This window comes from Acinetobacter sp. YH12021, assembly GCF_013420145.1.
Lineage (GTDB): Bacteria > Pseudomonadota > Gammaproteobacteria > Pseudomonadales > Moraxellaceae > Acinetobacter > Acinetobacter towneri.
Genome location: NZ_VOYT01000001.1, coordinates 461,373 through 519,043, shown reverse-complemented (window position 1 = coordinate 519,043; position 57,671 = coordinate 461,373). Strand labels below are relative to the sequence as shown.

Annotated in this window: 54 protein-coding genes and 1 other RNA gene (1 of these 55 only partly in view); 34 read left to right on the top strand and 21 right to left on the bottom strand. The window is 41.6% G+C overall.

All coding sequences use genetic code 11. The features are described from left to right. Positions 1 to 150: 150 nt before the first annotated feature. Positions 151 to 510, bottom strand: a transfer-messenger RNA (tmRNA) gene (gene ssrA / locus FTT91_RS02380). A gap of 130 nt (positions 511 to 640) precedes the next feature. Between ssrA and glpK the strand changes: the two genes are divergently transcribed. Beyond that, positions 641 to 2,125: a glycerol kinase GlpK gene (glpK, locus tag FTT91_RS02375; protein ID WP_180168895.1), complete on the top strand. Its 1,485-nt coding sequence runs from the start codon at positions 641 to 643 to the stop codon at positions 2,123 to 2,125. A 119-nt stretch (positions 2,126 to 2,244) separates the two neighbouring features. Here the strand turns inward: glpK and FTT91_RS02370 are convergent, their stop codons facing one another. Beyond that, positions 2,245 to 3,603: an NAD(P)-binding domain-containing protein gene (locus tag FTT91_RS02370; protein WP_104852384.1), complete on the bottom strand. Its 1,359-nt coding sequence runs from the start codon at positions 3,601 to 3,603 to the stop codon at positions 2,245 to 2,247. Between the two features lie 664 nt (positions 3,604 to 4,267). Beyond that, a complete protein-coding gene (locus FTT91_RS02365) occupies positions 4,268 to 4,474 on the bottom strand; it encodes a hypothetical protein (RefSeq protein WP_180168894.1) in 207 nt (68 codons plus the stop codon). 395 nt (positions 4,475 to 4,869) lie between these two features. Between FTT91_RS02365 and sbmA the strand changes: the two genes are divergently transcribed. Further along, on the top strand, positions 4,870 to 6,066 hold the full coding sequence (sbmA, locus tag FTT91_RS02360; RefSeq protein WP_180168893.1) for a peptide antibiotic transporter SbmA: 1,197 nt from the start codon (positions 4,870 to 4,872) through the stop codon (positions 6,064 to 6,066). A gap of 279 nt (positions 6,067 to 6,345) precedes the next feature. Beyond that, entirely contained in the window at positions 6,346 to 7,311 is a 966-nt protein-coding gene (locus FTT91_RS02355) for a hypothetical protein (protein WP_136144245.1), read from the top strand. 34 nt (positions 7,312 to 7,345) lie between these two features. Here FTT91_RS02355 and FTT91_RS02350 read toward each other — a convergent pair whose 3' ends face one another. The 5 genes from FTT91_RS02350 to gatC all read right to left on the bottom strand — a co-directional run bounded on the left by FTT91_RS02350 (position 7,346) and on the right by gatC (position 12,451). After that, complete coding sequence (locus tag FTT91_RS02350) at positions 7,346 to 8,146, bottom strand: NYN domain-containing protein (RefSeq protein ID WP_019838361.1); 801 nt, start codon at positions 8,144 to 8,146, stop codon at positions 7,346 to 7,348. Between the two features lie 129 nt (positions 8,147 to 8,275). After that, positions 8,276 to 9,058, bottom strand: coding sequence for a hypothetical protein (locus FTT91_RS02345; RefSeq protein WP_019838362.1), 783 nt, complete (start codon positions 9,056 to 9,058; stop codon positions 8,276 to 8,278). Positions 9,059 to 9,130: 72 nt separating this feature from the next. After that, complete coding sequence (gene gatB / locus FTT91_RS02340; RefSeq protein ID WP_180160923.1) at positions 9,131 to 10,606, bottom strand: Asp-tRNA(Asn)/Glu-tRNA(Gln) amidotransferase subunit GatB; 1,476 nt, start codon at positions 10,604 to 10,606, stop codon at positions 9,131 to 9,133. After that, entirely contained in the window at positions 10,606 to 12,084 is a 1,479-nt protein-coding gene (gatA, locus tag FTT91_RS02335; protein ID WP_180060373.1) for an Asp-tRNA(Asn)/Glu-tRNA(Gln) amidotransferase subunit GatA, read from the bottom strand. Before gatA ends, gatB begins: the two co-directional genes overlap by 1 nt. Positions 12,085 to 12,136: 52 nt before the next feature. Then, a complete protein-coding gene (gene gatC / locus FTT91_RS02330; protein ID WP_004975405.1) occupies positions 12,137 to 12,451 on the bottom strand; it encodes an Asp-tRNA(Asn)/Glu-tRNA(Gln) amidotransferase subunit GatC in 315 nt (104 codons plus the stop codon). Positions 12,452 to 12,588: 137 nt separating this feature from the next. On the opposite strand from gatC, the gene FTT91_RS02325 reads away from it, so the two are divergent. From FTT91_RS02325 to FTT91_RS02300, 6 genes are all read left to right on the top strand, one after another. Next, positions 12,589 to 13,635, top strand: a complete 1,047-nt coding sequence (locus tag FTT91_RS02325; RefSeq protein WP_004975408.1) for a rod shape-determining protein — start codon at positions 12,589 to 12,591, stop codon at positions 13,633 to 13,635. A gap of 16 nt (positions 13,636 to 13,651) precedes the next feature. Continuing rightward, on the top strand, positions 13,652 to 14,509 hold the full coding sequence (gene mreC / locus FTT91_RS02320; protein WP_019838366.1) for a rod shape-determining protein MreC: 858 nt from the start codon (positions 13,652 to 13,654) through the stop codon (positions 14,507 to 14,509). Next, positions 14,496 to 15,002 (top strand): rod shape-determining protein MreD, encoded by a 507-nt coding sequence (mreD, locus tag FTT91_RS02315; protein ID WP_154320436.1) that lies wholly within the window; start codon positions 14,496 to 14,498, stop codon positions 15,000 to 15,002. The genes mreC and mreD overlap by 14 nt, the downstream gene beginning before the upstream one ends. After that, positions 14,990 to 15,556: a Maf-like protein gene (locus tag FTT91_RS02310; RefSeq protein ID WP_180168892.1), complete on the top strand. Its 567-nt coding sequence runs from the start codon at positions 14,990 to 14,992 to the stop codon at positions 15,554 to 15,556. Before mreD ends, FTT91_RS02310 begins: the two co-directional genes overlap by 13 nt. A 39-nt stretch (positions 15,557 to 15,595) precedes the next feature. Continuing rightward, a complete protein-coding gene (rng, locus tag FTT91_RS02305; protein ID WP_180168891.1) occupies positions 15,596 to 17,050 on the top strand; it encodes a ribonuclease G in 1,455 nt (484 codons plus the stop codon). A 129-nt stretch (positions 17,051 to 17,179) separates the two neighbouring features. Then, on the top strand, positions 17,180 to 17,350 hold the full coding sequence (locus tag FTT91_RS02300; protein ID WP_004975418.1) for a PA1571 family protein: 171 nt from the start codon (positions 17,180 to 17,182) through the stop codon (positions 17,348 to 17,350). A 184-nt stretch (positions 17,351 to 17,534) separates the two neighbouring features. On the opposite strand, the gene FTT91_RS02295 is transcribed toward FTT91_RS02300, so the two are convergent. Continuing rightward, positions 17,535 to 18,914 (bottom strand): wax ester/triacylglycerol synthase family O-acyltransferase, encoded by a 1,380-nt coding sequence (locus tag FTT91_RS02295; RefSeq protein ID WP_179996035.1) that lies wholly within the window; start codon positions 18,912 to 18,914, stop codon positions 17,535 to 17,537. 177 nt (positions 18,915 to 19,091) lie between these two features. After that, positions 19,092 to 19,823 (bottom strand): phosphoadenylyl-sulfate reductase, encoded by a 732-nt coding sequence (locus FTT91_RS02290; RefSeq protein WP_180168890.1) that lies wholly within the window; start codon positions 19,821 to 19,823, stop codon positions 19,092 to 19,094. Between the two features lie 190 nt (positions 19,824 to 20,013). On the opposite strand from FTT91_RS02290, the gene thrH reads away from it, so the two are divergent. Beyond that, positions 20,014 to 20,631, top strand: coding sequence for a bifunctional phosphoserine phosphatase/homoserine phosphotransferase ThrH (gene thrH / locus FTT91_RS02285; RefSeq protein WP_104852373.1), 618 nt, complete (start codon positions 20,014 to 20,016; stop codon positions 20,629 to 20,631). A gap of 72 nt (positions 20,632 to 20,703) precedes the next feature. Here thrH and FTT91_RS02280 read toward each other — a convergent pair whose 3' ends face one another. From FTT91_RS02280 to FTT91_RS02255, 6 genes are all read right to left on the bottom strand, one after another. Beyond that, positions 20,704 to 21,885, bottom strand: a complete 1,182-nt coding sequence (locus FTT91_RS02280) for an OmpP1/FadL family transporter (RefSeq protein ID WP_180168889.1) — start codon at positions 21,883 to 21,885, stop codon at positions 20,704 to 20,706. Between the two features lie 309 nt (positions 21,886 to 22,194). Continuing rightward, positions 22,195 to 23,379 carry an OmpP1/FadL family transporter gene (locus tag FTT91_RS02275; protein ID WP_180168888.1) on the bottom strand — a complete coding sequence of 395 codons (1,185 nt, stop codon included), beginning with the start codon at positions 23,377 to 23,379 and terminating at the stop codon, positions 22,195 to 22,197. A gap of 356 nt (positions 23,380 to 23,735) precedes the next feature. Next, on the bottom strand, positions 23,736 to 25,358 hold the full coding sequence (locus tag FTT91_RS02270) for an iron ABC transporter permease (protein WP_180168887.1): 1,623 nt from the start codon (positions 25,356 to 25,358) through the stop codon (positions 23,736 to 23,738). Between the two features lie 87 nt (positions 25,359 to 25,445). Then, positions 25,446 to 26,462: an extracellular solute-binding protein gene (locus FTT91_RS02265; protein WP_180168886.1), complete on the bottom strand. Its 1,017-nt coding sequence runs from the start codon at positions 26,460 to 26,462 to the stop codon at positions 25,446 to 25,448. Positions 26,463 to 26,483: 21 nt separating this feature from the next. Further along, entirely contained in the window at positions 26,484 to 27,617 is a 1,134-nt protein-coding gene (locus FTT91_RS02260) for an ABC transporter ATP-binding protein (protein ID WP_180168885.1), read from the bottom strand. Positions 27,618 to 27,930: 313 nt separating this feature from the next. Next, positions 27,931 to 29,286, bottom strand: coding sequence for an amino acid permease (locus tag FTT91_RS02255; protein WP_178318284.1), 1,356 nt, complete (start codon positions 29,284 to 29,286; stop codon positions 27,931 to 27,933). Positions 29,287 to 29,607: 321 nt separating this feature from the next. Here FTT91_RS02255 and prpF point away from each other — a divergent pair, with 321 nt between their 5' ends. Beyond that, a complete protein-coding gene (prpF, locus tag FTT91_RS02250; RefSeq protein ID WP_180168884.1) occupies positions 29,608 to 30,798 on the top strand; it encodes a 2-methylaconitate cis-trans isomerase PrpF in 1,191 nt (396 codons plus the stop codon). A gap of 195 nt (positions 30,799 to 30,993) precedes the next feature. Then, positions 30,994 to 31,929, top strand: a complete 936-nt coding sequence (locus FTT91_RS02245; protein WP_180168910.1) for a polyprenyl synthetase family protein — start codon at positions 30,994 to 30,996, stop codon at positions 31,927 to 31,929. Between the two features lie 124 nt (positions 31,930 to 32,053). Here FTT91_RS02245 and FTT91_RS02240 read toward each other — a convergent pair whose 3' ends face one another. Continuing rightward, on the bottom strand, positions 32,054 to 32,410 hold the full coding sequence (locus FTT91_RS02240) for a hypothetical protein (RefSeq protein WP_004975444.1): 357 nt from the start codon (positions 32,408 to 32,410) through the stop codon (positions 32,054 to 32,056). A 440-nt stretch (positions 32,411 to 32,850) separates the two neighbouring features. Here FTT91_RS02240 and ndhC point away from each other — a divergent pair, with 440 nt between their 5' ends. The 16 genes from ndhC (at position 32,851) to FTT91_RS02160 (ending at position 49,726) form a co-directional block, all read left to right on the top strand. Next, positions 32,851 to 33,396 (top strand): NADH-quinone oxidoreductase subunit A, encoded by a 546-nt coding sequence (gene ndhC, locus FTT91_RS02235; protein ID WP_004975445.1) that lies wholly within the window; start codon positions 32,851 to 32,853, stop codon positions 33,394 to 33,396. A 6-nt stretch (positions 33,397 to 33,402) separates the two neighbouring features. Next, positions 33,403 to 34,080, top strand: coding sequence for an NADH-quinone oxidoreductase subunit B family protein (locus tag FTT91_RS02230; protein ID WP_004975447.1), 678 nt, complete (start codon positions 33,403 to 33,405; stop codon positions 34,078 to 34,080). An 85-nt stretch (positions 34,081 to 34,165) separates the two neighbouring features. Beyond that, positions 34,166 to 35,953, top strand: coding sequence for an NADH-quinone oxidoreductase subunit C/D (gene nuoC / locus FTT91_RS02225; RefSeq protein ID WP_004975450.1), 1,788 nt, complete (start codon positions 34,166 to 34,168; stop codon positions 35,951 to 35,953). Positions 35,954 to 35,967: 14 nt separating this feature from the next. Then, the gene (gene nuoE / locus FTT91_RS02220) at positions 35,968 to 36,477 is read left to right on the top strand and encodes an NADH-quinone oxidoreductase subunit NuoE (RefSeq protein ID WP_004975451.1); all 510 of its coding nucleotides are present in this window, start codon (positions 35,968 to 35,970) and stop codon (positions 36,475 to 36,477) included. Beyond that, positions 36,474 to 37,811, top strand: a complete 1,338-nt coding sequence (gene nuoF, locus FTT91_RS02215) for an NADH-quinone oxidoreductase subunit NuoF (RefSeq protein ID WP_004975453.1) — start codon at positions 36,474 to 36,476, stop codon at positions 37,809 to 37,811. Before nuoE ends, nuoF begins: the two co-directional genes overlap by 4 nt. Before the next feature lie 11 nt (positions 37,812 to 37,822). Further along, complete coding sequence (gene nuoG / locus FTT91_RS02210) at positions 37,823 to 40,507, top strand: NADH-quinone oxidoreductase subunit NuoG (protein ID WP_180168883.1); 2,685 nt, start codon at positions 37,823 to 37,825, stop codon at positions 40,505 to 40,507. A gap of 3 nt (positions 40,508 to 40,510) precedes the next feature. Further along, positions 40,511 to 41,530: an NADH-quinone oxidoreductase subunit NuoH gene (gene nuoH / locus FTT91_RS02205; RefSeq protein ID WP_004975457.1), complete on the top strand. Its 1,020-nt coding sequence runs from the start codon at positions 40,511 to 40,513 to the stop codon at positions 41,528 to 41,530. Positions 41,531 to 41,548: 18 nt separating this feature from the next. Further along, positions 41,549 to 42,091, top strand: coding sequence for an NADH-quinone oxidoreductase subunit NuoI (gene nuoI, locus FTT91_RS02200; protein ID WP_004975460.1), 543 nt, complete (start codon positions 41,549 to 41,551; stop codon positions 42,089 to 42,091). Beyond that, the gene (gene nuoJ / locus FTT91_RS02195) at positions 42,091 to 42,609 is read left to right on the top strand and encodes an NADH-quinone oxidoreductase subunit J (RefSeq protein WP_180168909.1); all 519 of its coding nucleotides are present in this window, start codon (positions 42,091 to 42,093) and stop codon (positions 42,607 to 42,609) included. Before nuoI ends, nuoJ begins: the two co-directional genes overlap by 1 nt. Next, a complete protein-coding gene (gene nuoK / locus FTT91_RS02190) occupies positions 42,609 to 42,917 on the top strand; it encodes an NADH-quinone oxidoreductase subunit NuoK (protein WP_004975463.1) in 309 nt (102 codons plus the stop codon). The genes nuoJ and nuoK overlap by 1 nt, the downstream gene beginning before the upstream one ends. Continuing rightward, positions 42,914 to 44,809 carry an NADH-quinone oxidoreductase subunit L gene (gene nuoL, locus FTT91_RS02185; protein WP_104852361.1) on the top strand — a complete coding sequence of 632 codons (1,896 nt, stop codon included), beginning with the start codon at positions 42,914 to 42,916 and terminating at the stop codon, positions 44,807 to 44,809. Before nuoK ends, nuoL begins: the two co-directional genes overlap by 4 nt. A gap of 1 nt (position 44,810) precedes the next feature. Further along, positions 44,811 to 46,424: an NADH-quinone oxidoreductase subunit M gene (gene nuoM, locus FTT91_RS02180; RefSeq protein WP_004975471.1), complete on the top strand. Its 1,614-nt coding sequence runs from the start codon at positions 44,811 to 44,813 to the stop codon at positions 46,422 to 46,424. 3 nt (positions 46,425 to 46,427) lie between these two features. Then, positions 46,428 to 47,921, top strand: a complete 1,494-nt coding sequence (nuoN, locus tag FTT91_RS02175) for an NADH-quinone oxidoreductase subunit NuoN (protein ID WP_180168882.1) — start codon at positions 46,428 to 46,430, stop codon at positions 47,919 to 47,921. A 126-nt stretch (positions 47,922 to 48,047) separates the two neighbouring features. Beyond that, positions 48,048 to 48,683: a uracil phosphoribosyltransferase gene (gene upp / locus FTT91_RS02170; protein ID WP_004975475.1), complete on the top strand. Its 636-nt coding sequence runs from the start codon at positions 48,048 to 48,050 to the stop codon at positions 48,681 to 48,683. 81 nt (positions 48,684 to 48,764) lie between these two features. After that, positions 48,765 to 49,058, top strand: coding sequence for a cold-shock protein (locus FTT91_RS02165; protein ID WP_004975478.1), 294 nt, complete (start codon positions 48,765 to 48,767; stop codon positions 49,056 to 49,058). An 86-nt stretch (positions 49,059 to 49,144) separates the two neighbouring features. Further along, positions 49,145 to 49,726, top strand: a complete 582-nt coding sequence (locus FTT91_RS02160; protein ID WP_096901807.1) for a cold shock domain-containing protein — start codon at positions 49,145 to 49,147, stop codon at positions 49,724 to 49,726. A gap of 34 nt (positions 49,727 to 49,760) precedes the next feature. Here FTT91_RS02160 and gigC read toward each other — a convergent pair whose 3' ends face one another. Beyond that, positions 49,761 to 50,642 carry a LysR family transcriptional regulator GigC gene (gigC, locus tag FTT91_RS02155; protein ID WP_004975482.1) on the bottom strand — a complete coding sequence of 294 codons (882 nt, stop codon included), beginning with the start codon at positions 50,640 to 50,642 and terminating at the stop codon, positions 49,761 to 49,763. 85 nt (positions 50,643 to 50,727) lie between these two features. Between gigC and FTT91_RS02150 the strand changes: the two genes are divergently transcribed. Then, positions 50,728 to 51,489, top strand: a complete 762-nt coding sequence (locus FTT91_RS02150; RefSeq protein ID WP_179994130.1) for a ferredoxin--NADP reductase — start codon at positions 50,728 to 50,730, stop codon at positions 51,487 to 51,489. 58 nt (positions 51,490 to 51,547) lie between these two features. After that, on the top strand, positions 51,548 to 52,168 hold the full coding sequence (locus tag FTT91_RS02145) for a hypothetical protein (protein WP_180061258.1): 621 nt from the start codon (positions 51,548 to 51,550) through the stop codon (positions 52,166 to 52,168). Positions 52,169 to 52,306: 138 nt separating this feature from the next. On the opposite strand, the gene FTT91_RS02140 is transcribed toward FTT91_RS02145, so the two are convergent. Continuing rightward, entirely contained in the window at positions 52,307 to 52,729 is a 423-nt protein-coding gene (locus tag FTT91_RS02140) for a hypothetical protein (protein WP_004975486.1), read from the bottom strand. A 199-nt stretch (positions 52,730 to 52,928) separates the two neighbouring features. On the opposite strand from FTT91_RS02140, the gene FTT91_RS02135 reads away from it, so the two are divergent. From FTT91_RS02135 to FTT91_RS02120, 4 genes are all read left to right on the top strand, one after another. Further along, a complete protein-coding gene (locus tag FTT91_RS02135; protein ID WP_004975487.1) occupies positions 52,929 to 53,207 on the top strand; it encodes a hypothetical protein in 279 nt (92 codons plus the stop codon). 254 nt (positions 53,208 to 53,461) lie between these two features. Beyond that, positions 53,462 to 55,183, top strand: coding sequence for a mechanosensitive ion channel (locus FTT91_RS02130; RefSeq protein ID WP_004975489.1), 1,722 nt, complete (start codon positions 53,462 to 53,464; stop codon positions 55,181 to 55,183). A 95-nt stretch (positions 55,184 to 55,278) separates the two neighbouring features. Continuing rightward, positions 55,279 to 55,449: a hypothetical protein gene (locus FTT91_RS02125; RefSeq protein WP_180061256.1), complete on the top strand. Its 171-nt coding sequence runs from the start codon at positions 55,279 to 55,281 to the stop codon at positions 55,447 to 55,449. Between the two features lie 169 nt (positions 55,450 to 55,618). Further along, a complete protein-coding gene (locus FTT91_RS02120; RefSeq protein ID WP_004975492.1) occupies positions 55,619 to 55,786 on the top strand; it encodes a hypothetical protein in 168 nt (55 codons plus the stop codon). Between the two features lie 183 nt (positions 55,787 to 55,969). On the opposite strand, the gene FTT91_RS02115 is transcribed toward FTT91_RS02120, so the two are convergent. Next, positions 55,970 to 57,166 (bottom strand): NAD(P)/FAD-dependent oxidoreductase, encoded by a 1,197-nt coding sequence (locus tag FTT91_RS02115; RefSeq protein WP_180168881.1) that lies wholly within the window; start codon positions 57,164 to 57,166, stop codon positions 55,970 to 55,972. A gap of 53 nt (positions 57,167 to 57,219) precedes the next feature. Beyond that, positions 57,220 to 57,671, bottom strand: partial view of a 1-aminocyclopropane-1-carboxylate deaminase/D-cysteine desulfhydrase gene (locus FTT91_RS02110; RefSeq protein ID WP_180168880.1) — the 3' portion only. The gene runs 418 nt beyond the window's last position; 452 of the gene's 870 nt are visible here — the last part of the coding sequence; the start codon falls outside the window, past its right edge; its stop codon occupies positions 57,220 to 57,222.

Genomic DNA, 57,671 nt, shown 5'->3' with positions numbered 1-57,671 from the left:
TTTCAATGATACACAATGTGATACATGATACAAGTTCATATATTCAGTTAAGTTCAGTTGTGTTTAGGCATTAAAAAAGGCTTAAACCCTTAAGATTTAAGCCTTTCCGCTTTATATAACATCATATTCAGTCATATTAAGCTAGGTATTTGGTGGAGGTGGCGGGAGTTGAACCCGCGTCCGCCAACACTACACTCGAGAATACTACATGCTTAGATATCGTCTATTGTTTTAACACTCTAAGACCCGACGAACAGGGTTTAAAGTGCGATCCTCTAAGTTTGGTATAAAGTCCCGAGGCTCAACTCTATACGGACTTGTGTGCGTGCGCTTCAGTCGGGTTCACTGACCACAAGTATTCAGTGAAGCGGACAAGCGGCCCTTAGGCAGCTAGAGCGTAAGATTCGTCGTTTGCGACTATTTTAATGCAAATTTGATTTACGAGAGAAAATGCGCTCTCGGCATGCATCTATGAGCTTCATCATCAGCGTCGAAGCCAATAACACCCCCATATCACAGCGCAATCATAGCATAGCTGGCAAAAATTACGATGTATTTTCTGCACAATTACACATTTCGATGCGCTTAGTTACATAATTGCGCTAATATTTTATTTTTCAAGTCAAACACAATAAAAAATATGAGTTATTTACTGGCACTCGATCAAGGCACAACTTCTAGTCGCGCCATCATCTTCAATGAACACGGACAAGTTCAGGCAACGGCACAACGAGAAACCCACATTCAGACCCCATATTCAGGTTGGGTGGAGCAAGATGCTCAAGAAATCTGGTCAAATCAAATTGCTGTGGTGCAACAGGCTCTGGCGACTGCAGGTATTTTGGCTAAAGACATTCACGCGATTGGCGTGACCAATCAACGTGAAACGACTGTAGTGTGGGATAAACGCACAGGCAAACCACTGGCACCTGCCATAATTTGGCAAGATCGTCGTGCGGCTGATTGGTGTCATCAGTTGATTCAAAATAACCAGATGCAATTGATTCAGAAAAAAACAGGTCTGCGTATCGATCCGTATTTTAGTGCAGGCAAACTGGTGTGGTTGCTTGAGCATGTCGATGGGTTAAAAGCATTGGCACAACAGGGGCACGTGGCTTTTGGCACCATCGACAGTTGGTTAATTTGGAATTTGACCCAAGGCGCAGAGCATGTCATTGAAGCGAGTAATGCTTCAAGAACGATGTTGATGAACTTACATCATCAAACTTGGGATGAAGACTTACTGGAACTGTTTCAAATTCCAGCATCAGTTTTACCTAAAATTATTGCATCAGACAGTTATGTTGCAGACACCGCAACTGGCTTATTGGGTGATAATATTCCAATCACAGGTATTTTGGGTGATCAGCAAGCAGCTTTATTTGGACAATCTTGTTTTGAGGTAGGTACAGCAAAAAATACCTACGGCACAGGCTGTTTTATGTTGTTTAATACAGGCAATCAGGTGCAATTTAGCCAAAATAAGTTACTCACTACTTTGGCGTGGCAATGTCAAAATCAAACCCATTTTGCCCTTGAAGGCAGTGTTTTTATGGCAGGTGCTGTAGTGCAATGGCTGCGCGATGGTTTGGGTATTATCCAAAAAAGCAGCGATGTGGAACAACTTGCCAATAGTGTAACTTCTAGCGATGGTGTAGTGCTAGTTCCTGCATTTACAGGGCTTGGTGCGCCACATTGGGACAGTGAAGCGCGAGCGCTTTTATGTGGAATGTCACGTGGCACCAACAAGGCACATATTGCCCGTGCTGCCTTGGAATCCATTGCATTTCAGGTGTCGGATGTACTCACTGCGATGCAATCCGATTTAGATCATCCACTGAAAGAGCTTCGAGTCGATGGTGGTGCTAGTCAAAATGATATGTTGATGCAATTCCAAGCCGATATTTTAAATGTGCCTGTGTTACGTCCTAAAATGTTGGAATCAACCGCTTGGGGAGCAGCAGCTATGGCAGGTTTAAAGGCGGGTGTATTTTCTGACTTATCTGAAATTTCAGCATCTTGGCAGTTAGATCGGGTATTTGAACCCCAAATGAATGAAGCAGAGCGTGCAGAACATTTAGCGCGTTGGCAACAAGCCTTAAAACGTGCTAAGTCAGACTTATAATCAGCGCTATTTCTAAAATAACGCTAAGTTGAAATAAATCTTTAAACCACAAGCCTCATCAGCAAAACTTTTGAGGCTTGTAGCTGTTTTTTCGTTACTTTGATCTTTTAGATTACGCCTTACATTGCCTCACGTTGAGCTTCATCTTCTAGATAACTTTCCAAAGAATCATCTAGTGCATAAAGCCATGGTGTGTGATGCGGTTTAGCCATTTTTCCTGTCATCACTGAGCGATAAACTTTATCTCTAAAGCCCATAATATTTTCTTTTTTATGCTTTTTCCATTGCATGAAAATATCGTGTACTGCATCAATATTGAAAGATGGATAGTCGGTCTGCGCAATCAGGCGTTTGATGTAATCCCCTTGAAAACGTGCAGATTGTTCATCGCTCATTAAGCGTTGTTCTTTTTCATGCAAGGTTTGGGTATGGCTTTGCATTTCGTCTATGCTTGGCAACGCAATTTTGCCCAAAATCACATCACGGACAAACCATGCCTGCGCATCGAACATATTGAAGGTGTACCATTGATCTTGCATGCCTAAATAGAACAAACGAGGATTCTTTTCCCAAACCACACCTTGATATAAACCTAGTGGATAAAGGCAGTTATGCGTTCTGAGGCGCAAGCCATCTTCAATAAACGGGAAGTGGTGTAAATAGCCCGTACATAAAATAATGGCATCAATTTTGGCCGATGTTCCATCACCAAAATAAGCAGTATTTTCATCTACACGCAGTAATTGTGGTTTTTCAGACCAGTTTTTGGGCCACTTAAAGCCCATGGCTTTACTGCGATAGCAACTGTAAATTTGTTTGGCGCCGTATTTATAACATTGCGAACCAATGTCTTCGGCAGAGTAGCTGCTGCCCACCAACAGCACTGATTTACCTTTAAATTCCAGTGCATCACGGAAATCATGCGCGTGTAAAATACGACCATGGAATTGATCAAAGCCTTCATAAACAGGGACACGCGGGGTAGAAAAGTGCCCAGAGGCCACCACAACATAATCAAACTGTTCTGAATAATGACGTTGCTGTGCGTAATCTTCGACATCAACCGTAAATTTTTGCGTCGCATCATCATAATGAATATGCTGAACGGCGGTATTAAAGCGGACTAAGTCTTTCACCTGTGCTTTTTCTGCACGACCTTGAATATAATCCCACAACACTGCGCGTGGCGGATAAGACGCGATTGGTTTTTTGAAGTGTTCATCAAAAGTATAATCGGCAAATTCTAGCGCTTCTTTAGGGCCATTTGACCATAAATAACGGTACATACTGCCGTGGACAGGTTCGCCATGTTCATCTATACCTGTGCGCCAAGTATAGTTCCAGAGTCCACCCCAATCATTTTGTTTTTCGAAACATACAATTTCAGGAACTTGTAGACCTTTGGCCTTTGCTGACTGAAACGCTCTTAATTGGGCCATGCCGCTTGGGCCAGCGCCAATAATTGCAATTCGATCCATTGCTATCTCCATTAGTTTTTGAGTTCTTAATTACTTCTCCAATTTTGAGTGACACAATTCAGGATTTTAAATATCCGCATTATAAAAATAAGCAAATACAATCCTAAATTTAGAGATCAAGTAGATCTTGTCAAAATAGGATGTGAATTAAAAAAATAGAAAAAATAAAACACACTAAAGACAGTAAAAATTGCTTAAGCAACTCATCTTTATAAAAAAATGTGTTTTACAAGAAGCATGATCTTATCATAATTTTTGATTAATTTTGGTTTTGCTTAGTTGTAAAAGTGAATTTAAAGTCATTGCTGTTGTTGTTTTGGTTTGATCAATTGGTATATTTTATTGATTTTTATAGAGAAAATAAGATGAAAATTTAAAGCTAATTTTTATCTCATTTTGCCCAATATAAAGGTGATTTTGATGAGATTGTTGCAAAATCTACAATGATATACAGAGGATTGAAAACTGAATCTTAGGCAACATTTTCAGAGAGCCATACCCGAAGTGGGCTTCTGAAAAATTAAAAGGATGCTGTGATTGATAGGTGTAATGAAAGTTTAGTTTTTATAAGCCATGAAAGCAGTAGCGTATTTATCAAGCTTTATCTAATGATTGAATGTGCTTTGCGTACATTCAATCATTAAAGTTTGTGGCGACTCAGTAATTAAAGTTTACGCCACACCTTATTTTCATCTTCTAAAGAGACAGTAAAGTTAAATTCGTTGTCTACGGTAACCAAGTAGGAGTTAGGATTAACCAATAAAACTTTTAAAATTGTACCTTGCTCGAATTCAATTGGTGCGCAGTTTTCTTTACGTAGAACAATAGGTTCAAGTAGCTCAATAGCAATGTTTTCTGTTGGAGATTCCATACCGCACCCTAAATGAGTTATTTTTAATCAACTGTATTATATAGTAAATTGATGAATAATCTACACAAAATCGTAAATTTGTGTCGGGTTTAAATATTTTGTACTTGAATTGTTGGTCAAAAAATCGCAATAAATTTGCCCAATACTTCATAATTTGACATTTTAAAAATATAAGAAATTGAAATTTGATGTAATTTCTTAGATGAATGGCAAATGAACAGCGCAGTAAAATATAGCCGATTGATGAAATTTACAGTTTTCAGTATAAAAATAAAATTATTGCTGAAAAAACAGCGTATAAAGTATAAAAGTTAAAGTATCCATTCACGCTTTTTTAAGTGGTGAAGGCACTGGGTTTTACATTCCAATTTAAAAAATAAAGGCTTTTTGTCTGCATGTTTAAGTCATTTTTTCCAAATCCAAAGTGGTTTTTTATTTCATTGCTTGTTTGGTTCGCGATCAATCTGGCTTTATGGTACTCGGGCGGTAGCGCATGGGGTAGTTGGATTGGCTTCCCGCAAGGCTATGCCGAAGCAACATTACCCATCGATGTCAGCCGTTTTTGGTCACCTGCATTTTTATGGTTTTATCTGTGGTTTTTTGTGGCAACGACGCTGTTTGCCATTTTCTGGAAACTTAAAGCAAATCACCCATGGCAGCGCTGGTCGGTATGGGGATCGGCATTCATCCTGTTTAATATTTGGTTTGGGGTACAAGTCAATGTTGTGGTGAATGCCTGGTACAACCCATTTTATGACCTGATTCAAAAAATGCTCAGTAGTGGCGGTGGAGATGTCAATGAACTCTATGCAGGTGTGCTGACCTTTTTATACATCGCCATGGTGGCAGTGACCTTAATGGTTTTGAATTTATTTTTTGTTAGTCACTATGTTTTTCGTTGGCGTACGGCAATGAATAATTATTACACCGCACATTGGGAAAAACTCAGACATATTGAAGGGGCTTCACAGCGTATTCAAGAAGATACCATGCGCTTTGCAAAAACCATGGAAACTTTAGGGGTAAATTTAGTCGAAGCCCTAATGATTCTGTTGGCATTTTTACCTGTACTGTTTAGTTTGTCTGTTCATGTCAAAGCCCTGCCAATAGTGGGGGAAATTCCGTATGCCTTAGTTTGGGCTGCAGTGGGTTGGGCAGTATTTGGTACAGTGGTGTTAATTGTGGTGGGTGCGAAGTTACCAGGTCTGGAATTCAATAACCAAAAAGTTGAGGCGGCTTATCGTAAAGAATTGGTTTATGGTGAAGATCACGCTGAACGTGCCGATCCGCTGAGTTTAAAAGAACTGTTTAGCAAAGTGCGTTTGAACTATTTCCGTTTATATTTCCACTATGCCTATTTTAACTTGGTACGCATTTGGTACATGCAATTGGACAATATTTACGGTTTATTTGTGTTGTTCCCAAGTATTGCCGCAGGGGCTATTACATTGGGTTTGATGATGCAAATTGCAAACGTATTTGGCAAAGTCCGTGAATCTTTTCAGTATCTGATTGCATCTTGGCCAACCATTATTGAGCTCTTGTCTATTCATAAGCGTTTAAAAGCATTTGAATCGACCTTGGATCAATAGTTTTGATGGCGACATTCATAAGTGTTGTGGATGTCGCGTTCGCATGTTTAGAGTGGTGACTGCCAAATATAAATTGATCTGAACAGTTGTATAAAAATAATACTGGTGCTAGTGTTCAAAATCATAAAAAACTGTGATGAATTGGATTGTTTTATAAAAATATCAAACTTGATTCAAATAAAATTATGATTAATTAACTATAAAATCAAGGTGTTGTATTTGTTATTTTGCCCCAATTCATATATTTTCATTGATATAAAAACAATTGAGAATTGAGACGTGACCTGCAAAAAATTACTCTTGATTGGGGGAATTGGCAGCCTATTATTTGGTTGTGCAACAGTTGATCAATTTAGCCCAAATTCGGTGAAGCATTTTGCATCTGCACAAGAACTGATTGTTCAAAAAAACTTAAATCAGCCCAGTGGTGCTGCTAAAGAATATGTCTATTATTGGGGGCCACAGCGCAAAGATCAGCCTGCTGAATCTATGATTCCACGTAAATATATGGGCAGCTATTGTCAGTCACAAAATGGACGCTTAACGCTTGCCTATAAAAGCTCAATGAGTTTAGTTAAAAATGCATGGTCTAAAAAATTACTCAATACTTATCGAGATGTAAAACAGGGGATTGGGGCATACCGTTGTGTAGGTAATCAGGGCGAAAGTTGGATTGTATCGATTGAGCCAGTGGCGGAGCGACAGTTGGAACAGCGTGGTGAAGCGCGAGTGGTGAGTTTGGTTACTAAAATAATGTCTGAAGATGAAGCGCGACGCTTTTACCGCGCGGCTTCTGCACCTACAAAGGCCGTACCTAAAGCAGCTCCAAGTAATCCAAAAACAACTAATGCAACCAAAGTTGCTGAAGCGAAGGAAAAACCTGAAGAGAAAAAAGAGCCAGTGACTGCACCAGTAAAAACAGCCCCACCACGTGTGGTCGAAACACCACAACAGCAACAGACACGTTTATATGTGGCGGCACGTCGTGATTTAAACAGTGGGCGTAATCAAATTAATGCCTGTAATAATGCGCAACGTGCTTATAACTATGGCAAGTTACAGGGCGCAGAGGGTACGCGTATTTATACAGAATCTGGCATGTTGGTGGCACGTTGTTTAACCAGTGTGTCGAGTTATCGCAGTCGTTTTCCAAACGCAGAAGTGCAAGCCAAGCGCATTTTGCAGAATTTAGCCAAAAATTATAATCATGCAGGGGCTAAGAATATGTTAAGAGGCATGAAGTGAGGGTAACTCTCACTTGCAAAGCCAACTTTTAATTTTAAATTTTTAATTTTATGTAAATTTGTTTATGTCCACTATCAAAAATACGTTCGTCATAGTCAAAAATATTTGTATGACTTTTAATCAAATCAACAACTTTTTTAAAGCCATAGTTTCTGGGATCAAAGTCATTTTGTAAAAGTTTCCATTGCGATGTGAATGAAGAAGCAGGAATCCATTCAGTATCATGATTGTCAAAAATTTGTTTAATAATATGTAGTGGTAGTTTCTGCGCTGAAGTGGTGTTGTTTAAGACTTCAGTTTTACTAGAGGGTTGAGGATGCTGTTCTTTCTTCGTTTCAATCAAAGGGAGTTCTTTAATTTGAGGTTCTTCATATCCACTTAGGTTCTCGACATAGGTGAAGTGAGAACAAGCATTTCGGAAGGCTTCGGGCGTTTGTTTCTTGCCAAATCCATAAACGGTGGCCCCTTGCTCTTTAATGCGTATTGCTAAGGCTGTAAAGTCACTGTCACTTGATACAAGGCAGAAGCCATCAAAACGGTCTGTATAAAGTAAATCCATTGCATCAATAATCATAAAACCATCGGTTGCATTTTTACCTGTTGTATAAGCAAATTGCTGCATAGGTTTAATCGCTAAATTATTAATAGCTTGCTTCCAACTACCATTTTGACTGACAAAGTTACCATAAATACGTTTTACCGTTGCCTCACCGTATTGAGTGATCTCATTTAAAATATTTTCAATATCTTTTGCAGAAGCATTATCTGCATCAATTAATACTGCTAATTTTGCTGTTTTTTCTTCTGAAACATTAAAGATCGTTTTTAAAACCATTATTTTCTCTAAAAATAAAACCCTACACAAGGTAGGGTCTTTATCTCATAAAAACAAAGAATTAGTCAATTAATCAACCAATCATATTCTTCATCAATTTATTCACCTGTGTAGGGGAATCCGACAAACTTAATCTTTGGCTTTCCATGAGTACTTTATAGGGTTACTAGCCCCTTTTTTTCTGAACTTTTCAGGAATTCTTTTGCCTAAATACTTGGTCTGAAATTCTGGAGGTGCATTTTTCCCAGTGAACCCATATCTTTTTGAGCGTGTTTCGTGATTATAGACATCCTCACCCAACAGCATAAAGTTCGGGAAGTTTTCTTGTGTGGCTTCTAACCATTGTTCAGCCACAAATACGCCTTTGATCACACCTTGTACCGTGGCTAAAATTATTTTTGCTTTATTGGCTTCTGAAGGAGTAAGTTTCCATGCAAATCTAACTGCATCATATACGCCACGTTCTAAAGCAGTTCTATTAATTGAAATCAATAGAGCATCATCTGTAATTTCTACGGTTTCAGTTTGATATGCTGTAACAATTTCATGAATATTAGCTACTCCATATTCATTACTACCTTTGCCATTCATAATATTTGTTAGACCTGAATAAGCATCAATTAATGAAGCCTCAACAACTTCAGCCATATTTTTGCTTTCTAAAGCATGGCGATGAATAATATGGATAACATCTAAACCCGATAATTGAATATCTCTGATCTGTTTCATTTTTAAACTAAGAAGATCTTCTTCTGCATCTTTATCAGTTAGTAGCCCATTTACATGATCAAATATACGATTGTTAAGTCCACGACCGATGTAAAAGGTCGAACCATCTCTTGGATCGACTAATCGATAAACATACCATTTAAGATTTTCACAGACTTCTGGACTGAATTTTTCTATTTTCATTTTATTAACCGTAAAAAAACCCTACATAATGTAGGGTTTTTATCTCATAAAAACAACGAATTAGTCAATTAATCAACCAATCAATTTCTTCATCAACTCATTTACTTGTGCAGGGTTGGCTTTGCCTTTCGCAGCTTTCATTACCTGACCAACAAGACCGTTAAAGGCTTTCTCTTTACCAGATTTATACTCTTCAACCATCTTCTCGTTCGCAGCAAGTACGTCTTTAATAATTGCTTCAATTGCGCCTGTATCTGTTTCCTGCTTTAAGCCTTTTTCAGCAATGATTTCGTCCGCAGATTTGCCTTCTTCCCACATAAAGCCGAATACTTGCTTCGCGATCTTACCGTTAATTGTGTTGTCCACAATACGCGCGATCATACCGCCAAGTTTTTCCGCAGATACAGGAGAATCAGCCAAATCTAAGCCTGCTTTGTTCAAAGCACCTGAGAATTCACCCATTACCCAGTTTGCTGCAATTTTACCGTGTGCCGCACCACCTGCTGCAGCAACCACAGCTTCGTAAAATTCAGACATTTCACGAGTAAGCGTTAAAACGTGAGCATCGTATTCAGTCACAGCAAAGTCTGCTACAAAACGTGCACGACGTGCCGCAGGCAATTCAGGCATAGTGGCTTTAATTGCTTCAATTTGCGCATCTGGAATAACCACAGGCAACAAATCTGGATCAGGGAAGTAGCGGTAATCGTTCGCTTCTTCCTTCGAACGCATTGAACGCGTTTCCATCTTCACAGGGTCAAACAAACGTGTTTCCTGATCAATGGTGCCATCCCATTCCAAGATTTCCATTTGACGTTCAATTTCAACATTGATTGCCTGTTCAATGAAACGGAATGAGTTCAAGTTTTTAAGCTCACAACGTGTACCGAAGGGTTGACCCGGACGACGTAGCGACACGTTACAGTCCGCACGGAATGAACCTTCTGCCATGTTGCCGTCAGAAATGCCTAACCAACGTACCAAAGTGTGAATCGCTTTAATATAAGCAACCGCTTCTTCAACCGAACGCATATCGGGTTCAGATACAATTTCAAGCAAAGGCGTACCTGCACGGTTGAGGTCAATACCTGACATGCCTTCAAATTGATCATGAATCGACTTACCCGCATCTTCTTCAAGGTGTGCACGGGTTACGCCAATGCGTTTGGTCGTGCCATCTTCAAGTTGGATGTCGATATGACCCAAGCCTACAATCGGGTTATCCATCTGGCTAATTTGGTAGCCTTTAGGCGAGTCTGGGTAGAAGTAGTTTTTGCGCGCAAACACAGACGCTTGGTCGATGTAGGCATCAATACCTAAACCAAAACGGATTGCCAAATCCACCACTTCTTTATTCAACACAGGCAAGACGCCCGGCATAGCTAAATCAACAAGGCTGGCTTGCGTATTTGGGTCTTGACCAAATTCGGTTGATGAACCTGAGAAGATTTTAGAATTGGTTGCAAGTTGCGTGTGAATTTCAATCCCAATTACGACTTCCCAGCCATCAATCAGGTTTGATTTCGCTTTCTTTTGATTGCTCGCCATTATGCATTCTCCTCAGCAATTGCCGCGCGTTTGCTATGCCAGTCTGTCGCTTGTTGGTATTGATGTACCACAGATAGCAGTTGTGATTCAGACCAGTAGTTGCCAATCAGTTGTAAACCAACAGGCAAGTTGTCTTGGTCAAAACCAACAGGCGCACTAATTGCTGGTAAGCCTGCCAAGTTCACCGCAATGGTGTAAATATCGCCCAAATACATTTCAACAGGGTCTAAAGATGCGCCAATTTTATATGCAGTGGTTGGTGCAGTCGGTGCAGCAATTACATCTACCTGTTCAAAGGCTTTTAAGAAGTCTTGCTGAATTAAACGACGCACCTTTTGCGCTTTCACGTAATAGGCATCGTAATAACCTGCAGAAAGGGCATAAGTACCAATCAAGATACGACGTTGCACTTCTGCACCAAAACCTTCAGAACGCGAGCGTTTGTAGAGGTCTAAAATATCTTGAGGATTTTCTGCACGGTAGCCATAACGCACACCATCGTAACGAGAAAGGTTAGATGATGCTTCTGCAGGGGCAATCAGATAGTAAGTTGGCACGTAGCTTTCAGTCATGTTGAGGTCAATCTCAACCAATACTGCGCCCAATTCTTCTAATTTTTTTAGTGATTCTTCAACACGTGCTTTCACCGCAGCATCTAAACCAGCCACATTGAAGTATTGTTTCGGAATACCAATGCGTAAGCCTTTGAGCGTTGTTGCATTCAGGTTCGCCACATAATCTTCAACCGCTTTATCCATAGAGGTTGAGTCTTTGGCGTCATGACCTGCCATTACATTCATTAAATATGCGCAGTCTTCTGCAGAGCGTGCCATTGGGCCTGCCTGATCTAAAGATGATGCATAAGCGATGATGCCGTAACGTGAAACACGTCCGTAAGTTGGTTTGAGACCAGTCAAACCACAGAAAGACGCAGGCTGACGGATTGAACCACCTGTATCTGTACCTGTAGCAAATGGTGCAAGGTCAGCCGCCACGACAGCAGCAGAACCACCTGACGAACCACCCGGTACATGGTCAAGTGCCCATGGGTTTTTGGTCGCGCCATAGAACGAACTTTCAGAGGTTGAACCCATTGCGAATTCGTCCATGTTCACTTTACCCAAAGTGACCAAACCTGCATTTTTACCTTGTGCCACCACAGTTGCGTCATAAGGCGAGATAAAATTGTCCAGCATTTTTGAACCCGCAGAGGTTTTAATGCCTTGGGTACAAAAAATATCTTTATGTGCAACAGGAATACCTGTCAGTGCTGTCGCTTGACCCGCCTGACGTAATGCATCGGCTGCATCCGCCTGTGCCAGTGCTACTTCATTGGTCACGGTGACATAAGAGCGCACTTGCGGATCAATTTTGGCAATACGTTTTAAATAATGTTCTGTTAGTTCGCGAGAGGAGAATTTGGCTGCCGCTAAACCCTCAGAGATTTCACGAATCGATAAGCGATGTAAATCTGTCATGAGAAAAATTCTTTTACCTTTTTATGAAGTCAAAATGTAACAGCCGAATAAATTATTCAATCACACGTGGAACAAGGTACAAGCCATCCTGAACTGCAGGGGCAACAGCTTGATATTGCTCACGATGATTCTGTTCGGTTACGACGTCTTCACGTAATGGTTGAGGGTGGTCAAATGGGCTTTTTAAAGGCTCAACGTCATCGGTATTTATGCCTTTTAAGCTTTCCATCATGCCTAAAATTTTATTTAGACTTTGAGCATACTCAGCAGATTGCGTATCATTGAGTTTAAGACGAGCAAGATGGGCAATTGCTGAAACTGTTTGTGCATTTAAATCTGCAGAATGCTGAGCATCCGAGGTAGACATAACATCACCTAAAATCAGTATTAATAAAAAATTTCAAAATATCGTGCGTTATAATAAGCGATTGACTTGTTCAACGCACCACATTTAGTTAAAGTTGCCAACTTGCGTCCACATAAAGTTTAATCGAGAACGACTCCGTGATTCTAAAACGACTAATTGGCTTGTTTTCGCCAGACCTAGCCATTGATTTAGGTACAGCAAATACACTTATTTATGCGCCAGGACGAGGCATTATATTAAATGAACCGACAGTTGTGGCAATTCGTCACAGCGGTTCACAGAAAATTGTTGCCGCAGTCGGTCTTGATGCCAAACAAATGTTGGGTCGTACCCCTGCAAACATTTCTGCAATTCGCCCAATGAAAGATGGTGTTATCGCTGATTTTGAAGTGACTGAAACCATGCTGAACCAATTTATTGGCAAAGTGCATGAAAAACGTTTATTCCCACCTGCACCGCGTGTAGTGGTGTGTGTACCATGCAAATCTACTTTGGTAGAGCGCCGTGCCATTCGTGAAGCCGTGTTTAATGCGGGCGCACGTGATGTACGTTTAATTGAAGAGCCAATGGCAGCAGCAATTGGTGCAGGTATGCCTGTCGAGCAAGCTTGTGGCTCAATGGTGGTAGATGTTGGTGGTGGCACGACAGAAATCGCGATTATTTCATTACAAGGTTGTGTTTATTCAGATTCATTGCGTATTGGTGGCGATGTGTTTGATGAGCAAATCATTAACTACGTGCGCAAGGCACATGGTTGTGTGATTGGTGAAACCACAGCAGAAACTATTAAGAAAGAAGTTGGCATGGCATTGCCAGATGAAGGTGCTAAACCACTGGAAATTGAAGTACGTGGTCGTAACTTGGCAGAAGGTGTGCCACGTGCCATTACTGTAACTTCTGATGAAATTACCCAAGCTATTTCTGATCCGTTACAAAGCATTGTATCGGCAGTAAAATCTGCACTGGAACAAACTCCACCAGAACTTTCTTCCGATATTGCAGAGCGTGGAATTGTGCTCACCGGTGGAGGTGCGTTATTGCGTAACCTAGACAAGCTTTTGGCACAAGAAACAGGCTTGCCTGTGGTAGTTGCAGAAGAACCATTAACTTGCGTTACCCGCGGTGGCGGCAAGGTCTTGGAATTCTTTGATAATCCAAACCACGATATGTTATTTGTTGGCTAATACATAGGATTCGGCGGTGCAAACAAATCTGTTTTCCAGACAACCGCCATCTTTTCGCTCTTTTATAATTGCGGTCATTACTTGCTTGGTCATCCTGTTTTTTAACTGGCGTGTACCGCATGTAATTCAACCTGCACGTGATGTTTTGTATGCGGCATATAATCCAATTTATGCCCTTGCAAGCTATCCTGTATTGTCGCGAGAATGGCTAAGTCAACAAAGTAAGTCTGAGGCTCAATTGCGTCGTGAAAATACCGCGATGCAGGCAGAGCTATTACAGGCTCAAGTCCGTTTGCAAAAATTGTCTGAACTCTCTGCAGAAAATACTCGCCTGCGCGGTCTACTCGATACGCCTTTAATTATTGATGGACGCATGGAAATTGCCGAAGTGATTGGTACCGATGCCGATCCTTTGCGCCACATTATTGTGATTAACCGTGGTTCACAAAATCAGCTCAAAGTCGGGCAAACCGTTTTGGATGATAAAGGCATTATGGGGCAGATCATTGCGGTGTATCCACACAGTAGCCGTGTCATGTTGCTTTCTGACAAAGAACACTCGCTTTCAGTGCGTTTGGAACATACAGGCATGCGCGCAATTGTGTCAGGTACTGGCGATTTGGGACGTTTAAAAATGGAATATGTGCCAACCAGTGCCAATATTCAAGTTGGAGAAAAGGTCTATAGCTCTGGCTTGGGCGAGCATTTTCCCGCAGGATATTTGGTTGGAAGCATTACCAAAATCAGCCGACATAATTCTGGTGAGTTTGCACAAATTGATGTGATGCCTGCAGCACAATTGGCGGGTGGTCATCATGTAGTGGTGCTTTTCTCAGAATCTTTAGCGAAGGAGCAGCCAAATGCCAATCGCTAAAATTGGACAAACCCGACTTGGACAAAACAAGAATAAAGATCCACTATTTCCGATTATTTTTTCTGTAATTGCTGCATCTGTACTCATGGTGTATCCGCTGTCTTATACAGGCTCGGGTTGGCGACCATTGTTTATGTTGATGGTGACCTTGTTTTGGGTGCTTGGGCAACCAACTTGGTGTGGTATTTGGTTTGCCTTTGGTACAGGCTTGTTTGCAGACTTGCTCCTCGATGCACCTTTGGGCATGAATGCCTTGAGTTTTGTGGTGATTACTTTTGTGGCACGTTTCCTGACTCGTGAACGCCGTATTATGACGTTTGCAAATTTATGGGTCATTAGTGTAATCGCAATTTTGGCACACCTCGCCCTGATTTGGGTGATGCAAGTCATGGGTGGGATTCAGTTCCCATTTGCCCGTCATTGGCAACCTTTGCTGAGTAGTATTTTGCTCTGGCCTGTGCTGTATTATTTCTTGCGAAAATGGCGCATTTAATTCTTGCCTCAAGTTCACCGCGCCGTCGGGAACTCCTGCAACAGCTTGGGCTGGAATTTGAAATTTACAGTCCTGACATTGATGAATCTGTTTTGGCGGGCGAAGATGTTGCCGCGTATGTTGAGCGGTTGGCATGTGCCAAAGCCGATGCGGTTTTACGGCTATTTCCTGATGCTATTGTGATTGCTGCCGATACCAGTCTAGGCGTAGATGGGCAGATTTTGGGCAAGCCAGAATCCAAAGCACATGCCTTTGCCATTTGGTCACAACTTTCTGGTCGAAAACATGATGTTTTTTCAGGGGTTTGTGTGCGTACAAAACAGAAAAAATCCAGTATAGTGGTACGTACACAGGTTGAATTTCAATCGCTTAGCCTAGATGATATGGAAAGCTACTGGGCAACAGGTGAGCCGATTGGAAAAGCGGGTGCTTATGCGATTCAGGGCATCGCAGCACGTTATATTCCGCGTATTGAGGGCAGTTATAGCAATGTTGTCGGCCTGCCACTCTATGAAACCGTACAGTTATTACAGACAGTTAAGGCACTAAATTAACTGCTGCACAAAAATTTTTATAATGTTTTGAGTTTTATTATGTCTGACGAGTTGTTGATTAACGTCACACCGATGGAGTGTCGGGTGGCGTTAATTCAAAACGGCACGGTCAATGAACTATTCGTTGAGCGTACAGCCAAGCGTGGTTTGGTGGGCAATATTTATAAAGGCAAAGTGGTGCGCGTGCTGCCAGGCATGCAAGCCGCTTTTGTCGATATTGGTTTATCGCGTACTGCTTTTTTGCATATCAATGACATGATTTGGCCGCGCAGCCAACCTACACCGAATGTCTTTGAATTATTGCAGCCTGGGCAAATTCTAACCGTGCAAGTGATGAAAGATATGCTCGGTACTAAAGGCGCACGATTAAGCACTGATCTTTCTATTCCTTCACGTTATTTGGTTTTAATGCCCTATGGCAGTCATATTGGCGTATCACAACGTATTGAATCGAGTGAAGAACGTGAGCGCCTACGCGGCATCATCGAAACCATTCAGGCCGAGCATAAATTGCCAGGTTCAGTGATTGTACGCACAGCTGCCGAAGGCGTCGATGAAACGGCTTTAGTGCAAGATATGTGTTACTTAGCAAAATTGTGGGAATACATTCAGCGTAAACAAAAAAGCATTGCTGTGCCTTCTTTGATTTTTGAAGAGTTGCCGTTACCGCAACGCGTAATTCGTGATTTGGCGAATGATAACACCGCCAAAATTTATGTCGATTCTCGTGAAATTCACGCCAAATTAAAAGAATTTGTGGATGAGTTTGTGCCCAATATGCACAATCGCCTGATTCATTACCCAGGCGAGCGCCCACTGTTCGATTTATACAATGTCGAAGAAGATATTCAAAAAGCGTTGCAAACCCGTGTGGCATTAAAGTCGGGTGGTTATCTGATGATTGATCAGACCGAAGCCATGACCACCATTGATGTGAATACGGGTTCTTATGTCGGTGGTCGGACTTTAGAAGACACTGTTTTTAAAACCAATATGGAAGCGACACAGGTCATTGCCCGCCAGTTACGTTTGCGTAATTTGGGTGGCATCATCATTATCGACTTCATTGATATGCAAGAAGTACAGCATCGTGATGAAGTCTTGAGTCAGTTTGAGCGTATGCTTGAACGAGATCATGCCAAGACCAAAATTACCCAAGTGTCTGAACTGGGCTTGGTCGAGATGACCCGTAAACGTACCCGTGAATCTTTAGAGCATTTACTTTGTGAAGCCTGCCCAACTTGTCAGGGGCGGGGATATGTTAAAACAGCAGAGACAGTGTGTTACGAAATTTTTCGAGAAATTTTGAGATATGCACGTGCATTTGAATCACAACGTGGCTTTACTGTCGTTGCGCATCCATCAGTGATTGACCGTTTGTTAACTGCAGAAGCGCCAGCAGTGGCAGATTTAGAGCACTTTATTAGCCGTGTAATTAAATTTCAGGTGGAAAATTTATATACGCAAGAGCAATACGATATCATTCTGAGTTGAAATTGTAACAGGATATCGCTAAACAGTTGTTACATCTGAAATTTTACTTTTTTGAGCGAATTCTCAATACTAAGGATACAGCGTAGCCAAAGCCGAACATCTCCCTCGGTTTAGCAAATGAGGTATGTCATGGGTATGAGTAAAGTTGTGATTCAAAAGAGTTTAAAAGTATTAGATCGTAAAGTGACACATAACGGTTATATTGTGGATGAGCAAGGTAAAGAAACTCAAATTACCACCGCAATGGTTAGCGCGGTTTGTCAGCAATTATTAAAACAGTGTCGTACTATTCAAAAATAAGGGGCAGCAATTGCCCCTTAATTGATTGTAAAATCTATCCTTAACTCATTTTATGCGTCGTATAACATATTGATGTTATATGAAATACAGGGTAAAAACCCACTCAAATCCATTCCGAATATTGGGAAAGCCCTTCAGGTTGAAGGTGAAGGTTGAGTGAGTTTTAGCAAGCCTTATTCAAAGATCAATCCACGATTTTATTGACCCCTTCAGGCGCATCAATAATCTGTTCAAAGCGCTGAATTTCATCTTCTAAGTGTTGCAATAAGTTTTGCATTTTCGGTAAGGCATGACGACAAGCAGTTAAACCAACTTCTAATTTGTCTAAATAGCTGGTCATGGTAATGTTTAAAGCTTGTCCATCTAACACGATTGAAGCAGGGTATAGTGCATCTAGCTTTGCACCATTCCAATACAAAGGTTCACGTGGGCCAGGTACATTGGAAATAACCAAGTTAAAGGCCTGACGCTTTGGCATAATGCCTGACAAAATATTTAAACCAGCAGCGCCGTAAACAAAAGCACTATAGTTCATAATTTGATTGGCATTCATGCGCTTAAAACGCTGCTTGGCATTTTGTACACTGCGGCGCACAATTTTTAAACGCTCAAGCGGATCTTCTTTGTGCGTACCTAAGTTGGCTAAAATCATGGTGATGCGGTTAGATACTTCAGAATCGTCATCACGAATAGAGGCAGGCACCATCGCAATTAAAGGTTTTTTCGGTAAAGCATATTGGCTGAGTAAGTACTCACGCAATGCGCCTGAGCAAATTGCCAGTACCACATCATTAATGGTTACGCCCAAAGCTTTAGCAATGCGATGCAAACGTGCAAACTCAAAAGATTGCGCGGCAAAACGACGTGAGGCGCTCACACGTTGGTTTAAGATGGTACTTGGTGCTTGGAAGCTAGAAACATAATCGGGGTTACGTCCCATATCTTTAGTAACAGTTTGTGATACTTCATAAACTGCGCGAGGGGTTGCTTCAACATGACCTTTAACCCCACCAAAAATTTTCTTTAAACGGCTGACTTTCGGTTCTTTCAGGCGTTTAGCACGCGGACCTTCCACACACCAAGGCGGTACAATTCTTTTTGCATTTTCGTCGTGCGAAAGGGATTTTTCCACCAAACGCATGCCTGCAATGCCATCTACCATGGCATGATGAATTTTAAAGAACATTGCAAAACGATTATCTTCAATGCCTTCAATAATATGGCAAGTCCATAAAGGTTTGGCACGATCAATCAGTGAACTGTGTTCTTGTGAAATATAAGTTAATAATTCACGAATACGGCCTGGTTTTGGCAAGGCAATATGACGGAAGTGATGATCGAGATCGAACTCTTCATCTTCATCCCAAAACAGACCATTGAGCTTATTGTTAAATGGTGCAATAGGCATCGACTTTGAATTGCGAATATCGGCAACCAAGTCTTGAATAAAAGTGGCTGGTGCATGTTCTGGAATTTGGAATAAGAATAATCCGCCCACATGCATGGGCTGTTGACGTTTTTCGAGTGATAGGAAAATAAAATCAATAGGGTGTAATGGACGCATATTGTGGATTGCCTCACTGCAATTTCTACGCTTGTTCTTTGCTGAACAAGGTTTTTAGAGTTATATAAGATTTAATTCAGTATATCTTTTTTATCAAACAAATATAGTGATTTTTGCGCCATCGCAAGTCAATAAAAATCACAGTAAAACTGTGATTTTTATTGTAGTAACAGATTTTTATTTTAAATTTCCAGCATGTAGACCGCATTCTTTGTGCGTTGCTTCTTCCCACCACCAACGACCTTCGCGTTCATGTTGATTTGGCAACACAGGGCGGGTGCAAGGTTCACAGCCAATTGAAATAAAACCTTCTACATGCAAACGATTGTATGGAATTTCCATCATGCGAATGTAATTCCATACGTCACTGCTTGACCAGTTTGCCAGTGGATTGTATTTGATTAATTGCTTGTTAGGGCCTGAAAATCCTGCATCTGCTTGTACGACAGGAATATCTTGGCGTGTACCCGGACTTTGGTCTTTACGTTGTCCTGTAATCCAGCCGTCTAGTGTTGCCAGTTTTTTACGTAAAGGCTGAACTTTACGAATCCCACAACATTCCTGATGACCATCTTCAAAAAAGCTAAATAAGCCTTTTTCTTGTACCAACTGTTGCACTGCTTCGGTTTCAGGAAAGCAAATTTCGATCTCAATATTATAATATTTGCGTACAGTTTCTAAAAATTGATAGGTTTCAGGATGCAAACGTCCTGTATCTAAACTAAATACACGAAATGGCAAACCTAAATTGGATGCCATATCAATCAGCACCACATCCTCTGCACCTGAAAATGAAATCGCGACTTCGCCTTGCTGACTTAAGGCAAGTTTTAAAATGTCGCTCGGTGATTTATCGGCATATTCAGTCGCGAGTGCATCAACAATATCTATGGTGGGAATGGTGTGCATAAGTCTTCCTGCAGTCGGCTTGAGGGCTAATCTTTGTTCTTGAGCGGATTATTTTAATGGAATTCCTAAAAAGGTCTTATCACTAAAAAATAAATGCTTATGAATGAAATAGATTTAAAAAAGAACAAGGCAAATAGCAAATCTTCGGCTATGATAGGGAAAAACTTTTACAGGTATTTTGGGAGAACCCATGGAAATCGTATGTCTTGATCTTGAAGGTGTGTTAGTTCCAGAAATTTGGATTAACTTTGCTAAAAAAACTGGAATTAAAGAACTTGAAGCAACCACACGTGATATTCCTGACTACGATGTGTTGATGACTCAGCGTTTAAATATCTTGAAACAGCATGGTTTAGGTTTAAATGATATTCAAGCCGTAATTGCAGATATGGGACCATTCCCAGGTGCAAAAGAGTTTGTTGAATGGGTTAGCACTCACTTTCAGTTGATTATTCTTTCAGATACTTTCTATGAGTTTGCTCATCCGTTAATGAAACAATTAGGTTGGCCAACTATTTTCTGCCATAAATTGGAAACTGATGAAAATGGCATGATCACTGCGTATAAATTACGTCAACCAGATCAAAAACGTCAGGCGGTAAAAGCTTTACACGGTTTAAATTTCCGTGTGATTGCTGCGGGTGATTCGTATAACGATACGACCATGCTTGGTGAAGCAGACAAAGGTTTCTTGTTTGATGCACCAGACAATGTAATTGCAGAATTCCCGCAATTCCCGGCCATTCATGGTTATGAAGCATTGAAAGAGGCGATTCGTGGTGCTTCGGTACGAGATATTCCTGCTTAATCTGAAGCTGAATACAATAAAGGGCATCATTTGATGCCCTTTGTTTTTATGCGATATTAACAGTGCATTGATTTAGAAGCGGTAGCCGATTTTTAGACCATAACCCAAAGCATAGTTGTCTTCAAATTCACCAACGTCTGTTGTACCCGTACGTGCAGTGGCATCACCCAACCAAAAATATTTTACGCCAGCTTGAATAAAATAGTTTTCTGCTGGGCTATATTGACCACCTAAGCCAACACTCCAATAACCTTCTGTTGGACCTAAAGTGGTGACAGGGTTACCCGCACCAGAGTCATAACCTACAGAAGCAGAACCAGACCAATGACTATTAAACTTGCGACCCACGCCTACGGTTGCAGACCATTGATCATCTGAATAGTCGATGAGGTTTTGGCGCTGTGCTGTAGGTTTTTGGATAATGGATAAATCCCCTAATAGTGAGGGTTTAACAGCAAATTGATCCCAATGTACCCAGCGAATATTGGCAAAAACTAAAGTATTCGCTGCAATACCTGTTTGAAAATCTATATTTACAGATTGTGGTGTTGTTGCATTTAGTTTTTCTAAGCGTGTTTCTTCAATTCCATTTGGTAAGTGGGGGAGGTAACCCGCAGGAATTTTTATATCCGATGTTTCTACTGAGTTAGCATTGTGCTTAATTTCAGAACGATAGGTAACAGCAGTCTTTAATGCAATTTCTGGAATTTGATAAGCAAAACCAGCAAGCCAACCCCAAGCTTCTTCCTTTTTAACCTCAATGTTGTAACCAGTATTACCATACGCTTGACCACGTAAATTAATATCTGCTTCTACTGTCTGCCAAACTGGTCCAGCGTAGAAATTCCAGTTTTCTGTAGGTTGGTAACCAATTAAAGCGGTAAGATTGTGTGTTTCAACTTCAACTTTTGTGCCTTCAATTCCATTAGTAAACATGCTCTGTTCTAGGCTATACATCGCATCTGCACCAAATGGCTGGTCATATAAAAGACCTAAAGAAATTTGTTCAGTCGCTTGTACTTTAATTGCAGCGGAAGGGAAGTAATAGTCTTCAGCCATATCGCTGACGTTATTTTTTATAAGATCTTTTCCTTTAACTGTTGGATCTAAAATTGAAATACCTGCTTCTGCATAATTGCCTGATTGTAAAAATGCAGCAATAGATTGACCAGAACGGTCTAAACCAGCAGCAAGCGCAGGTGTAAGTGGGAGAGTGCTAAGTAAAATAGCCGAATAGATTTTATTGAGCTTCATGGTCGTTCCCTGATGCTTTATGTAACAAAAAGTGCAGGAAAAGTAACATATTTAAAAAAAGAGTAAATGCTCAACTTCGTAGAATAAATGAACTGAATAAGTTATAAATTGTACTTGATTAGAGTAAATGTACTATTAATTAATTTTAAATAATTGAATTTTATTGAATAATTTTTTGGATGGATGTTCGGGTAAGTATAAGTTTGATTGTTCTAAATTTGAACATTTGGTTAACACTTGTATAAAAACGAGGAGTTTTAAGTGCAAAAAAAGCCACCCCGACGGATGGCTCTTTTGAAAAACAATAGATTAGAAGCGGTAACCGATTTTTAAACCATAACCAATAGCGTCGTTATCCTCAAAGTTACCAACATCATTGATTATTGGAGTTAAAGCTTTAGAGTCGCCTAACCAAAAGTATTTTACACCACCCGCAATAAAGTAGTTCGGTGCGGGTGAGTATTGAACACCTAGACCTACGTTCCAATAACCATCAATAGGTCCTAAAGTTGAAACTGGATTACCTGCACCTGAATCCCAACCCACTGAGACATTACCAGCCCATTTATCATTTAGTTTACGACCTATACCAGCAGTAGCATTCCACTGATCTTTATTATATTCAACTAAAGTGTCAGCAAGTCTAGTTGGTTGAGTAGATAGAAGGAATCCATATCCAGGAGGGGTGATAGAGAATCCATCCCAATTTACCCAGCGAACATTCAAGAATGCAACTGTATCAGCCATAATTCCTGACTGTAAATCAAGATTTACTGACTGAGGAGTGGTTACAGTAGTATTGTCACTTGTAGCCATCCCTAATCCAGCATTTACCATTGGATTAGCGGCACTTTCTTTAGTTTTTAAATCATGATCGATTTCTGATCGATATGTTAATGAGGCTTTTAATGCGATTTCTGGAATTTGATAAGCAAAACCAGCTGCCCAACCGAAAGCGTCATCTGAAGCCATATCAGCATCATAACCTTGGGCAACACTACTATAAGCTAAACCTCTTAAATGCACATCGCCTTTAACCTGTTGCCATACTGGCCCAGCATAAAAATTCCAATTAGCATTTGGTTGGAAACCAAACAATAATGTTAGATTATCGCTATGAACTTCAGCTGAAGTGCCTTCTCCACCAAATGAAAAGGCGCTTGCTACTGGGTTTGGTGCGGAATATTCAGCTTTAGCTCCAAATGGTTGGTCATATAATAGACCAACAGAAATTTGATCGGTTGCTTGGATTTTTAAAGCAGCTGTTGGGAAATAATATGAACTAGCCATATCACCCGTAGCTTGGCTTCCTAATGCAGCAGAAGTGGTTCCAGAAACATCCGCATCTAATACAGAGATACCTGCTTCAAAGTAATTACCGGGTTGCAGGAAGGCTGCAATAGATTGGCCTGAACGGTCCATTGCTGCAGCAAAAGCACCTGTCATTGGTACAGTTGCTAAAATCATTGCTGTGCTAAGTGCTTTTAATTTCATTATACATTTCCCTTGGGCTATAAAGTCTTTTATGACAGTTTTTGTTGATGCTTTAAGCTTTCATTTAGGATGATTTCGACTTGTGCAAACCGAGACCATTTGTTACTCCATGTGACAAAAATATCACAATTAAAATAAGAGTAAATGCTCTAGAAAAAACTAATCAGTATAAAAAACACGCTGAATAGAGCATTTGTTCTAATTGGTGTGGGTTTTTGGCTTGTTAGTGATTGAAATTAAATAATAAAATTTAAAAATCAATCTCTTGTTTAAATGTTTTTAATTGGTTAAAAAAAATACTTTTTTATCAAAACTCATTTTGTTGCAAGGCATATCTTGCAACAAAATGGGGTGCATTAACGTGTGGTTTTTCCAAGCTTTGCCAAAAGAATGACAGGAATCAGCCCAACCAATACAATTAGTAAAGCTGCTACGGCACCATCTTCATAAGTGCCCCTAGAGGCTTCTGCATATAGCTGGGTAGCGAGTGTTTCCATATTTAAGGGACGGAGCAACAAAGTGGCAGGCAGCTCTTTCATGCAATCTACAAAAATTAATAAAGCTGCAGAAATAATAGCAGGGCGTAATAATGGCAGGTGTACACGCCACAACAGTGCAAAGTTGTTTTGCCCTAAATTGCGTGCAGCATCATCAAAAACACCATGAATACGGTTGTAGCCAGACTCAATGCCGCCCACCGAAATAGCTAAAAAACGCACAGCGTAAGCATAAATGAGGGTAAAACTAGTACCGAGAAATAATAAACCTGTGTGTATCCCTAATTTAAATTCTAAAAAATCTGCAATGGCATGATCAATTTTGCCCAAAGCTAGCATGAGACCAATGGCTAAAACGGTTCCTGGAATGGCATAACCTAAACTGGCAATACGGCTAAACCAAGTGTGTTTACTAAAACGTGCCGCACTTACAATAAAGAAACCAATCAAAATAGTTACCACAGTTGCAAGACTGGCAAGGATTAGTGTGTTGATTGAGGCTTGTAATAGGAAATCTGAAAAGCCCGCATATTGAATGCGTTTATAGGATTCGACCAATAAATGACTGGTGGGAATTAAAAAGCCAATACAAACAGGAATTAAGCCCAAGCCTAGTAACACAAGTGCTTTAAGCCCTTTGACCGATTGTGCAGGCATTAAACGGCTGCGTTGAGCTGAGTTCATATAACGCTGTTTACGCCGACCTAAACGCTCTACTAACACCAATAAGGTAATAATCATCAACATGAAAATGGCAATTTGCGCTGCGCCTGCCAAGTCGGATTGATTGGTCCAGGTTGAATAAATCGACAAAGTTAAGGTTTTAATACCTAAAAATTCTGTTGCGCCAATATCATTAATGGTTTCCATTAAAACCAGACTGGTACCCACAGCAATGGCAGGACGTGCCAGTGGAATCGCAACCCGTAAAAACACTTGATCGGGTTTTAATCCTAAGGTACGTGCCACTTCAATTAAACTGGCCGATTGCATCAGAAACATCGCACGAGTGCTTAAATACACATAGGGATACAGCACAAAGCTCAATAAGAAGATGCCGCCCCAAACGGTACGAATATTGGGAAACCAAAACTGTTGTAATTCTAAATTAAACCCATCCCGCAGGATACTTTGCACAGGACCAATAGGATGTAAAATGTCGATATAACTATACGCAATAATATAAGTTGGTACGGCTAAAGGCAGCAGTAAGGCCCAATCTAAAAATGCACGACCTCGGAATTGATACGCCGTTACAATCCATGCGCTGCCTGTACCAATCAGGATGGTGAGAATCCCCACACCCAACAATAAAATCCCTGTTTCTGCCAACGTGTGTGGAATTACATAACGCAGCAGATGCCCCCAAATTTCGCTATCACCTTGTAATGCTGTCCAAATTAAAGCGAGCACAGGTAAACAGGCGAGTAGCGTCAATAACCCACTGAGCGAAAATAAAAAATTAAATTTATTTTTAAGCATTGCAATAGAGGTACTAAATAAGGGGGAGGGATCAGCTAAGCATCTTACAGTGCAAAGCGATGCACTGTAAGACAAAAGCAGAAAATTTTAGCGGTTAAACTGGACTTTATCGACCAATAAGTTGGCGGCTTTACGGTGACGTGCAATATCGCTTAAACGAATTGAATCAATATTCAGTTTGCCAAAACTAGCGATAATCGGGTCAATTTTTACCCCAGGTTTTACTGGATATTCAAACCCATTTTGGGCGTAGATGGCTTGCGCGTGATCTGAAGCTAAAAACTCAAGCAGTTGTACAGCTTCTTTACGGTTTGGTGCATGCTTAGAGATCACTGCACCCGATACATTCACATGCGTACCACCATTTTTAAAACGTGGCAGCACGACATTAATGGCATTGCCCCAACGCTGTTGTTCAGCATCACCTGTACGCATGGTGCCAACGTAATAGGTGTTGGCCACGCCAATATCACAAATTTTACCTAAAATATCGCGGGCAACGTCACGGTCACCACCACTTGCTGGGCGTGCTAAATTGGCTTTCACGCCACGCAACCAAGTTTCGGCTTGTTTTTCACCATGATGGGCAATATACGCTGCAATTAAAGCAGTGTTATATGGATGGTTGCCTGAACGAATACAGATTTTATTTTTCCATTTTGGATTGGCTAAATCTTCATAAGTAATCGCATTAAGCGGTGTACGGTCTTTAGAGGCGTAGACTGCACGTGCACGCATCGACAAAGCATACCAATGTCCATTGGCTGCACGTAAGTTAGCAGGAATCGCACTATTTAATGTTTTAGAGCTAACTCGCTGGGTTAAGCCACCTTCTACCAAGTCCACTAAATTACCAAAATCTACGGTTAGCATGACATCGGCAGGTGAGCGACGACCTTCTGCTTTTACACGTTCCAATAAACCATCTTTAATAAAAACAGTATTTACTTTTACACCTGTTTTTTGCGTGAATTCAGTCAATAACGTTTGAATTAAAACAGGTTCACGTGTGGTGTATAGGTTAACTTCAGTTGCTTGCGCCACACTTGCACCAAACGCAAGTAGACCTGTAACAACCAGCGATAATTTAGACATTGGTTTCATACGGTATTCCTAATCGAAAATTTAAATGTGAATAGCAGCTAAAGCAGAATCTGGTGTGGTTGATGATTGCTCATCAGATGCCAAGAAAAAACAGCTGTTTAAATCTACAGAAACATAGACTTGTTCGGTATGCTGGAAATCTTGAAGATGATTAACTTGAGCCAAAAGTGTGAGCGCATGATTTTGTAGTTTTAGACGTAGTTGCTGCGCGTGTCCCATAAAGCTTGAAGACAGCACGCTTGCTGGTAATGCACCTTCACTAGGGGTTTTGCTGACACGAACTTGATGAGGGCGGAAGCAGCATTGCACTTGTTTTTGCGTAGATAAGTCTTGTGCTAAATCCTGCTGACCACGATCAACTTGACCAAAAATGGTGGAGATTGTTTGATTATTGACTTGTGCAGGAATTTCATTCAACGCAGAAAAATAGCGCGCTGCAAATAACGTTTTAGGTTGTAGGTAGAGTTGCTTAGGCGAGCCAATTTGAATGATTTGCCCTTGATGCATTAAGATAATTTGATCAGCAATTTGCAGCGCTTCTTCAGGATCATGCGTGACAATGACCGTAGTAGTTGCCGTTTGTTTTAAAATTTGAATGGTGCTTTGACGAATTTGATCACGCAGGCGATGATCCAAATTGGAAAAAGGTTCATCCATAAGTAAAACTTGCGGTTTAGGGGCTAATGCACGTGCCAAAGCTACTCGTTGTTGTTCACCGCCTGAAAGCGTGTAGGGGTAGCTGTCTTGATGATGCAGCATCGACACGTGTTCTAAGGCTTGTTTGGCAATTTCAGTACGTTGCGATTTAGGGAATTTTTTTAAGCCAAACATGACATTTTCCAGCACACTTAAATGTGGAAAAAGGGCGTAATCTTGAAAAACTAAACCAATGTTGCGTGATTCTGCAGGTATCTGTTGTTGTGCATCCCATAAAATATGCTGTTCGAGTTGAATAGAACCACTGCTTGGATTTTCCAAACCTGCAATTAAGCGCAGCATGGTGGTTTTACCGCATCCTGAGTGCCCCAACAAACAGACAATCTGCCCACTCATGGCAGACCATGTCGCATTTTGCACGGCAAAACGTGAACCAAACTTTTTACTCAGCTGTTGGATGGTCAATACATTGGCAGGTTGTGCAGCAAACGCATTCATGGATATTTCACACGACAAATTTTGTGCTCAAATAATAACTAAGAATTCTTCTCAAGTAGAGTCTTTTTATCATTTAGAATGTAAATGACCTTGGGGAGAGTATAAATTGGTTGAAATATCAATAAAAACAGCAGTGTTTTATTGGTTTATATTCTGAAAGAGAATCCTACAGCAGGATTAAAAATTTGAAGGTTTTATAACCACACTCTACCGAGAGTTGAACTTACAAGCGAAAAGACAAAATCGAGCTATAAAAAAAAGTTACTGCCGAAGCAGTAACTTTTTAAATGGGGCGATATAAATGCAATCCAAATTAAGGTTTTTTGGAATTAAGCACCTTAAACAGAATGAACATTAAAACAATCCAGACTGGAATCATAATGACTGATTCTTTGAAGCCTTGAGTCCACATAATGTATAGCACCACAGCAATGAAGGCCAACACCAGATAGTTACTGAATGGCGACCAAAGTGCAGGGAACTTGGTTGGAACAGCCAATTTTTTCAAAGTACTGCTGAATTTTAAGTGGGTTAAACTGATCATTGCCCAGTTTAAAACCAATGCACCCACAACAATATACATGAGGTGGCTTAAAGCTTCTTCGGGTACAAAGTAGTTCAACAATACACAGCCGAAAATTAATACCGCAGAGAATAATACTGCTGGAATTGGCACACCTTGTTTATTCACTTTTAGGAAAATTTTTGGTGCGTTACCTTGTTTGGCCAAACCAAACAGCATACGGCTGTTGGCATACATCCCACTGTTATACACAGAAAGTGCCGCAGTCAAAATCACGAAATTCAGTAAGTGCGCTGCCCATTCAATGCCCATTTGACTAAAAATCATTACGAATGGACTTTTATCTAAACCACCTAAATCTAACTGATTCCAAGGCACTAAAGACAATAGAATGGTGAGTGAACCGATATAGAAAATTAGAATACGGAACACCACTTGGTTAATGGCTTTAGGAATGGTTTTTTCAGGATCTTGCGCTTCTGCGGCAGCCATACCAATCAACTCAATGCCGCCAAAGGCAAACATGAGGAATGCCAGCATGAAGAACAAACCTTCAAAGCCATTCGGGAAGAACCCCCCATGCGCCCAAAGGTTGCTGAATGATGCGGTTGAATTGGCATCTGCAGAAAGTAAGAGATATAAACCAAACACAATCATCGAAACCACAGCAGCGACTTTAATGATTGCTAGCCAGAATTCTGACTCACCATAGAACTTTACATTGCCCAAGTTAATAATGGTAATCACAATGAAAAAGAACAATGCCGAAGTCCAAGCAGGAATATGCGGCCACCAGTAGTTAATATATTTGGCAACTGCGGTGAGTTCTGCCATTGCCACCAAAATATACAAAATCCAGTAGTTCCAACCTGCTAAAAAGCCAGGGAATTTACCTGCATATTTATAGGCAAAGTGACTGAATGATCCTGCAACGGGCTCATGAACAATCATTTCCCCCAATTGGCGCATAATTAAAAATGCAATAAGACCACCAATGGCGTAACCCAAAATAATAGAAGGGCCAGCAGATTGGATGACCTGCGCGGAACCTAAGAATAAGCCTGTACCAATTGCGCCACCCATGGCAATCAATTGAATATGGCGGTTCTTTAAGCCACGCTGAAGTTGTGAAGACTCGTTGTTCAAAGTATTCAGCCCGACAAGGAAAAAGTGACAAGATTGTAATAGATCAAATTTCATTAGCCTAGTAGCTAGACAATAATGAAATAAATTTATGATAAATATTAAAATATTTTATGGTTTTTATTTGTATAAAAGATAAGTGAATCAATATATTAATTTTATTTTTGCCTTATAAATCAAGATGACTGGTTAGGGTGAAATTTACCAAATGTTGTTTTTTTATACTTAAGTCAAGACCGCGATACCTTTTGAATAAAAACCGTTATGATGCAAAAGGGTCTTTTTATATGGCCATAACAATCAAAAAACAAGGGAATAAAATTCATGCGTTTTGCACCACAAGTTAAAATTCCAGCGACTTATATGCGCGGCGGTACCAGTAAAGGCGTATTTTTTAAACTTGATGATTTACCTGTAGCAGCACAGCAGCCAGGCAAAATTAGAGATCAAATTTTATTACGCGTCATTGGCAGTCCAGACCCTTATGCCAAGCAAATTGATGGAATGGGCGGTGCAACTTCAAGCACCAGCAAAACGGTAATTTTGGCGAAAAGTACGCAGCCCGATCATGATGTCGATTATCTGTTTGGACAGGTTTCGATTGATCAGCCTTTTGTGGATTGGAGTGGTAACTGCGGTAACTTAACAGCTGCAGTCGGTGCATTTGCCATTAGTAATGGTTTGGTCGATGCAAGCAAAATTCCAGAAAATGGTGTGTGCACAGTACGCATTTGGCAAAAAAATATTGAAAAAACCATTATTGCGCATGTACCGATGACCAACGGTCAGGTGCAGGAAACAGGTGATTTTGAGTTGGATGGCGTGACTTTTCCTGCCGCAGAAGTACAAATTGAATTCTTAGACCCTGCCGATGATGGCGAAGAAGGTGGGGCAATGTTCCCCACTGGAAATGTGGTGGATACTTTGCATGTGCCAGATATAGGAACATTTCAAGCGACCTTTATTAATGCGGGTATTCCAACAATTTTCCTAAATGCAAAAGAAATTGGTTATACAGGCACAGAACTGCAAGATGCAATCAATGGCGATGCACAAGCTTTGGCACGTTTTGAAACCATTCGCGCTTATGGTGCTAAACAAATGGGTTTGATTCAGGAAATTGCTGAAGCTGAAAAACGCCAACATACGCCAAAAATTGCCTTTGTTTCTGCGCCAAAAAGTTATGTATCTTCAAGTGGTAAACAAATTCAGGCTGAAGATACCGATTTATTGGTACGTGCATTGTCGATGGGTAAATTACACCATGCCATGATGGGCACAGCCGCAGTCGCGATTGGTACAGCCGCAGCTATTCCGGGAACATTGGTCAACTTGGCTGCAGGTGGGGGTGCGCGTGAAGCTGTACGTTTTGGACATCCATCAGGTACGCTTCGTGTGGGTGCGCAAGCCGTACAGGAAAATGGACAATGGCAAGTCAAAAAAGCCGTGATGAGTCGTAGTGCACGTGTGTTAATGGAAGGTTGGGTGCGTGTACCTGCGGAAACATTAGAATAAGTTTTGTTTGCAGTGCAAGGCGCAGTGAAGGATAGGGTAGACGAAGTGTCAACAGACCCTAATTAACTACATATAGCCTCTATCTCGATAGGGGCTTATTTATGGCTGAAATGTTATATCAGTTCAGTTAAGGCTTAAAAAACTTTGAATTACAGGTACAATGCTGCAACACAGGCAGCTTACTACTTATTAGACATGAACCAACAACACGAGGCGAATGTGTCATCACTTCACGATTTACAGGCGCATGCATTAACCGTAGCCCAACAACGTATTCAGCAAGACTTGCTTACCGCTCTAGAGGCTTTTGCATTGCCAGAACCGTTAAAGTCTGCCGTGCATCATGCCGTCATGTTGGGTGGAAAGCGTGTTCGTCCTGCCTTGTGTTATGCCACCGCAGCATTAAGACCGAATCAGAACTCTGCTGCGGTACGCCGTGCTGCGGTTGCAATTGAACTGATCCACTGTTATTCGTTGGCACATGATGATTTGCCGTGTATGGACAATGACTTATTGCGTCGTGGGCAACCAACTTGCCATGCCGCGTATGGTGAAGATACAGCATTGTTGGCAGGCGATATTTTACAGTCGATGGCATTTGAAATTTTAGGCAGTCGTTTGTTTGATCAGGCTGCTGCGGTAGATCAAGACATTGTCCTCAAACAGATGCAAATTTTAGCCACTGCTTCTTCAAAAATGGTCTGTGGACAGGTTTTAGATTTGCAGTCTGAAGGTAAACAGGTTGATCAGGCGACTTTGGAGAATATCCACCGCAATAAAACAGGGGCTTTAATTTCTGCAGCGGTGATGATGGCAGCTGTGACCGTGTTTGATGGGCGAGATAAAGCGATTCCACAATTGCGTGAATATGCGCAGGCAATTGGTTTAGCCTTTCAGGTACAAGACGATATTTTAGATATTATTTCGGATACTGAAGTGTTAGGTAAAACTGCGGGGAAAGATGAACAAGTTGAAAAGTCGACCTATCCTGCACTCATGGGCTTGGAAAAAGCACAGGCTTATGCACAAGAATTGCACGATCAAGCCTTTGCTGCATTGGCATATTTTAAAACTGATACCGTCTTAGAGTTACAGCAGATTTCAGAGTTTTTATTGTCACGTAAAAGCTAAATTATTTTAGATGTGGTTCTTGTGATAATAAATACTCAAAAGCGAGCAGATGCTCGCTTTTTTGTGCTTTATGAAAGTGTTAGCTGTTTTAAGCGACACACTTTAATGCAGATTCTATACGGCTTTATTCTTGCAGCGTTGCATCAGGTGGCAAAATTACTTTGCCTTGTTTTAAGCTGTCTAAAGCCTCACGGTTAAAATCTACCAATAAAGAATTGTTTTGTGGATCAATCGCATAACGGCTAATTAATTTTTGATCGCCTTGTAAGGTTTCAAGGCGGTATTCATCTGCAATATTCATAATGCCGTCTAAATTAATGGTGGCAGATGCTTTGTCTTGGCGAAATAATTCGTAAATATCACGCAGGTCAAAAATTGCATTTTGTGCGTCAGGATGTTTTTCAAAATAATTTTGCAAATGACGAATAAATAATTGCGCAAACATAAAGTAATTTGGTTTGTGGGTATAGTCTAAGCTCATGTGTTTACTCCTTATTATTCAAATTTTTAATGCTTACTAGGAATAGCACACTCTGAGTGAAAAATTAAAGAAACTCAGGGCTTAAGTTGCAAAAACTACACAAACTTTTGTACGGCTTAAACTAAGCTGAAACCTGAAGTTGCGATGATCTCTCTATAAATTTAAAAACTTTGCAACGAACCGCTCAATTGGTGTTTTGGAAAAAATAATCACAACTGACTTATCTATTTGTTAAAGCGATTAAGAGCCCTACGGAGTAGTGGAATTCTAAAATATCAAGTATTTGAATAAAAAATCATCCGAAAGACTAAGACTTATGAACTAGCAAGTGAAATCATAAATCAGGTACAATTGGCGTGATTAATTTTGTGTTTGGTGTATTTGAAGGCCAATACATACATTCTTTGTTAATAAATAGGCCTGCCAGGAGTTATCCCCGCATGAGTGCCATTACTCCATACGAATGGGCAATTATTGCCTTCGTGATCGGCGTTACATTTTTATGCGTCTTTATGCTGACCGTTCCTTTACTCCTTGGGGGTAAATCATGGGGGCGTGCGAAGCAAGAGCAGTTTGAGTCGGGTGTTGTAGGTGCTGGTGGAGCACGTATCCGCTTATCTGCAAAGTTCTATTTGGTTGCAATTTTCTTCGTTGTTTTCGACTTAGAAGCACTTTATCTATACGCATGGGCAGCTTCTGTTCGTGAAGTAGGTTGGGTGGGCTTTGCAACGGCTGCTGTATTTATTTTAGTTTTACTCGTTGGCTTAATTTATGAATTATCAACTGGTGCGCTGAACTGGGCTCCATCTGATAAGCGTAAAGCAGCAGGGATTAAACCTAAAATTGGTTCGCCAAATATGGATCTTGCAGAAATCACACGCTTTAACTCAATTGAAGAATTGGTAACGGACCCTACCGGTCAAATTCCAGCTCAATCCTCTGGTCGTGTAAAAAAATCTGCGACTACCTCATCTGACAAGGAGTAACTCGGGATGAAATATACCTTAACCCGTGCGAATCCCGATGCTGATCAATATCCACTTCAAGAGCGTCAGATCGTAACCGATCCGCTTGAAGAAGAAGTGAATAAAAATGTGTTCATGACTCGTTTAGAGGACTTGGCACATACAGCAGTAAACTGGGGACGTAAGAACTCAGTTTGGCCGTTTAACTTTGGTACATCGTGCTGCTACGTAGAGTATGCAACTACCTTAACAGGTGTGCATGACTTGTCACGTTTTGGTGCAGAAGTTATTCGTGCTTCACCGCGTCAGGCAGACTTGATGATTGTTGCAGGTACGTGTTTTGTGAAAATGGCACCTGTAATTCAACGTTTGTACGAGCAAATGCTTGAGCCTAAGTGGGTAATCTCAATGGGCGCATGTGCAAACTCAGGTGGTATGTACGACATTTATTCAGTTGTGCAAGGTGTGGATAAAATCATTCCTGTGGATGTGTACATTCCGGGTTGCCCACCACGTCCTGAAGCATTAATCCAAGCATTGATGTTATTACAAGACCAAATTCAATTAGAGCGTCGTCCGTTGTCTGCGGTGATTGGTGATGATCTTAAGCCAGTATATAAGCCGAAGATGATGCCAGAACGTGACCGTAAGAATGCGCAGCGTATTGCGGTGAAAAACTTACGCTCTATGGATGAAATTAAATAATTTAAACGTACAAATATTGATGCACCCGACGGGTGTAGTTGTCGTTTAGGTTGACTGAATTTGTATTAAATAGGAAGCCAAGCCAATGGCTGAAACTGACATTGCTATGCCAGAATCAACAGCAGTTGATTCACGCCCAGCATTTGCAATTGTAGAAGAGCTCAAAACCAAATTTGGTGAGAACTTCTATGTGCAAACGACTTTTGAAGATTTTCCAACAGTCTGGGTTGAGCGCGCACGTGTACAAGAAGTTTTAATGTTCTTGCGTACAGTGTCACGTCCATACGTGATGTTGTTCGACTTGTCTGCGGTAGATGAGCGTTTGCGTACTCACCGCGATGGTCTACCTGCGTCTGACTTTACTGTGTTCTATCACTTGTTATCGCTAGAGCGTAACACGGACATTCGTATTAAAGTTGCGTTGAATGAGAGTGATCTCAATATTCCAACAGCAACCAACATTTGGCCAAATGCCAACTGGTACGAGCGTGAAGCTTACGATATGTTTGGTATCAACTTCGAAGGGCATCCAATGCTTCGTCGTATCTTGTTGCCAACATATTGGGAAGGTCATCCGTTACGCAAAGAGTATTCTGCACGTGCAACGGAATATACACCGTATATGCAGAACCAAGCCAAACAAGACTTCGAGCAAGAACACCTTCGCTTTGTGCCTGAAGATTGGGGCTTAAAGCGCGGTAATAAAGACGAAGACTTCATGTTCCTGAACTTGGGTCCTAACCACCCATCTGCGCACGGTGCGTTCCGTGTAATTTTGCAGTTGGATGGTGAAGAAGTGAAAGACTGTGTGCCAGATATCGGCTATCACCACCGTGGTGTGGAAAAGATGGCTGAGCGTCAAACTTGGCATTCATTCATTCCTTATACAGACCGTGTGGACTACTTGGGTGGTTGTGCGCAAAACATGCCGTATGTCATGGGTGTGGAACAACTGGCAGGCATTACTGTGCCAGACCGCGCACAATGTATCCGTGTCATGATGTCGGAATTGTTCCGTATCAATAACCACTTATTGTTCATTGGTACTGCAATTCAGGATGCGGGCGGTATGACCCCTGTATTCTATATGTTCGCAGACCGTCAAAAAATCTACGATGCGATTGAAGCTATTACGGGTTACCGTATGCATCCAGCATGGTTCCGTATCGGTGGTACCGCACACGACTTACCAAACAACTGGCAACACCTGATTCGTGAAATCTTAGAGTGGATGCCAAAACGTATGAACGAATACTACACTGCGGCATTACGCAACTCGGTATTCATGGGTCGTACGCAAGGCGTAGCGCAGTATGATGCGAAATCTGCCTTGGCTTGGGGTGTGACAGGTACTGGTTTACGTGCAACAGGTATCGACTTTGACGTGCGTAAATACCGTCCATACAGTGGTTATGAAAACTATGACTTCGAAGTACCTGTAGAGTACGAAGGCGATGCTTACGCTCGTGTACTGGTTCACTTCCGTGAAATCGAAGAGTCATTGAAAATCATCAAACAATGTCTAGATAACATGCCATCTGGTCCATATAAAGCAGACCATCCATTGGCTGTTCCACCACCAAAAGACAAGACATTACAAGATATTGAAACCCTGATTACGCACTTCTTAAGCGTGTCTTGGGGTCCTGTAATGCCTGCTGGTGAAGCATCTGTAATGGCAGAAGTGGTGAAAGGTGCATCGAATTACTACTTGACTTCAGATAAGTCAACGATGAGTTACCGTACCCGTATTCGTACACCAACTTTCACGCATTTACAGCAAATGCCTTCTGTGATTAACGGCAGTCTGGTATCTGACTTAATCATTTATTTAGCGACCATTGATGTCGTAATGGCAGACGTGGATCGCTAAGGGGTAAACGCATTATGATGATTTTGACTGATAAAAAGCCACGTGTGAATGTTGAAGGGATTTTGACTGCGGAAGAAATCCATGAAATTGAACATCACATTGGTCATTATCCGTACCCACGTGCAGCATCTTTAGATGCCTTGAAGTGTGTACAGCGCCGTAATGGCTGGGTAGATGATGCGCAGTTAAATGCGATTGCACAGCTTCTCACCATCAGCGTTGCTGATTTAGAAGGTGTCGCAACATTCTATAACCGTATTTATCGCCAGCCTGTAGGTCGTCACGTGATTTTATTGTGTGACTCGATTGCATGCTTTTTGATGGGTGCAGAAACACTTGCAGAAGCATTCCAGCGTGAATTAGGCATTCAGTTTGGTCAAACGACTGCAGATGGTCGTTTCACGTTATTGCCAATTTGCTGTTTAGGAAATTGCGATAAGGGTCCAACCTTGATGATTGATGAAGATACTCACGGTTTAGTTGAGGTGACATCGGTGCAACAGTTATTGGAGAAGTATGTATGAATACCGAACCAAGACCAATTTATGGTGACGGTAACCCAGAAACGCATCCATTAACTTGGCGTTTAAGCAAGCAAGAGCACGTGCGTAATGCAGATGATTACGAAGCACTAGAAGGCTATGCAGGCTTTAAGAAAGCGATTTCTATGCCGCCTAAAGATGTGCTTGAAGTCATTAAAGCTGCGACAGTGAAAGGTCGTGGTGGTGCAGGCTTCCCAGCAGGGATCAAATGGTCACTGATGGCACCAAACGACAATTCAGGTCCACGTTACCTGATTTGTAATGCCGATGAGATGGAACCGGGTACTTTCAAAGACCGTTTGTTGATGGAAAAACTTCCACACCAACTGATTGAAGGTATGCTGATTGCTGCGTACACGCTTGAAGCAACCCACGGCTATATCTTTATTCGTGGCGAATACATCGAAGCTGCACAGTACTTAAATGAAGCGATTGAGCAAATTCGTGCCAAAGGTTATTTGGGCGAAAACATTTTAGGTACTAACTGGGGCTTTGAACTATACGTGCACACGGGCGCAGGTCGTTATATCTGTGGTGAAGAAACCGCATTGATTAACTCGCTTGAAGGTCGTCGTGCTAACCCACGTACTAAACCACCATTCCCGCAAGTTGCAGGGGCATGGGGTCGTCCAACGATTGTCAACAACGTAGAAACCTATAACAACTTACCTGCAATCATGTTGCGTGGTGCAGAGTGGTATATCGGTTTATCTGCAGGTAAATCGAAAGACCCTGGCACAAAAATTTACGGTGCTTCTGGTAAGGTGAAATTCCCAGGTCTATGGGAGCTTCCATTTGGTACGACTGCACGTGAAGTAATTGAAGACTATGCGGGTGGCATGCGTGATGGCTTGAAGCTAAAAGCATGGTTACCGGGTGGTGCATCTACCGACTTCTTGGCAGCAGAACACATTGACTTGCCTATGGATGCAGAAAGCATCATGAAGGCAGGTTCACGTTTAGGCACGTGTTTGCTTATGGTGGTCGATGAAACCCAATGTATGGTTTCTGCAACCCGTAACTTAGAAGAATTCTTTGCGCGCGAATCATGTGGTTTCTGTACCCCATGTCGTGATGGTTTACCGTGGGCTGTAAAAGCACTCAAAGCAATTGAAAATGGCGAAGGGAAAGAAGAAGACATTCAACATCTTCAAGAACTCACCAAAAAATTGTGGATTGGTAAGACCTTCTGTGCTCACGCACCAGGTGCGATGGAGCCATTAATGGGCGCACTCAAATATTTCCGTGGCGAGTTTGAAGCAAAAGTGGCAAATAGCCGTCCTGCTGCTCAAGCTAGCAACGTAGAACAAGCTTAAGGAATTCGACTATGGCTACAATTCATGTCGATGGAAAATCGTACGAAGTCAATGGCTCGGAAAACTTGCTGCAAGCATGTTTGAGCCTTGGGATCGACATTCCGTACTTTTGTTGGCATCCATCCTTAGGTTCTGTCGGTTCTTGCCGTCAATGTGCCGTGACCCAATATGCGAACCCTGAAGATACTCGTGGTCGCTTGGTGATGTCATGTATGACACCTGCTGCTGACAATACCTATATCTCGATTGAAGACAAGGAAGCAACTGAGTTCCGTGCTTCAATTGTAGAGTTCTTGATGACCAACCACCCACACGACTGTCCAGTCTGTGAAGAAGGTGGTCACTGTCATTTACAAGATATGACTGTAATGACACAGCACGATCGTCGTCGTTACCGCTTTACTAAACGTACTCACTATAACCAAGAGCTTGGTTCGTTCATCGCGCATGAAATGAACCGTTGTATCGCGTGTTATCGTTGCGTGCGTTACTACAAAGACTATGCAGGCGGTACAGACTTTGGTGTCTATGCCAACGCATCACGTGTTTACTTTGGTCGTCCTGAATCGGGTACTTTGGAATCTGAATTCTCAGGTAACTTGACTGAAGTCTGTCCAACAGGTGTATTCACCGACAAAACTCACTCTGCGCGTTATAACCGTAAGTGGGACATGCAGTATGCGCCTAGCGTATGCCAAGGCTGTTCTTCAGGTTGTAACATCTCTCCGGGTGAGCGTTATGGCGAATTGCGTCGTGTAGAAAACCGCTTTAACGGTGAAGTCAACCAATACTTCCTATGCGATAAAGGTCGATTCGGTACAGGTTATGTGAACCGTGAAGATCGTCCACGTCAGCCACAGTTCCGTAATGGTGCGAGTGTAGAAACCATTTCTGTAGATACTGCACTTGATACGATTATTGCCAAAGTTCAAGGCAAAAAAGTTTTGGGTATTGGTTCGCCACGTGCATCGCTTGAATCAAACTTTGCTTTGCGTGAGTTAGTGGGTCAAGACAACTACTCAACAGGCTTATCGCAAAAAGAGCAAAACTTGGTAGAGCTTGCAGCTTCAATCATGCAAACCGAAGGTATTTACAACCCAGGTATGCGTGAAATTGAAGATTACGATGCTGTGTTAATTTTGGGTGAAGATTTAACCCAAACTGCACCACGTATGGCCTTGTCTGTTCGCCAAGCGGCGAAAAACAAAGCCAAAGAAATGGCTGCAGAGCGTCGTACCCCAGACTGGTTGGCTGAACCTGTGCAACGTATCGCACAAGATGCAAAATCACCAATTTACATTTTGGCTGCAACGCAAACGCGTTTAGCCGATGTCGCAACAGGTGAAGTGGTTGCATCTCCAAACGACATCGCACGTTTAGGTTTTGCGATTGCAGCTGCGGTTGCAGGTGAAGTGATCACTGGTTTAGATGACGATGCCAAAGCATTTGCACAAACTATTGCCGACACGTTAAAAGCTGCGAAAAAGCCATTGGTGATTTCAGGTACAAGCTTACAAGACGCTGCCATTATGGAAGCGGCTGCACAAGTGGCGCAAAACTTGGGTGCGAACGCAGGTTTAACCTTAACTGTGCCAGAAGTGAACTCAATGGGCTTGGCAATTTTAGGTGGTCAAAGCTTAGAACAAGCGTTTGCTCAAGATTATGATGCTGTGATTGTGGTTGAAAACGACTTATACCGTCGTTTGCCTGCAGCACAAGTTGATGCCGCTTTGGCAAAAGCACAAGATGTAATCGTGCTTGATCATGCTGAAACAGCAACTGTGCAAAAAGCCAACATCGTACTTTCTGCAGCAAGCTTTGCTGAGGGGGATGGTACTGTAGTGAGCCAAGAAGGTCGTGCTCAACGCTTCTTCCAAGTGTATGACCCAAGCTACTACAAACCTGAACTAGCAATCAAAGAATCTTGGCGCTGGTTACACGCACTTGAAACAGGCTTAAAAGGTAAAGCAATTTCTTGGACTGTTTTAGATGACGTGATTGAATCTGTTGCGAAAAATATTCCAGCACTTGAAGCAATTCAGGATGTTGCACCAGATGCAGGTTTCCGTGTACATGGCTTGAAAGTTGCGCGTGAACCACGTCGTTACTCAGGTCGTACTGCAATGCGTGCGCCGTTATCTATTCACGAGCCAAAACAACCGACCGATGTCGATTCTGCATTAACTTTCTCTATGGAAGGTTATGTTGGTAACCAAACACCATCGGCACTTGTACCATTTGCATGGTCTGCAGGTTGGAACTCACCACAAGCTTGGAACAAATTCCAAGACAATGTGGGCGGTCACTTAAAAGGTGGTGATTCAGGCATTCGTTTATTCGATCGCTTAGCAAAACGTCCTGCACGTAGCTATGTGGCACCAGCACCTGTGCTAGCTAATCCTGAAAGCTTCCGTTTAATTCCAATGCATCACATTTTTGCATCGGGTGAATTTACGGTGAAAACGCCTGCAATGGAAACGCGTATTCCTGAAGCTGTATTTGCTGTAGGCACTCAAGATGCGCAGCGTTTGAATGTACAAGATGGTCAAACAATTACCGTACAAGCAGGTGAAACGTCTATCGTACTGCCAGTACAAGTGATTGAATATTTACCTACAGGTTATATTGGCTACCCAATTGGTCTTGCACCAACGGTATCTCTTGCAGAGCCTGTTTCAGTCGCGGTAGGAGTGTAATTCATGCAACAAGAATTAATCCGTCAGACGCCGCTGTGGGCTGAGAACTGGCCAATTGCCTATTCAGTCATTCAAGCGATTGTCATCTTACTGGTTGTGGTATTGATTGCTGCGCTCATGTCTTTTATTGAGCGTCGTTTACTGGGCTTATGGCAAGACCGTTATGGTCCGAACCGTGTAGGTCCAGGTGGTATGTTCCAGATTGTAGCCGACATGCTGAAAATCATGTTCAAAGAAGACTGGACACCAAAATTTGCCGACAAACTTACGTTCCGTATGGCACCAGCAGTTGCAATGGCAACTGCGGTACTGTCGTTCATGGTTATTCCTGTATCACCTTATTTAGGTGTGGCAGACATGAGCATTGGCCTGTTGTTCTTTATGGCAATGGCAGGTATCGCAGTGTATGCGGTGTTATTTGGTGGTTGGTCATCAAACAACAAATACGCATTGCTTGGTGGTTTACGTTCAGCCGCTCAAACCATTTCTTATGAAGTGTTCTTGGGTATTTCACTCATGGGTGTGGTTGCTATTGCAGGCTCATTCAACATGCGTGAAATTGTTGAAGCGCAACGTGATGTTTGGTTTGTGATTCCACAATTCTTAGGTTTCTTGATTTTCGTGGTTGCAGGCGTTGCGGTAACTCACCGTCACCCATTTGACCAACCAGAAGCAGAACAAGAATTGGCTGAAGGTTATCACGTCGAATATGGCGGTATGAAGTGGGGGATGTTCTTCGTTGCAGAATATGTCAACGTGGTACTGATCTCTGCGCTTATCGTGACTCTATTCTTCGGTGGATGGCTAGCGCCGTTTAACCTTGAAATTCCATTCATTCCAGCAGCTTTCTGGTTCATTATCAAAACAGCATTCTTTGTGATGATGTTTGTCTTGGCTCGTGGTTCTTTAATGCGCCCACGTTATGACCAAGTGATGAACTTTGGTTGGAAAATTTGCTTGCCATTGGCGCTTGTTAACCTTTTGGTAACTGGTGCTGTGATTCTTATGAATCATTCGGCCTAAGACAGCAGGGAGAACAATATGTTTAAGTTTCTAGCTGGGTTTGGGTCAATTGTACGTTCACTGTGGATGGTTTTCTCGCACGTGACACGTAAACGTGACACCATTTTGTATCCGGAAGTACCAGCCGAAGAAATTGTACCTCCACGCTTCCGTGGTCGTATTGTGTTAACACGCGATCCAGATGGCGAAGAGCGTTGTGTTGCATGTAACCTCTGTGCAGTTGCTTGTCCAGTAGGTTGTATTTCACTGCAAAAAGCAGAACAGGAAGATGGTCGTTGGTACCCAGAGTTTTTCCGTATCAACTTCTCACGCTGTATTTTCTGCGGTATGTGTGAAGAAGCATGCCCAACGACTGCAATTCAGTTAACACCTGACTTCGAGTTAGGTGAATATGTGCGTCAAGACTTGGTGTATGAGAAAGAACACTTACTCATTTCAGGTCCTGGCAAATATCCTGACTACAACTTCTACCGTGTAACGGGTATGGCTGTTACAGGTAAAGACAAAGGTCAAGCGCAACGTGAAAGCGCACCTATTGATGTACGGAGTCTATTACCATGATGTGGCCGTTTTACTTGATGGCACTCGTGGCCATTGTTTCTACGGTTCGTGTAGTGACTAACGCGAACCCAGTACATGCTTTATTAAGCTTGATCGTGTCATTACTTGCGGTTGCAGGCATGTTCATTATCGTGGGTGCACCATTTGCTGGTGCCTTGGAAATCATTGTTTATGCGGGTGCGATCATGGTCTTGTTCGTATTCGTGGTGATGATGCTCAACCTTGGTCAGCAAACTGTTGAGCAAGAGCGTAAATGGTTGACTTCATCAACTTGGGCATACCCAGCTTTGATGAGCTTCCTAATTGGTTTGGTTTTAGTGTGGTCATTAAGCTCAGACTACACTGCACCAAGCGCGCTTATGGGCACCGAAATGGTGGGTCCAAAAGCAGTGGGTCAAGCACTCTTTACTCAGTACTTATTGTTGGTTGAAGTTGCCGCAATGTTATTACTTGCAGCTTTGGTTGCAGGCTTCCACATCGGTAAACGTGAACCAAGTGCAGAAGAGGAAAAAGAATAATGGGCAACATCCCTTTAGAACATGGTTTGATTGTCGCGACCATTCTTTTTGCACTCGGTTTTTACGGTGTGATGGTGCGACGCAACCTACTATTTATTTTAATGGGCCTTGAAATCATGATGAATGCTGCGGCATTGGCGTTTGTCTTGGCTGGTAGTGCATGGGTACAACCAGATGGTCAGATCATGTTTATCCTGATCTTGACACTTGCTGCGGCAGAGGCGTGTATCGGTCTTGCGATCGTCCTTCAGTTCTATCATCGCTTCCATCATTTGGATGTGGATGCTGCTAGTGAGATGCGCGGATGAGTTATTTATATCTAACAGTATTGTTTCCGCTCATTGGTTTTATCCTTTTAGCGGCAGGGCGTAACAACTTACCTGAAAAAGTTGCTGCGATTATTGGCGTAGGTTCAGTGGGTCTGTCTGCATTATTTGCGCTAATTGCAGGCATGGACTTTGTGAACAACGGTTCGGTTGCAACGACTCAACATTTATGGACTTGGTTCAATGTGGGTGGTTTTGCACCTGCGTTTAGCTTGCACTTAGACGGTTTATCTTTGCTCATGCTGGGCATGATTACAGGCGTGGGTTTCTTAATTCACATCTTTGCATCATGGTATATGCGTGGTGAAGAAGACTTTGCACGTTTCTTCTCTTACTTCAACTTGTTCGTTGCGAGCATGTTGTTGTTGGTACTTGGCGATAACTTGGCGTTATTGTTCCTAGGTTGGGAAGGTGTAGGTTTGTGCTCTTACTTGCTGATTGGTTATTACTACCAAAACCCTGCAAACGGTTTTGCAGCAATCAAAGCATTTACCGTAACACGTGTGGGTGACGTTTTCCTACTGATCGCGTTGTTCTTGTTGTATCAACAATTTGGTACGTTGAACACACAATACATCGTAGAAAATGCAGCCAATGTAATGACTCAAAGCTCGTCGATCACCATTTGGACAGCGTTAATGTTGTTCTTGGGTGCTGCGGGTAAATCTGCACAAATTCCGTTGCAAACTTGGTTAGCCGATGCGATGGCAGGTCCTACACCTGTATCTGCATTAATCCACGCTGCAACCATGGTAACTGCGGGTGTTTACTTATGCTGCCGTATGTTCAGCGTATTTGAACTTGCACCTGAAGTGATGTTATTCATTTCAATTACAGGTGCTGTGACCTTGCTAGTTGCTGGTTTTGCAGCATTGGTTCAAACCGACATCAAACGTATTTTGGCTTACTCAACTATGAGTCAGCTGGGTTATATGTTTATGGCAGTTGGTGCAGAAGCATACCAAGCGGGTCTATTCCACATGTTAACTCACGCATTCTTCAAGGCATTATTATTCTTGTCTTCTGGTGCGGTGATTTTGGCTTACCATCACGAACAAAACATTTTCAAAATGGGTGGCTTGTTCTACAAGAACAAATTCCTGTTTGCATGTTTCGCGATTGGTGGCGGTGCATTGGCAGCGATTCCATTCTTGACCATTGGTTTCTTCTCAAAAGACGCTATTTTGGCAGCAGTTTGGACGCAAAGTCATATCGCAGGTATTCCGCTATATAACACCTTATATTGGGTGGGTGTAGCAGGTGCATTCTTAACGTCAATTTATACATTCCGCTTAATTTGGGTTGTATTCTTTGGTAAAGAAAACACACCGTATCACGAGATCAAAGGCGCAACTTACTGGTTCCCATTGGCAGTGCTTGCAGCACTTTCAACTGGTTTAGCGATTGTATTAAAAGCGCCAGTGATGAGCATTCTTGATGCTGCAAAAATCCCAGCATTTGTGATTCCTGAAGCATTAGAAGCAGGTGCACATGGTGCAGAGTATGTTGCAATTGGCGTGGCTTTGGCTGGTTTAGCTGTAGGCGTGGTGTTATTTGCCTTTGCTTACAACGCTGTAAAAGGTTTCGCGCAAACTTCATTGGGTGCGGGTCTTGCCAATATTTGCCGTAATGCACTTGGTTTCGATGCGTTGTATGACATCGTATTTGTAAAACCATACTTGCTGATTGCCAAACTATTAGGTCGTGATCCAGTGGATGGTATGTGGTTAGTACTGCCTGCACTGGTGAAAGGTGGTCATAGCTTCACAAGTTCACGTCAAACTGGTTCATTACGTGAGTACGCATCGAGTATGGCACTTGGTGTGGTGGTCTTACTAATGATCTTGATCGTGATTCAGGTCGTGGGGAAATAAGATGGATACTCCAAACAATTTAATTCTACCCGCGCTGATCCTTGTTCCGTTCATTGCAGGTTTTATTTGCTGGTTGGTCGATAAACTCGACGATAAATTACCGCGTTACATTGCTTTAGTGGGCATGCTCGTTACTTTGGGCTTAACTGTCGCATTGTGGCAAGGTGCTAGCTATAACTATGAATTAGGCGCTCAAGTTCCAACTTGGTCGGCTGAATTTATGCTGCCTTGGATTCAAACCCTAGGCATCAACATTCACTTAGCGGTGGATGGCTTATCTTTACTCATGGTGGGTTTAACTGCATTACTGGGTATTTTAGCGGTAGGCTGTTCATTTGGTGAGATTCAAAAGAACGTCGGTTTCTTCCACCTTAACCTTTTATGGTCTTTGGGTGGGGTAATTGGCGTATTCCTTGCGATTGACTTGTTCCTGTTCTTCTTCTTCTGGGAGATGATGCTTGTACCAATCTACTTCCTGATTGCGTTATGGGGTCATAAAGGTTCAAACGGTCGTTCACGTGTTTACGCTGCAACCAAATTCTTTATCTACACGCAAGTTGCTGGTTTAATCATGTTGATTGGTATCTTAGGTCTAGTGATCTATGGATACATGATGTCAGGTACTATTTCATTCAACTACAACTATTTATTGGCTGTAGCGAATACACTTGACGCACAATTACCAGCAGTCGCTTATGCCTTCATGATCTGTTTATTCATCGGTTTTGCGGTAAAACTTCCAGTTTTCCCATTACATGGTTGGTTACCAGATGCACACGCGCAAGCGCCTACAGCGGGTTCTGTCGACCTTGCAGGTATTTTGATTAAAACGGCAGCATACGGTTTATTACGTTTCGTGATTCCATTCTTCCCAGCGGCTTCTGCTCAGTTTGCAGACATCGCCATTATTTTGGGTTTAATTGGTGTGTTCTACGGCGCGTGGTGTGCTTTCCAGCAAACCGATATGAAGCGTTTACTTGCCTATACCTCAATTTCGCACATGGGCTTCGTATTACTTGCAATTTATGCAGGTAATATCCTGACTTACCAAGGCTTAATGATCATGATGTTGGCACATGGCTTGTCATCTGCAGCATTGTTCATTATGTGTGGTCAAATTTACGAGCGTGTACACACACGTGACATGCGTTTAATGGGCGGTATTCGTGGTCAATTCCAATACCTTTCATTCTTCCTGATGTTCTTTGTGGCAGCGTTAGTTGGTATTCCTGGTTTAGGTAACTTTATTGGTGAATTCCTGATTTTAATGGGTTCATTTGAACAGTTCCCAGCCTTCACAATTATTGCGGCAATCAGTTTAGTTTTTGCAGGTGTTTACGGTTTAATCCTGATTCACAAAGCCTTATTTGGTGTACCAAATGAAGAGCAAAAACAGCACTATGCAAATCCGTTAAAAGATTTAAATGCACGTGAAGTTGTGATTCTTTCAATTTGTGCGCTGGGTCTAGTATGGCTTGGTCTGTATCCACAAACCTTCCTTGATATTTCAAACTCAAGTATGGCGTGGTTAGCAAATAGCTACATCCCAGTTCAAGAAGTAGTTGAAGTTACACAAGAAGTAACAGCTCAACTCGAAAATGTGGAGATCCAATAAGCCATGAACTTCACAATGTCATTTTCTGAGCTTATGCCTTTAGCTCCTGTGATGATCGTGGCTTTAACTGCGATTGTCGTGATGATCCTTACTGCAATTAAGCGTAACCATAACTTAATTGCTACAGCATCAGTGGTGGGCTTGAACCTCGCTGCTGCTTACCTTTTACTCATGATGTTTGGCGGGAACTTTGCTCCTACCAGCGTGATGGGCATGTTTATGATTGATCCGTTCACCTTGTTATATCAACTGGTGATTCTGATTGCAGCATTGGCATGTTCGACTTTATCTCATGCTTATATTGAGACCTATAAAGACAACCGTGAAGAACTCTACATCTTAATGTTGTGTTCGGTAGCGGGCGCTATGTTGATGGTGTCAAGTTCGCACTATGCATCGTTCTTCATTAGCCTTGAGTTAATGTCAATTCCTGTTTATGGCTTATTGGCATATACCCACCAGCGTTCAAAATCTTTAGAAGCGGGCGTGAAGTACTTAGTATTGTCTGCAACTGCATCAGCAATGTTGCTTATGGGTATGGCGTACATTTATGCGTACACAGGTTCATTGTCTTTCTATGACTCTGTTCAAGCATTAATGCAAAATATCCAACAGCCATTAGTCGTTTTAGGTCTAGGCTTAATTGTCTTTGCTGTTGCATTTAAATTGTCTTTGGCACCATTCCACAAATGGACGCCAGACGTTTATGACGGTGCGCCTGCACCAATCGCAACCTTCCTTGCGACTGCGGCAAAAGTAGCAACCATTGGTTTGTTTGTACGTTACATTTTGGGTTCAGGTGCAATCCTGATTGACTCAATTGTAACCATCATGACCATTATTGCTGTGCTTTCAATTTTGGTGGGTAACTTCCTTGCTGTACGTCAAGTTAACTTGAAGCGTATTTTGGCTTACTCATCTATTGCGCACTTTGGTTATTTGTTGATTGGTTTAATCAGCATGACTTATGCAAGTTTGGGTAATGTCAGCGTTTATGTGATCACTTATGTGTTGACCACTATTGGTGCATTCGGTGCAGTGGCATTAATGTCTAGCCCGTATAACAACGTAGCTGAAGCAGAAAGCTTGGCAGACTACCGTGGTTTGTTCTGGCGTCGTCCAGTATTGACTGCTGTATTAACCGTGATGATGCTTTCTCTTGCAGGTATTCCATTAACTGCAGGCTTCATTGGTAAGTTCTTGGTGGTGATGGCTGCGGTAACGACTCAGCACTGGTTCTTAGCTGCGATGATCATCGTAGGTTCAGGTATTGGTTTGTACTACTACTTGCGCGTTATGGTGGTGATGTATATGACACCGCCAGATGAACCAAAAATGGACGCTGTTGATCATTGGGGTCAAAAAGTGGGCGGTATTATGGTATTGGCTGCAGCTTTAGCGGTATTGGTGATTGGTGTTTATCCAGACCCAATTATCAAAATTGCACTTGAAGCTGAAATTTTGTCACCAATCCATTTCATGCTGTCACAGCAATAATTTGAAAGAAGTTTAACTTTCAGTCAAAAAGCCTTCATAAATTGAGGGCTTTTTGGTTTATATACACAATAAAAACAGCATATAATAAAATGATATTTGCTTTTCTTTCCTTTTAGGTGTTCTCCCGTGGCTATTCATGAAATCCGACATCCGCTTATTCGTCATAAATTAGGGCTATTACGTCGTGCTGATATCAGCACCAAAAACTTCCGTGAATTGGCACAAGAAGTCACCATGTTGCTGACTTATGAAGCGACCAAAGATTTGCCTATGGTCGAGCACGAAATTGCGGGTTGGAATGGTGCAGTCACTGTAGACCGTATTGCGGGTAAAAAAATTACGGTTGTGCCTATTTTACGTGCAGGTATTGGCATGTTAGATGGTTTCTTAAACTTGATTCCAAGTGCCAAAGTGTCTGTACTTGGCTTGGAACGTGATGAAGAAACTTTAGAAGCGCGTACGTACTACAAAAAATTAGTACCAGATGTACAAAACCGTATTGCGATGATTATTGACCCTATGCTTGCCACAGGTTCATCTTTAGTGGCAGCGATTGATTTGCTCAAAGCCAGTGGTTGTAAAGACATTCGTGTGATGGTTTTGGTTGCAGCGCCAGAAGGCATTCAACGTGTAGAAGCCGCGCATCCAGATGTGGTGATCTTTACTGCATCGGTAGATGAAGGTTTAAACCAAGATGGTTATATTGTGCCTGGCTTGGGTGATGCAGGCGATAAAATTTTTGGTTCAGTGCAAAAAGATTAAGCCGAATGTCGGTGAAAAAGAGGCATTAACTGCCTCTTTTTTATATACTCATATAAAGTGCAGCTCGTAAAAGGTTAAGCCATGAAATCTGAACAATATCAAGGGAAAATCAAACAATATAATGCCGAAAAAGGCTATGGATTTATTGCCGCACCTGAAGGTGAAGTGTTTTTCCATATCTCGGATTTTCCTGCGGCTGAAGGCGAGCCAAAGCGCAATGATCGCGTTAAATTTAATGTGGTTCAAAATGGTGATCGTTATAAAGCCATTAATATTGAACCTGTAGAAGATAAATCCAAAAAAGCAAAAAAAGCCAAAGCGGTTGCTGCGAATACGTCGATTACGTCTGCATTGTTATCAAACTTAAAGCGTTAGTTTTAAATGTTTTCATGCACAGAAAAGAGGCATTTTCGCCTCTTTTTTTGTACAATAATCAAAAATTAACGTGAAAAGAGTAATTTATGTTTTTAGAAGGGAAAATAAAAACTTATAACGAAGAACGAGGCTTTGGTTTTATTCAAATAGAAGGAGAGCCTAAAGATTTATTTTTTCATATTAAAGATTTTCCCAATAAAAATATTCCACTAAAAGTGGGAGAAAATCTAAAATTTCGTAAAGTAGAAGAAAATGGCAAGTTCAAAGCAGATAATATTGTCCGTCTAGATATTAAGGTTGCAGTCGAAAGGCATACACCTCAATCAAGGGCAATTCATACGACAAAGCAGAATCATAAAAGACAGCAGAAGTCTGAAAATAACTCATCCAATTTTGTTACTTATATTGGTATATTGATTATATTCGGCTTGGCTTATGCAGTATTTAATAAGTACCAAGCTTGGCAAAATAGTCAGCCTGAAGCTTTATCAGTACAAAAAGTAGTAGAAGTTCCTGTTGTTGAACAGAACTTTACTTGTGATGGGCGTGAGCACTGTAGTCAAATGACGTCTTACGAAGAAGCATTATTCTTTATACGAAATTGTCCAAATACTAAAATGGACGGTGATGGTGACGGCATACCGTGTGAGAGTCAGTTTAATCGCTAAAAAAAGAGTACCATCATCGGTACTCTTTTATAAACTATTTCGCGTCGCAAAACTTCATAAATGCCTTTAAGCCAGGCCCTTGGTATTTCTGACGATGCACCAACATGAATAACGGGCGCGTCAGTTGCCAGAAAGGTGTATCTAAAATCACCAATTGACCTTTTTCTAGTAAAGGTTCAATCGCCAATCGTGAAATACACGACATACCAATCCCACCTGCGACAATTTTTAAAATCGCTTCGTTATGACCCAAAGTTAAACGAATATTGGCATCAGGCAGGTCTTTTAAAATTGCATTGTCAAACACTTCACGGGTACCTGAACCTTCTTCACGTAAAATCCACTCGGCATCTTCAAAATCTGCAATGCTTAAAGCACGGTTTAACTGCGCTAGAGGATGACTTGGCGCACAGCACACTGCAAGTTCATCATCACGCCAATGAATACATTGGAGTTGGGGTAAGTGACAAGAACCTTCAATCAGTGCTAAATCTAGCTGAAATTGGTTTACAGCTTCAATCATTTGGCGGGTATTGCCCACTTGTAACTGTAAATGCGCCTGCGGCTGAATTTGCAAAAAGTCTGCCATTAAATCAGGCATCAAATAGTCACTAATGGTAAGAGTTGCACCTAAACGCAAATCGATGCTTTGCAGCTCACCTTTAGCGGCTTGCTCAAATGCTTCACAACGCCCCAAAATTTCTAAGGCTTGTGGCAATAAAAAACGACCTAAATCGTTCAGCTGTAGGCGCTTACCCAAACGGTCAAACAGTGGAGCGCCTAAGCCATCTTCCAAATCTGCTAAGGCCATGCTTGCAGCACTTTGGGTGAGTTTAACGGCATCACTGGCTTTGGTTACTGTCCCTTCTTGGGCAACTGCTACAAAAACCGCCAACTGGCGTAAAGTCATGCGCATGAATCAAGCCTTAACATTTAAAAAATATTCATAAATTACCCCGACATGCTAACATGAGCACAGTCTTTCATGCCACGCTCAAATCATGTCAATTGAAAAATTTACTTTAGAAAAAGTGCTTTCGGTTCATCGTTGGACCAACACCTTGTTTAGCTTCACCATGACCCGACCTGCGCATTTTAAATTTACCGCAGGGCAGTTTGCACGTATCGGGTTAAAAGTGGGCGATGAATTGGTAGTACGTGCTTATTCGGTGGTGTCATCACCCTTTGATGAAACTTTAGAGTTTTTCTCGATTGTCGTGCCAGATGGTGCATTTACTTCTAACTTGCAGCACCTTCAAGTGGGGGATGAGCTGTACTTGGAAAAAATCCCTTATGGTTTTTTGACCTTGGCGCGTTATCAGTTGCCTGCGCCACACGATTTATGGTTGTTGGCCACAGGTACAGGTCTTGCACCGTTTTTATCCATGCTGCAAGATTTTGAAACGTGGACAAAATATCAATATATCTATTTGGTTTATAGTGTGCGCACCGAAGCCGAATTAGCTTATGTCGATAAAATTCACGAAATTGCCGAAACTTTTGGCGAAGGGCATACAGGCTTTGAGTTTATCCCAATTATCACTCGCGACCCTCAAGCTGCTTTGCATGATCGTTTGCCTGTATTAATTGCGAATGGCGAACTGGAACAGGCTGCAGGCAGTGTACTCAACCCTGAAACTAGCCATGTGATGTTATGCGGTAACCCTGCCATGGTTGATGATACCAAAGAAGCCTTAAAAGCACGTGGTTTAACCATGAATCGCCGCGGGGAAGGTAATATTGCAGTTGAAAATTATTGGTGAGGATGTGATACAACTATTCAAATATCAACTGTTCAAATATATAGCCAGCGCAGGGCTGATGTTTATAGTCGCACAAACCGTACAGGCTGAAACGGTGGAAACTCAGGTTGCTGTGCAAGATCACGTACTCATTTATGATGGGCCACTTAGCCCTGAAGCCAACGCACGTGCAGCGGAATTACTTAAACAGTCAGATAAAATTGATACCTTAAAAATCAACAGTCGGGGTGGCGAGATCGGCTTAGGTATTGATTTGGGCAATTTGGTCTTTGACCATCAACTTAATGTAGAAGTTGCGCAGTATTGCTTTTCTTCTTGTGCCAATTATGTGTTTCCTGCGGGCAAAGTAAAATATTTAAACTTGCGTAGTCAGTTGGGTTGGCATGGTGGCAGTTTGCAAAAAATGCAATTTGAAAGTGCCGAAATGGAACAAATGTATAATGAATATATTGGCCCAATCCGTGCAAAGGAAACCGCTTTTTTTCAGAAAATTAAAGTTCAGCAAAGCTCAACCATTGCAGGGCAGACTCCTGAATATGAAAAATATCAAGACTGTGTCGGTTGGCGCTATACATCTAAGAAAATGCGAAGTTTTGGCATAGATCAGGTGCGTTTTAAGCAGGTTTTGTGGCTGCCTAAATCGAGTTTTGAAAATAAATGTATTTTCACAATTCGCTAAAAATTGGTTGTTGAGGTGATCTTCACCATTCATATAAAAACCTCATCTACAACGCTGCAGATGAGGTTTTTGCTTGGTGCGATTCAATTTTGAAAGCAACTTTTGAACGCAATGCTTGAAAGTGACTCTTCAAAGAAATTAGTGCACAAACATATCCATATATTCGCGGATTTCCTGAATCGCGCTATCGACATCGCTACTTAGCCAAGTCGGTTCAAAAAAACCTGCATAATGCTCTAAGCGCTCTTGAGGAACCACCAAACGCACAGGACATTCTTCTTCAAGTAAGCGCCACGGTAAAATTGGCACTTCATTATCCAGAAATGCAGCAATGTTGCGAATATCAATGATCATGGCATTCACACAATCTGGAAATGGCATGACCGAAAATTCTTCGGTACGACGACGGAAATATTCCAAATCGCCCCATTTGAGCAGATAGCTGGGCTTGCTAAATTCAATAATACCAATGAGATGCCCATCACGGGTATAGTGCAAGGCACATTGATGAGTGACGTCAGTGTCAAGATCAAGCGATACACTTTGTTGACGATACGCCATAAAGTTCAAAGTACACAAAAAAACGGTACGTGATTATAGCGCATTTCCCCGTGAGGCAGCTTTGTCGATATTGGGCAACATAGGTGGTACTTGAGGTATATTACATCTTTTCACCATCTTGCTATGTATTGTCACACAATAAGCGTGAGGAGCTTGTTAGTATAAAAATTCATCAGATAAATACATAAGTGAGGGGAACATGCCACATGATTTCAATAAACCACCTCATGTAAACTCAGCTGAAGACATTAAGCGAAAAAAACGTATTCCAGTCTATATGCTTCTACTGGTGGGAATCTTTTTATTGGCATTGCTGATTTACATGATGGCGGATCGCAATCCGAGTCCGAGCGAAGCACCTCCTGGACATCCTAATCCAACCGTACAACAAGCAACGCCAAATAGCACGACAACGGGCACAGCTGGAGATGAAGCACGTGCAGAGGACAGTAATACTGCAACAGCAACAGATCGGTAGCTTAGCCTAAGCGTCAAAAATTCATATTTACAAATTCAGCCTTGCCTAGATGCAGGGCTTTTTTGTGGATTTTCGCAAGGTTTATTGTCCCTCCTTTGTAGAATTGTTGCGATTCTGCATCCTAAGGTTGAATAAAAAATATGCAAATTCTATGGTGAATAGAGCTTTACTCAATAATTTGAATCGATAAAAAGCAGTTTTGCGCCGTGGTGCAAACCTAAAAATGAAGCTAATCACCATGAGGATTAAACAAGATGAATGATTATTTTAATGGGAACCTACATGGCAGAGGTTTTGATGCCATGTATTATTGGGAGCAATTTCAACCCATTTTAGCTGCAGTCGCAATTTTACTTGTCGGGTGGGTGATTGCATTATTGGTTGCGGGTGGAATTAAAAAGGTTCTACAAAAATTAGGTACCGATCAAAAATTATCAAATGCAACGGGGCATCGTTCAAATATTGAAGTGATTGTGTCGCGGGTCGTGTTTTGGGTGATTTTAATTATTGCGGTCATTGGTGCGCTGAATGTGTTGAATCTGACCAGTGTCAGTGGGCCATTCAGTAATATGATTCAGCAGTTCTTACTGTTTATTCCTTCTTTACTGGCTGCTGTAGCCGTTGCTTTTATTGGGTGGATTTTGGCAAATCTGGTCAAAGTGGGGATGCAAAAACTGTTGGCACGTACCCAGTTGGATGAAAAACTCAGTGCCGATGTGGGTGTGAGTGGCTTAAGTCAAAATATCAGTGAAATTGTTTATTGGCTGATTTTATTGCTGTTCTTGCCAATTGTGCTGTCAATTTTAGGCTTAAACGGTCTGTTGTTCCCTGTGCAAAACATGGTGAATGAAGTTGTGCTGTATTTACCGAACATCTTCATTGCAGGCGTGATTGTTTTTGTCGGATACATTCTGGCAAAAATTGTTCGTGGCATTGTCGAAGGTTTATTAGGCAGCCTGAATATTCAACAGCATGCTGAAAAAGTTGGCATTTTTAAAAATTCAAATTTACCTAAATTACTCGGTTCGTTTGTTTTCGCCTTGGTGATCATCACCGCCTTGATTATTGGTTTTGAGGCACTTGGAATTGAAGCCATTTCGCAGCCTGCGACAGCCATGCTGTATGAAATTATGAATGCGATCCCGCATATTATTGCGGCAGGTCTGATTCTTATTTTGGCTTATGTGGTGTCGCGTTTTGTAGCCAATATTGTGGTGGAAGTGGTTGCAGGTACAGGAGTCGATGATATTCCTGCCAAACTCGACTTACAGCGCTTTTTAGGTACGACTAAAATTTCATGTGTAGTCGGTTATCTGATTGTATTCTTTACCATGCTATTTGCGGTATCTGAAGCGGCGAACCGTTTGGGCTTTGATCAAGTCAGCGGCTTGATTGCCATGTTTATCCAGTTTGGTGCAGATATCCTGTTGGGTGCTGTCATTTTGGTGGTGGGTTTCTGGCTCGCGAATTTGGTCGCCAAAGTGGTACAGCGCGGTGAATATAACAGCTCACGTTGGTTGGCAAACTTAGTCCGTATTTTAATTATGGGTTTGGTGGTAGCCATGGGCTTACGCGCGATGGGTATTGCCGACTCGATTGTGAACTTGGCCTTTGGTTTAACTCTCGGTTCTGTTGCAGTGGCTTTCGCACTTGCCTTTGGTTTAGGTGGTCGTCAACCTGCAGAGCGTGTGTTAACTGATTTGATTGATAAAGCTAAACGTGAGGCAAATCAACCGAATCCTTTGCACAAGACAGAAACGGCAACGTCAGCATCAAGTGTGATGACACCTATTGTATCTGAGCAGCCGCAAGCGTCTGTAAGTGATGTGACTACAACACCTGAAGCGGCAACTGATCATGCAGTGCCAGATACCTTAAAGGTTGATCCTGAACATCCACCAGTCAACAACCCATTTGGTTCGACAGGTGAGGCTGAACCTGATGTCGATGAACATCCAAAAAATGACCCGAAATAACCTATTCAAATTTTGATTTGAATCGCTAAGATAATCGGCCAATCACCGTATTGGTCGATTTCTTTAGGGTTTTCATTAAAAAAGAGGAAAGACTAATGTCCAAATCAGTACCCAATAAGTTTTTTGCCCCAATAGTGATTGCTGGCATCACCATCGGTTTTTTTGTTGCCGCTTATAAGTTTGTCTTTGCTAAACCAGAAGCAACGGCAAAATCAACTGAAAATGTTGATAAAAATTATCTAAAAGCGGATAGACCAACCTCTTAAATTATGTTAAAAATTAATCAACTTTGGCAGGAATGAGCCAAAGACTGATTTGGATAAATCAGATCAATAGCTTGGAAAGCTTGATGAGGGTTTAAGGGAAAAATAAAAAACTTGGGTTTTAACCAAGCTGAAATATTTGAGTCTTAAAATTCGCGCAAGGATGACAATAATGAGAGAAATCAATATGCTAAACAAATTACGTATCAGTTTAAAAGTTCAAGTGGCAAATTCGTTACCTATGCATCAACAAAATGCTGTGCTTAAAATGCAGCAAACTGAATCACGTTTGGCAAATACGCCAAAATTGGTATTATTTCGTACCGATTATTTAGAATAAAATAACAGGATTCACGTATTGCTAAGTCTTTATAGTACGTGACGGTGTTAAAGAAAAAGCCAGTTTAGAAAAAACTGGCTTTTGTCATTTTGCAATTTGATCGGCAAGATCAATATTATTCTGTTTAGACTAGAAACATTTTTATCACATTCATTTGTTTGCATGTTTCATCTAAAAGCAAACTTAAACATACTCCGATGCTGCATGTGCAGATGACCACGCCCATTGGAAATTATAGCCGCCCAAATGTCCCGTTACATCTAAAACTTCCCCAACAAAATACAAGCCTTTTTGTTTTTTACTTTCCATGGTTTTTGAAGACACTTCTTGCGTATCTATACCACCTAAAGTAACTTCGGCAGTACGATAACCTTCTGTACCCGATGGTTTGACTTCAAAGGCATTTAAACGCGCGGCAATTTGTTCTAGCTTGTCATCACTAATATTGCCAACTGCAGTTTCAGAAAGCTCTGACCAAATCAGCTGCTGTAATTCAGCCACTACACTTTTTGGCAAATGTTCGCTGAGCAAGGTGCGCAGTAAAACTTTAGGACTGTTTTGCTTTTTATTTTTAAAAAAGTCATAGAGTTCTAAGTAAGGCAAAAAATTAATTTTAAAATTTTGTCCGACATCCCAATAATTAGAAAGCTGTAAGGCACTTGGCCCACTTAAACCACGATGGGTAAATAGCAATGCTTCGGTAAAACTATTCAATGAATTTGATAAAGTCGCATCCACCGCATTACCACTTAAACGTGTAGTGACTTCTTTAAAGCTGTCTGAAAAAGTAAAAGGCACTAAGCCTGCACGAGTTGGATAAACATGATGGCCAAATTGTTTGGCAATTTCATAGCCAATTCCAGAGCCACCTAAAGTTGGAATAGATAAACCACCTGTTGCTACGACTACTGCGTTTGCTTGGAAATACCCTAAAGTCGTTGCAATTTGGAAACCTTGATCATCTAGGGCATTCACAGCTTTGACTTCACAATTGGTTTGAATATCGACCAGATTGGTTTTTTCACATTCGGCCAAGAGCATGGCTAAAATTTCTTTAGCGCCGTTTAAAGTGAATAATTGTCCGTGTTTGCGTTCTTCATATTCAATGCCGTATTCGCAGACTAAACCAATAAAATCCCAGTTGGTATAACGGGTGAGTGCAGATATGACAAAATGCGGATTATGTGAAATATAATGGTTTGGTTCGACTTCTAAGTTGGTGAAATTACATTTACCACCACCAGACATCAGAATTTTTTTGCCCACTTTATTGGCTTTTTCTACCACTAAAACTTTACGACCACGTTGTGCTGCCATGTAAGCAGTCATCAGCCCCGATGCACCCGCACCTAAAACAACAACATCAACCTGATGAACCATGAGTATTACTCGGTAGACGAAAAGCGAGCAATTATAAAAGATTTGTGGGGGTTTTAATATACTTTAAGCTTTCCTTGCAACCCACCTGTATGAATGGCCAGGATTCGAGTGTGGGCAGGGAAATGATTGTGCTGGATTAAATCAAGAAGTCCCATCATCATTTTACCTGTATAAATGTGTTCGAGTGGAATTTGATATTTTTGCTCAAAATTTTGAATAAATTTCAATAATTCAGGTGTAGTTTTGGCATAGCCACCACAGCAAAATTCTTCTGTAATTTGCCAATTTTTTTTGCTGGTAAGTTGTTGCACTTCCTGCGTTAAAAAATCTCCCTTTAATGCAGAAAAACCCAAAATTTGTTGATTTGGATGACTTGCTTCAATCAAGCCTGTAATTGTGCCACCTGTACCAACGGCACAACAAATCAGATTAAACTGATGTAAATCATCGGCATTTAAAATTTCCTGACACCCCTGAATTGCAAATGCGTTAGTGCCGCCCTCAG

Bases quoted from the DNA above. Each gene is read 5' to 3' on its own strand.
- glpK (WP_180168895.1), top strand. From the start codon at position 641: ATGAGTTATTTACTGGCACTCGATCAAGGCACAACTTCTAGTCGCGCC.
- FTT91_RS02370 (WP_104852384.1), bottom strand. From the start codon at position 3,603: ATGGATCGAATTGCAATTATTGGCGCTGGCCCAAGCGGCATGGCCCAA.
- FTT91_RS02365 (WP_180168894.1), bottom strand. From the start codon at position 4,474: ATGGAATCTCCAACAGAAAACATTGCTATTGAGCTACTTGAACCTATT.
- sbmA (WP_180168893.1), top strand. From the start codon at position 4,870: ATGTTTAAGTCATTTTTTCCAAATCCAAAGTGGTTTTTTATTTCATTG.
- FTT91_RS02350 (WP_019838361.1), bottom strand. From the start codon at position 8,146: ATGGTTTTAAAAACGATCTTTAATGTTTCAGAAGAAAAAACAGCAAAA.
- FTT91_RS02345 (WP_019838362.1), bottom strand. From the start codon at position 9,058: ATGAAAATAGAAAAATTCAGTCCAGAAGTCTGTGAAAATCTTAAATGG.
- gatB (WP_180160923.1), bottom strand. From the start codon at position 10,606: ATGGCGAGCAATCAAAAGAAAGCGAAATCAAACCTGATTGATGGCTGG.
- gatA (WP_180060373.1), bottom strand. From the start codon at position 12,084: ATGACAGATTTACATCGCTTATCGATTCGTGAAATCTCTGAGGGTTTA.
- gatC (WP_004975405.1), bottom strand. From the start codon at position 12,451: ATGTCTACCTCGGATGCTCAGCATTCTGCAGATTTAAATGCACAAACA.
- mreD (WP_154320436.1), top strand. From the start codon at position 14,496: ATGCCAATCGCTAAAATTGGACAAACCCGACTTGGACAAAACAAGAAT.
- FTT91_RS02310 (WP_180168892.1), top strand. From the start codon at position 14,990: ATGGCGCATTTAATTCTTGCCTCAAGTTCACCGCGCCGTCGGGAACTC.
- rng (WP_180168891.1), top strand. From the start codon at position 15,596: ATGTCTGACGAGTTGTTGATTAACGTCACACCGATGGAGTGTCGGGTG.
- FTT91_RS02300 (WP_004975418.1), top strand. From the start codon at position 17,180: ATGGGTATGAGTAAAGTTGTGATTCAAAAGAGTTTAAAAGTATTAGAT.
- FTT91_RS02295 (WP_179996035.1), bottom strand. From the start codon at position 18,914: ATGCGTCCATTACACCCTATTGATTTTATTTTCCTATCACTCGAAAAA.
- FTT91_RS02290 (WP_180168890.1), bottom strand. From the start codon at position 19,823: ATGCACACCATTCCCACCATAGATATTGTTGATGCACTCGCGACTGAA.
- thrH (WP_104852373.1), top strand. From the start codon at position 20,014: ATGGAAATCGTATGTCTTGATCTTGAAGGTGTGTTAGTTCCAGAAATT.
- FTT91_RS02280 (WP_180168889.1), bottom strand. From the start codon at position 21,885: ATGAAGCTCAATAAAATCTATTCGGCTATTTTACTTAGCACTCTCCCA.
- FTT91_RS02275 (WP_180168888.1), bottom strand. From the start codon at position 23,379: ATGAAATTAAAAGCACTTAGCACAGCAATGATTTTAGCAACTGTACCA.
- FTT91_RS02270 (WP_180168887.1), bottom strand. From the start codon at position 25,358: ATGCTTAAAAATAAATTTAATTTTTTATTTTCGCTCAGTGGGTTATTG.
- FTT91_RS02265 (WP_180168886.1), bottom strand. From the start codon at position 26,462: ATGAAACCAATGTCTAAATTATCGCTGGTTGTTACAGGTCTACTTGCG.
- FTT91_RS02260 (WP_180168885.1), bottom strand. From the start codon at position 27,617: ATGAATGCGTTTGCTGCACAACCTGCCAATGTATTGACCATCCAACAG.
- prpF (WP_180168884.1), top strand. From the start codon at position 29,608: ATGCGTTTTGCACCACAAGTTAAAATTCCAGCGACTTATATGCGCGGC.
- FTT91_RS02245 (WP_180168910.1), top strand. From the start codon at position 30,994: ATGAACCAACAACACGAGGCGAATGTGTCATCACTTCACGATTTACAG.
- FTT91_RS02240 (WP_004975444.1), bottom strand. From the start codon at position 32,410: ATGAGCTTAGACTATACCCACAAACCAAATTACTTTATGTTTGCGCAA.
- ndhC (WP_004975445.1), top strand. From the start codon at position 32,851: ATGAGTGCCATTACTCCATACGAATGGGCAATTATTGCCTTCGTGATC.
- FTT91_RS02230 (WP_004975447.1), top strand. From the start codon at position 33,403: ATGAAATATACCTTAACCCGTGCGAATCCCGATGCTGATCAATATCCA.
- nuoC (WP_004975450.1), top strand. From the start codon at position 34,166: ATGGCTGAAACTGACATTGCTATGCCAGAATCAACAGCAGTTGATTCA.
- nuoE (WP_004975451.1), top strand. From the start codon at position 35,968: ATGATGATTTTGACTGATAAAAAGCCACGTGTGAATGTTGAAGGGATT.
- nuoF (WP_004975453.1), top strand. From the start codon at position 36,474: ATGAATACCGAACCAAGACCAATTTATGGTGACGGTAACCCAGAAACG.
- nuoG (WP_180168883.1), top strand. From the start codon at position 37,823: ATGGCTACAATTCATGTCGATGGAAAATCGTACGAAGTCAATGGCTCG.
- nuoH (WP_004975457.1), top strand. From the start codon at position 40,511: ATGCAACAAGAATTAATCCGTCAGACGCCGCTGTGGGCTGAGAACTGG.
- nuoI (WP_004975460.1), top strand. From the start codon at position 41,549: ATGTTTAAGTTTCTAGCTGGGTTTGGGTCAATTGTACGTTCACTGTGG.
- nuoJ (WP_180168909.1), top strand. From the start codon at position 42,091: ATGTGGCCGTTTTACTTGATGGCACTCGTGGCCATTGTTTCTACGGTT.
- nuoK (WP_004975463.1), top strand. From the start codon at position 42,609: ATGGGCAACATCCCTTTAGAACATGGTTTGATTGTCGCGACCATTCTT.
- nuoL (WP_104852361.1), top strand. From the start codon at position 42,914: ATGAGTTATTTATATCTAACAGTATTGTTTCCGCTCATTGGTTTTATC.
- nuoM (WP_004975471.1), top strand. From the start codon at position 44,811: ATGGATACTCCAAACAATTTAATTCTACCCGCGCTGATCCTTGTTCCG.
- nuoN (WP_180168882.1), top strand. From the start codon at position 46,428: ATGAACTTCACAATGTCATTTTCTGAGCTTATGCCTTTAGCTCCTGTG.
- FTT91_RS02165 (WP_004975478.1), top strand. From the start codon at position 48,765: ATGAAATCTGAACAATATCAAGGGAAAATCAAACAATATAATGCCGAA.
- FTT91_RS02160 (WP_096901807.1), top strand. From the start codon at position 49,145: ATGTTTTTAGAAGGGAAAATAAAAACTTATAACGAAGAACGAGGCTTT.
- gigC (WP_004975482.1), bottom strand. From the start codon at position 50,642: ATGCGCATGACTTTACGCCAGTTGGCGGTTTTTGTAGCAGTTGCCCAA.
- FTT91_RS02150 (WP_179994130.1), top strand. From the start codon at position 50,728: ATGTCAATTGAAAAATTTACTTTAGAAAAAGTGCTTTCGGTTCATCGT.
- FTT91_RS02145 (WP_180061258.1), top strand. From the start codon at position 51,548: ATGTTTATAGTCGCACAAACCGTACAGGCTGAAACGGTGGAAACTCAG.
- FTT91_RS02140 (WP_004975486.1), bottom strand. From the start codon at position 52,729: ATGGCGTATCGTCAACAAAGTGTATCGCTTGATCTTGACACTGACGTC.
- FTT91_RS02135 (WP_004975487.1), top strand. From the start codon at position 52,929: ATGCCACATGATTTCAATAAACCACCTCATGTAAACTCAGCTGAAGAC.
- FTT91_RS02130 (WP_004975489.1), top strand. From the start codon at position 53,462: ATGAATGATTATTTTAATGGGAACCTACATGGCAGAGGTTTTGATGCC.
- FTT91_RS02125 (WP_180061256.1), top strand. From the start codon at position 55,279: ATGTCCAAATCAGTACCCAATAAGTTTTTTGCCCCAATAGTGATTGCT.
- FTT91_RS02120 (WP_004975492.1), top strand. From the start codon at position 55,619: ATGAGAGAAATCAATATGCTAAACAAATTACGTATCAGTTTAAAAGTT.
- FTT91_RS02115 (WP_180168881.1), bottom strand. From the start codon at position 57,166: ATGGTTCATCAGGTTGATGTTGTTGTTTTAGGTGCGGGTGCATCGGGG.